This is a genomic window from Rhodopseudomonas palustris (assembly GCF_003226555.1).
GTDB classification, from domain to species: domain Bacteria; phylum Pseudomonadota; class Alphaproteobacteria; order Rhizobiales; family Xanthobacteraceae; genus Rhodopseudomonas; species Rhodopseudomonas palustris_I.
Window position 1 is genome coordinate 377,263 of the sequence record NZ_QKQS01000023.1, and the last position, 57,671, is coordinate 434,933.

Genomic DNA, 57,671 nt, shown 5'->3' on the forward strand with positions numbered 1-57,671 from the left:
GGCGAAGCCCCCTCACCCCAGCCCTCTCCCCGCACGCGGGGAGAGGGAGCGAAGCGCCGTGCATTGGGCTGAAACGCTTCGCAATCAGGGAGAGATGCGCCCGCATAGACGTCCTCAGCTCGCCTTGCGCTTCGGAACTTCGTAGCCGAACTTCTCGATGATCGCGCTCGCCTCCGGGCCCTTCAGGAAGTCGAGGAACGCTTTGGCGGCGGCGCTGCTTTCGCCCTTCTTCAGCAGCACCGCGTCCTGGGTGATCGGCTTGTACAGATTCTGCGGCACCATCCAGCGCGATCCGTCCTTGTCGTTGATCACCTGAGACAGCGCCACGAAGCCGATCTCGGCGTTGCCGGTCTGCACGAACTGATAGGCCTGGGTGATGTTGGCGCCTTCCACCAGCTTCGGCTTCAGGTCGTCGTACAGTTTCAGTGCCTGCATCGTCTCCACCGCGGCGGCCCCATAGGGCGCGGCGACCGGATTGCAGATCGACACCTTGGCGATCGAGGCCTGCTTCAGCGTCTCTTCGCCCTTCACCACGCCGGGCGACTTGCTCCACAGCACCAGCTTGCCGACCGCGTAGGTGAACACGGCGTCCTTCACGCCGAAGCCTTCGGCGGCGAGCTTCTTCGGCCGTGCCGAATCCGCCGACAGGAACACTTCGAACGGCGCGTCCTGGGTGATCTGGGTGTAGAACTGGCCGCTGGCGCCGAACGACAGCACCAGCTCGTGGCCGGTCTTGGCCTTGAACGCTGCGGCGATCTCCTTCACCGGCTCGGTGAAATTCGCCGCGACCGCGACCTTGGCGGAGTCGGCGAGGGCAGGGTTGGCGGAAAGACCGGCGGCGAAAGCTGCGCCGAACAGGGCGAGCTTGACGGTGGCAATGGCTTTCAAGGGAAGTCTCCTACGGGTTGAATCAAAAGTCGGACGTGGTGGCGCGAACGGGAACAGCACGGCGCGATCCGCGCCTCGCTCGGTGATGACTCGCTCCGCTGGCAATGATTGGATCGGCACGAACATGCGGGACGTTCCCGTCAGTCGATCGCGACGATGACGTGCGCGGCGTCGAACACCGCGCAGGCCGGATCACCGGGGGCCAGTTCGAGGTCGGAGGCGCTGCGCGCGGTGACCGAGGCCGCGAGCGTCTTGTCGCCGCCGATATCGAGCACGATCTCGGCGTTGACGGCGGAGACGTCGGCGCGGCGCACGGTGCCGCACACGCAATTGCGCGCCGACACCAGCGGCGGCTGATGGCCGGGGGCAATCATCACGAACGGCGCCTTGATCAGAACGAGCGCCTCGCGGCCGACCACGAGGCCGAGGCTGCGCACGCTCTCGGCGGTGAGAAGCGAATAGATCGTGGTCTCGGGCGACACCGCCACCGCGACTTCGGCGCTGAGCGTATCGGATTTGATGTCCGTGATGACGCCGCGAAGGGCGTTGCGGGCGCTGGTCTTCATGAAGAATCCGGACACGAGGTTGATCGGGGTGATGCCGCTGCCGGCGAGTTCGGGTTCGAGATTGCGGAACACCCGCGCCATCTCGGCTTCGAGCCGGCCGAAGGCCTCGATCACCTTGACGCCGGTCGGGGTCAGCTGGGCGCCGCCGCCGGCCTTGCCGCCGGTTCGGGTTTCGAGCAGCGGGCGGCCGAACAGATTGGTCATGGCGTCGAGCGCGTCCCAGGCGGCCTTGTAGCTGAGGCCGGCCGCCTTGGCGCCGGCCGTAATGCTGCCCTCGCGCGCCACCGCCTGGAGCAGCCGGATACGGTCGCGACCGACCCCGGAGATCTCCTTCGTCTTCAGTGTGACGGTCGCCTCTATGGACATCCAGGCAGCCTCGTCATTTGGTCGGACTAGTCGTCATGTGCAGGAACTATATAACGACATACCCATCTTAGCCAACCTCAACGAAGGAGACCTCAGCCATGAAAATCAGCGCCCGCAATCAGCTCAAAGGCACCATCGTGGACGTCATCAAAGGCGCCACCACCTCGCATGTCCGCATCGACATCGGTGGCGGCGCGATCGTAACCGCTTCGATCACCAACGAATCCGCCGAAGAACTGAAGCTCGCCAAGGGTCAGCCGGCGATGGCGGTGATCAAGGCCTCCGACGTGCTGGTCGCTGTCGACTGATCTCGCCGCGCTCGGCCCGAGCGACAACAGGTCGCGTCCACCTTTCATTTCAGCGCCTCGCAGACGCTGAAATGAGGGTGGGCGGGACGCCTGAAACTGCGACCGTGCAGCTTGCCCCACCACTGATCGAGCGCACGCCGCTCGCATTTGAGCCGCACGCTCATCCCATCGGTAAATCTGATCCAGACGTCGAAGCGATGGCTCGGCACCGCGATCACCAGCGGAATGTCGGCGCTGAGCGCCTCGACGATCAGATGCAGCAGGCCTTTGCCTTCGGTCTCCTGCTGACCGAACCGGTTGATGATCAGAAGGTCGGCGCCCTGCGCCATCGCGCACGCGACCCGCGCGCCGGCATCGAGCAGGAGGCTCGGATCGAGCCGGCAGCCTTCCGCCATCGGGCCGAGATCCTGATACAGCGAGATCTGCTCGCCGGAATGCACCAGCCGCGCCGACAGCCCCCGGGACTCGTCGCCGCGGGGGCCGACCTGCACCAAGCCGACCGCGCGGTATCCCTGTGAATTGAGATCAGCGGCAAATTCGCCGAGCAGACGATCCGGGTCTTCGCCGCGTTCATAGACCAGAGCAGCCAGATCGCATTGCGAGTCGAAGGTCATCGGCCCATCGCCGCAGCCTGGCGGCGCTCCGTGTCGAGAGAGCACGAGTGGGGGGCAGATACCCCTGCGCTCCGCCACCGTTATATATGACAGTATATAGCGACCTGACGCCAGTCCAAATTCTGCTTTCGGACCAAGGCAAAGGCTGCAACCAAGAACCGTCTGCAAAAGCAACTGGCACCGCCTGTTGTTTGAGCGATGCGTAATTTTATTGCTTACCGACGCATATTTCTTGCGCTTTGATGCGCGTCAAATCGGGGGTTCCCCCTGCGTGCTATCGCACCGCACACAACGCAACGTCTCTGCCAGCGAGGCCCTGATACCTCGCGAGTAGTCAATCTAAGGGCCACGAGGAGGTTCTGCCCGGCCGCTGCCTCAGCAGCCGCCCGGCATCGATACACCTTTCCCAAACATGGCCGACGCAACACGGCGGGTTCGCTCCGCCGATCCAACGCAAGACACGCAAGAACGGACGGACCCCATGAACGCAAAATATCCCGGCATCCCCTCAGTGATCCACGGCAACGGCGCGGTCGCGCAGGTGATGGGGCATGTCTGCGGCGGCGTCATCGGCTACCCGATCACGCCTTCGACCGAGATCTCGGAAATCTATGAGGCGTTCCGCTCCTCCGGCGGCTGCAACGTCTGGGGCAAGCATCCGTTCTTCTTCGAGCCGGAAGGCGAACACTCGGCGCAGTCCGGCGCGCTCGGCGCCGCGCTGACCGGCGGCAAGTTCGTGTCCAACGCCTCGTCGAGCCAGGGCATCCTGTATGGCCTCGAGTCGCACTACGTCACCGTCGGCAAGAAGGTCGGCGGCTTCGTACTGCAGGTCGCTGCGCGCGTGGTGTCGAAGCACTCGCTCAACGTGATGGCCGGCCATGACGACGTCTATGCGCTGTTGTCGTCGGGCTACACCATCCTGTTCGGCTCCAATCCGCAGGAAGCCGCCGACCTCGCGGCGATCTCGTATAAAGTCGCCGCCACTTCGCTGATCCCGGTCGCCAATGCGATGGACGGCTTCGCCACCTCGCACATGCTCAGCGAAGCCTTGATGCCGGAGCCGGAGCTGCTCAAGGAATTCCTCGGCGACCCCGCCGGCCGCATCAAGTGCCCGACCGTGGCGCAGGAGATGCTGTTCGGCGCCAAGGGCCGCGTGTTCCAGCTCAAGCAGTATCTGCTGCGGCACGAAGCCGACTTCATGCCGGCCGATCTCGCTTCGCTCCGGACATTCCTCGACGACAACGCCGACACGATCGAGACCGACAACGCCGGCACCATCGTCTCCGACACCCAGCGCTGGGTGCCGGAAGAACTGCGCGGCCAATGGAAGCGGCAGTGGATCAACGCACACGAGAAGGGCACAAGGCAGCTGGTGCCAGCGCTGGTCGACATCGACAATCCGGGCCTCACCGGCGGCGTGCAGAACCAGCCCGACTTCCAGGCCGGCGCGGTCGATCACCGCACCCATTTCGCCAATGCGGTGCCGCGCTTCGTCAAGGAGGCGATGGCCGAATACGCCGCGCTGACGGGGCGCGAATACAAGCCGGTGATGACCTATATGTGCGACGACGCCGAGCACGTCGTGGTCGGCCTCGGCTCGGTCACCGACGACGCCGAAGCGGTCGCGGCGTACTTGCGCTCGCAGGGCAAGAAGGTCGGCGTGGTGTCGATCAAGATGCTGCAGCCGTTCCCGGAAGCCGAACTGGTCCAAGCGCTGGCCGGCAAGACCGCCGTCACCGTGCTGGAGCGCTCCGACGTCACCGCGCTGACCCAGCTCGTCACCCAAGCGCTGTGCAAGGCGCGCGAGAACGGCGACGCCGGCGTGCGTCACGCCGACATCCCTCCGCTCGCCAAGCTGCCGAAGATCACCACCGCGATCTTCGGTCTCGGCGGCCACGATCTTCAGCCGCGCGACATGATCGCCTGCTACGCCAATATGGAGAAGCAGGACTCCGCGCCGTTCGTCTATCTCGGCACCAAGTTCTTCACCGACAATGCCTCGCCGCGGATGGAAGCGCTGCAGGCCCGGCTGAAGGCAGCCTATCCCGAGACGCAGTTCATGGCGATGGAGACCGGCAAGAACCCGAACCTGCTGCCGCCGCAAGCGTTCCGCATCCGCTTCCACTCGATCGGCGGCTACGGCACCATCGCGTCGGGCAAGCTGCTTACCGACATCCTGGCCGGCGCGCTCGACATGCATTCGAAGTCGGCACCGAAATACGGCTCGGAAAAGAGCGGCGCGCCGACCAACTACTACATCACCTTGTCGCCGGAGCCGGTGAAGATCACCAACGCCGAACTGGAAGACGTCGAGATCGTGATCTCGCCGGACCACAAGGTGTTCGTGCACACCAACCCGCTGCGCGGCCTGGTCGAGGGCGGCACCTTCATCCTGCAGACCAATCTGTCGGCGCTGGAGGTGTGGCGTGACCTGCCCGCCAAGGCGCGGCAGACCATCCGCGACAAGAAGATCAAGTTCTACGTGATCGATGCGTTTGCGGTGGCCAAGCGCCACGCCCCGACCGCCGAACTCGAAACCCGGATGATGGGCATCGCCTTCATCGGCGCGGTGTGCGGCAACGTCGACCGCGTAGTCGCCGACGCGTCGCAGGAAGCGATGCTGAACAAGATCCGCCAGCAAATCTCGAAGAAGTTCGGCGCCAAGGGCGGCGACATCGTCGAAGGCAATATGTCGGTGATCCGCGAGGGTCTCGAGGCCACCCATAAGGTCGATGTCGACGCTCCCGAATTCAGCGAGGAGGCGATCAAGGCCGCCCCGAAGGTCAAGCGCGACGCCTCGATCTCGGCCTCGATGTGCCGCGTCGCGGCGCCGGCCTCGGCATCGGGCTTCCTCGACCCTGAATACTACGACGACGTGCTGGCTGCGCCGTTCCGCGAAGGCACCATTGCGGAGGCGCCGGTGCTGCCGGGCATCGGCATGTTCATGCCGGCCGGCTCTGCGGCTGCCAAGGACAAGGGCCTGTTCCGCCGCAACGTGCCGGAGTTCAAGGCCGACCTCTGCACCGGCTGCATGGAATGCGCGCTGGTCTGCCCGGATGCGGCGATCCCGAACGCGGTGCACGACATCCACGAACTGCTGCTGACCGCGATCAAGCAGCTCGACATCGCGCCCGCTCAGCAAGACGCGCTGCGCGAGAAGGTGCCGGCGCTGACCGAGGCGATCCGCGACGTGTATCGCGGCGGCAAGAACGACAAGCCGTTCGCCGACATCGTGGCGCAGGCGGCCGAAACGCTGAACGTCGACAACGCCACGCTCAACCGCAATTTCGGCAAGCTGTCGGCGGCGCTGTCGGTGTATCCGGTGGCCCGCACCCGTCCGTTCTTCGACGCGATGGAGAAGAGCCAGCCGGGCTCGGGCGGCCTGTACTCGGTGAGCGTCGATCCGTGGAAGTGCTCGGGCTGCCTCGAATGTATCGACGTCTGCGGCCCCGGCGCGCTGGTCGATCGCGAGCAGGACGAACCGATGCTGGAGCAGCTCCAGGCCCGGTTCGAATTCCTCAGCCGCACCCCGAACACCCCGGCGCGGTTCACCGAAAGCGCCACCAGGCCGGAAGGCGAGACCAAGCGGCTGATGCTGGATCGCGCCAATTACTACGCAACCACCGGCGGCCACGGCGCCTGCCGCGGCTGCGGCGAAGTCACTGCGATCCGTCTGGTCACCTCGACCAACCACGCGATCCACGACAAGCGCCGCAAGGAGCACATCCGCGAGCTGGAGACCCTGATCGACCAGCTCAATGCCAAGCGGGCGCTGGTTGCCGGCGACGAGGCCCGCGCCGCCCGGATCGACCAGACCCTGAAGACGCTGGAGAAGCGGCTGTATCTCTACGAGAGCGGCCCGACCGGCAACGGCCCGTCCGGCATGGTGATCGCCAATGCCACCGGGTGTTCGAGCGTCTACGCCTCGACCTTCCCGTTCAACCCCTACACCGATCCGTGGGTGAACAGCCTGTTCCAGGATACGCCTGCGGTCGCCAAGGGCATCTTCGAAGGTCTCACTGCCAAGGCGTCCGAGGACTTCCGGGCGCTGCGCATCGCCAAGCTCGAACTGGCCGACGCCTATGATGCGGCCAAGCACGACGGCTACTTCCGCTACTTCGGCTGGAGCGAATTCACGCCGGAAGAGCGCGCGATGCTGCCGACCGTGCTGAGCATGGGCGGCGACGGCGCCACCTACGACATCGGCTTCGGCGCGCTGTCGCGTCTGCTCGCCACCAAGACTCCGATCAAGGTGGTGGTGCTGAACACCGGCGCCTACTCCAACACCGGCGGCCAGACCTCGACGGCGAGCCTCACCGGCCAGGACAGCGACCTGTCGCGGTTCGGCATCGCCCAGCACGGCAAGCAGGAATCCCGCAAGGAGCTCGGCCTGATCGCCTCGTTCCATCCGAGCGTGTTCGTGGTGCAGACCGCGACCGCGCTGCAGGGGCACTTCCTCAAGAACGTGATGGAGTTCCTGAACCACACCTCGTCGCCCGCGGTGCTCGACGTCTACACGCCGTGCCAGGCCGAGCACGGCATCGGCGACGCCGCGGCGAGCCGCCAGGCGCGCCTCGCGGTCGAGAGCCGGATGAATCCGGTGTTCGTCCACGATCCGCGCAAGACCGGCAAGAACGAGCGCGCGTTCTCGCTCGACGGCAATCCGGAGGCCGATCAGGACTGGGCGTCGAAGTCGATCGAATATGTCGACGACAACGGCACCACCCAGCTGTTGAAGGCCAAGCTGACGCCGGCCGACTTCGCCCACACCGAAGTCCGCTTCCGCAAGCAGTTCAAGCCGATGAAGACGGATGCGGACGCACTGCCGATCGACGAATACGTCGCGCTCGACGCCGCCGCGCGCGCCGGCAAGACGCCGTTCATCTATGCGACGGACGGCGACAAGAAGCTGATCAAGCTGTCGGTCGGCGAGACCGTGGTGGCGCTGGTCGAGGAACGGCGCAAGTACTGGCGGACGCTGCAGGTGCTGGCCGGCTTCGACGTCCGGGCGCTCGACGAGAGTCACCGCGTCGAACTGGAGGCGCTGCAGCAGCAGTACGAGGAGCAGGTCAAGGCTCGCGAGTCGTCGCTCGATCAGATCGCGCGCGGCATGAGCGAGCTGGCGGCTTCGTCCAACGCGCCGGCGGCGAACGGCCTCGGCGCGCTGATGAACGGCTTCGCCCCGGCTCCGGCCGCGGCGGCGCCGAGCAACGGGGCCAAGGCCGCCAATGGCAACGGCGCCGAGCCGATCCACATCGACGATGCGGACCTCGGCAAGTGCACCAACTGCAAGAGCTGCTACCAGGACGTGCCGGAAGTATTCGAACTCACCAAGATCGTCGTCGACGGCGCCCCGAAGGACGTCGCCCACGTCATCCCTGGTGTGTTCAGCAAGCTCAAGGTGACGCCTGAACTGTCGGCCAAGCTGAGCCGCGCAGCGGCCAACTGCGATGCGGAGATCATTCGATGAGCGACGTCACCGGAACGGTCTCCAGCGACGTGCTGCGCTATCAGCAGGCGCGCAGCACGCTGGAAAACTCCAAGAGCGAACTGGAAGAGCTGCAGAACAGCGAAGCTGTCGGCATCTTCCAGAAGCAGCTCGCGCTGCTGCAGAAGCGCCTGGTCAACGACCCGGCGTCGCTGCGCACCATGTTCATCGCCGACGGCACCCAGGCCATCGTCTGGGAGTTCCAGCAGCCGGAGCTGGGCGAAGCCTTCACCACCACGCTGTGGAATCTGCTCGCCCGCGGCGACGACATGTCGACGATCCTGCAGCGCTTCATCTGGGCGCTGCCGCTGAAGTTCAAGCGCAAGTTCATCAAGGCGATCGACGTGCATCTGCGCGGTCGCTACCCGATGTTCGAAAACCTGTCGGAAGGCTGGCCGGGCGAAGCGTTCATCCCGCCCTATATCCGCCCGGCGGAAGAGCGCGCGATCGACTTCGAACTCGTGAACCAGGGCTATCTCGGCTACCAGTCGATCGGCTATTCCCTGAGAGAATGCGAGCTGTTCGTCTGGCTCGAGGTGATGCGCGACAAGCAGTGCGACGACAAGCCGTGCGAGCTCGGCGTGCTGATCCAGGGCCGGAAGGAAGCCAAGGGCGGCTGCCCGGTGAAGATCCACATCCCCGAGATGCTGGACCTGCTCGGCAACGGCAAGCATCGCGAAGCCCTGGAGCTGATCGAGAGCTGCAACCCGCTGCCGAACGTCACCGGCCGCGTCTGCCCGCAGGAACTGCAGTGCCAGGGCGTCTGCACTCATACCAAGCGGCCGATCGAAATCGGCCAGCTCGAATGGTACCTGCCCGAGCATCAGAAGCTCACCAACCCGAACGCCAATGAGCGCTTCGCCGGCCGGATCTCGCCGTGGGCCGCGGCAGTGAAGCCGCCGATCGCGGTGGTCGGCTCGGGCCCGTCCGGACTGATCAACGCATACTTGCTGGCGGTCGAGGGCTTCCCGGTCACGATCTTCGAGGCGTTCCACGACCTCGGCGGCGTGCTCCGTTACGGCATTCCGGAATTCCGCCTGCCCAATACGCTGATCGACGACGTCGTCGAAAAGATCATCCTGCTCGGTGGCCGCTTCGTGAAAAACTTCGTGGTCGGCAAGACGGCGACGCTCGAAGACCTCAAGGCCGAAGGCTTCTGGAAGATCTTCGTCGGCACCGGCGCGGGCCTGCCGACCTTCATGAACGTGCCCGGCGAGCATCTGCTCGGCGTGATGTCGGCCAACGAGTTCCTGACCCGCGTCAACCTGATGCGCGGCCTGGATGATCGTTACGAGACGCCGCTGCCCGAGGTGAAGGGCAAGAACGTGTTCGTCATCGGCGGCGGCAACACCGCGATGGACGCGGCGCGCACCGCCAAGCGGCTCGGCGGCAACGTCACCATCGTGTATCGCCGCACGAAGAGCGAGATGCCGGCCCGCGTCGAGGAACTGCATCACGCGCTGGAAGAGAACATCAATCTCGCGGTGCTGCGCGCGCCGCGTGAATTCATCGGCGACGACCACACCCATTTCGTCACCCACGCGCTGCTCGACGTCAACGAACTCGGCGAACCCGACAAGTCCGGCCGCCGCAGCCCGAAGCCGACCGGCCAGATCGAGCGGGTGCCGGTCGACCTCGTGATCATGGCGCTGGGCAACACCGCCAACCCGATCATGAAGGACGCCGAGCCGGGCCTGAAGACCAACAAATGGGGCACCATCGAGGTCGAGGAAGGCTCGCAGCGCACTTCGATTCCCGGCGTCTACACCGGCGGCGACGCCGCGCGCGGCGGCTCCACCGCGATCCGCGCGGCCGGTGACGGCCAGGCGGCGGCGCGCGAGATCGTCGGCGAGATTCCGTTCACGCCGGCCGAGATCAAGGACCGGGTCGAACGTGCGGCGCGCTACACCGAGCTCGGCCAGATCGAACAGACCATCGTCAATAAGGTGCCGCTGGCGGGCGGCATCGTCGAGTTCACGGTGCGGGCGCCGATGGTGGCGCGCTCGGCGAAGGCCGGACAGTTCGTCCGCGTGCTGCCGTGGGAGAAGGGCGAACTGATCCCGCTGACGCTGGCCGATTGGGACGCCGAGAAAGGCACCATCGATCTTGTGGTGCAGGGCATGGGCACTTCGTCGCTGGAGATCAACCGGATGGCGATCGGCGACGCGTTCAGCGGCGTCGCCGGCCCGCTCGGCCGCGCCAGCGAGCTGCACCGCTACGACGGCAACCAGACCGTGGTGTTCTGCGCCGGCGGCGTCGGCCTGCCGCCGGTGTATCCGATCATGCGCGAGCACCTGCGGCTCGGCAACCACGTCACGCTGATCTCGGGCTTCCGCGCCAAGGAGTTCCTGTTCTGGACCGGCGACGACGAGCGCGTCGGCAAGCTCAAGCAGGAGTTCGGCGACCAGCTGTCGCTGATCTACACGACGAACGACGGCTCCTACGGCGTCAAAGGCTTCGTCACCGGCCCGCTCGAAGAGATGATGAAGGCCAATCAGGAAGGCAAAGGCCGCAAGATTGCCGAGGTGATCGCGATCGGCCCGCCGCTGATGATGCGGGCGGTGAGCGACCTCACCAAGCCCTATGGCGTCAAGACCGTGGCGAGCCTCAACTCGATAATGGTCGACGCCACCGGGATGTGCGGCGCCTGCATGGTGCCGGTGACGATCGACGGCAAGATGGTGCGCAAGCACGCCTGCATCGACGGCCCGGAAATCGACGCCCACATCATCGACTGGGACAAGTTCCTGCCCCGCTTCAACGCCTTCAAGACCCAGGAACTGGAGAGCAAGAAGAAGCACGGGTTCGCGTAGCTCTCGGCCACGTCATTCCGGGGCGCGCCGCAGGCGCGAACCCGGAATCTCGAAGTTGTGGTGAAGAGAGATTCCGGGTTCGCTCACTTCGTGAGCGCCCCGGAATGACGGAGCAGATAATCTTGCGAAATGGTCGGGTTCGCCCCGGCCCTTTTTCGTTGCGGCTTCCCCAGAGCGGTTCTGGAAAGGGGTGTCAAAAGCCTTCGGACCCCTTAAGTTGCCGTCATGCCGAAAAGCTCCAAGTCCGCCGCTGCGACGCCTGCCGCTTCGTCCGTCCCGTCCCCCGCCGGCGTCAAGCCGCCCGGCAAGGGCGACCATGTGTTCCTGGTCGACGGCTCGTCCTACATCTTCCGCGCCTATCACGCGCTGCCGCCGCTGAACCGCAAGTCGGACGGGCTGCAGGTCAACGCCGTGCTCGGCTTCTGCAACATGCTGTGGAAGCTGATCCGCGACATGCCGCCGGACAACCGGCCGACGCATCTGGCCATCATCTTCGACAAGTCGGAAGTCACCTTCCGCAACGCGCTGTATCCCGAATACAAGGCTCACCGGCCGCCGGCGCCGGAGGATCTGATCCCGCAATTCGCCCTGATCCGCGAGGCGGTGCGAGCGTTCGATCTGCCGTGCCTGGAACAATCCGGGTTCGAGGCCGACGATCTGATCGCCACCTACGTGCGCGAGGCCTGCGAGGCTGGTGCCACGGCGACGATCGTGTCGTCCGACAAGGACCTGATGCAGCTCGTGACCGATTGCGTCACGATGTACGACACCATGAAGGACCGCCGCATCGGCGTGCCGGAGGTGATCGAGAAGTTCGGCGTGCCGCCCAAGAAGGTGGTCGAGGTCCAGGCGCTGGCCGGCGACAGCGTCGACAACGTGCCGGGCGTGCCGGGCATCGGCATCAAGACCGCGGCGCAGCTCATCAATGAATATGGCGATCTCGACACGCTGCTGGCGCGCGCCGCCGAGATCAAGCAGCCGAAGCGCCGCGAGGCGCTGATCGAGAACGCCGAGAAAGCGCGGATCTCGCGCAAGCTGGTGCTGCTCGACGACCATGTGAAGCTCGAGGTGCCGCTGGCCGAGCTCGCGGTGCACGAGCCCGACGCGCGCAAACTGGTCGCCTTCCTCAAGGCGATGGAATTCACCACGCTGACGCGGCGTGTCGCCGACTATGCGCAGATCGACCCGTCGGACGTCGAGGCGGAGACGGCGTTGAAGTCGGCCGTTCCGCCGCTGGCGAAGAGCGTCGCCGGCCCGAGTGACGATTTGTTTGCGGGGCAAGAGCCCTCACCCCAGCCCTCTCCCGCAAGCGGGAGAGGGGGCGCGCCGCAAGCGGGGCAAGGCGGTGCCCTGAATGCGGGGCGCGGGCGCGACGGCAGAGCGGGCGTGGTGCTGTCGCCGGAGACGCTGGTGGCGGCGCGGGCCGAGGCCGCGCGCAAGGTCCCGGTCGACCGCACGGCCTACAAGACGCTGCGCACGCTGGACGAGCTGCACGCTTTCATCGCCCGCATCCACGACGCTGGCGTGGTGGCGCTGGAAGCTGTCGCAACCTCGATCGATCCGATGCAGGCCGAGCTGATCGGCCTCGCGCTGGCGCTCGGCCCGAACGATGCCTGCTACGTCCCGCTCGCCCACAAGCAGGCTGGCGACGGCGACGGTCTGTTCGCCGCCGGCCTTGCGCCCGATCAGCTCGGCACGCGCAACGCGCTCGACGCGCTGAAGCCGATCCTGGAATCCGCCGGCGTCGCCAAGGTTGGGTTTGCGATCAAGTTCGCCGCGGTGCTGCTGGCGCAGCACGGCCTGACCTTGCGCAACGTCGACGACCCGCAGTTGATGTCCTACGCGCTCGACGCCGGCCGCGGCAGCCACGCGCTCGATGCGCTGTCCGAGAGCAATCTCGGCCATACCCTGCACACGCTGACCGAGCTGACCGGCACCGGCAAAAACAAGATCGGCTTCGATCAGGTCGGAATCGATCGCGCCACCGCCTATGCGGCCGAACGCGCCGACGTGGCGTTGCGGCTCGTGCGCGTGCTGAAACCGCGCCTTGTCGCGGGCAGCATGACCGCGGTGTATGAGACGCTGGAACGTCCGCTGGTCGGCGTGCTGGCGCGGATGGAGCGGCGCGGCATCTCGATCGATCGCAACGTGTTGTCGCGACTGTCGTCCGACTTCGCCCAGACCGCGGCGCGGATCGAGGCCGAGATCCGCGAGCTCGCCGGCGAGGACATCAATATTGGCAGCCCGAAGCAGCTCGGCGACATCCTGTTCGGCAAGATGGGGCTGCCGGGCGGCAGCAAGACCAAGACCGGCGCGTGGTCGACCTCGGCGCAGGTGCTCGACGAACTCGCCGAGCAGGGTCACGAATTCCCACGCAAGATTCTGGACTGGCGCCAGGTGTCCAAGCTGCGCTCGACCTACACCGATGCGCTGCCGAGCTACGTGCATCCGCAGACCCACCGCGTCCACACCACATATGCGCTCGCCGCCACCACCACCGGCCGGCTGTCGTCGAACGAGCCGAACTTGCAGAACATCCCGGTGCGCACCGAGGACGGGCGCAAGATCCGCCGCGCCTTCGTGGCGACGCCCGGCCACAAGCTGGTGTCGGCGGACTATTCGCAGATCGAATTACGGCTGCTCTCGGAAGTCGCCGACGTGCCGGCGCTGCGGAAAGCGTTTCAGGACGGCATCGATATTCACGCGATGACCGCGTCGGAGATGTTCGGTGTCCCGGTCGAAGGCATGCCGTCGGAAATCCGCCGCCGGGCGAAAGCGATCAACTTCGGCATCATCTACGGCATCTCGGCGTTCGGCCTCGCCAATCAGCTCGGCATCCCGCGCGAGGAAGCCGGCGCCTACATCAAGCGCTACTTCGAGCGCTTCCCCGGCATCCGCGCCTATATGGACGAGACCCGCGATTTCTGCCGCACGCACGGCTACGTCGCCACGCTGTTCGGCCGCAAATGCCACTACCCGGACATCAAGGCGTCGAACCCGTCGATCCGCGCCTTCAACGAGCGCGCCGCGATCAACGCCCGGCTGCAGGGCTCCGCCGCCGACATCATCCGCCGCGCCATGGTGCGGATGGAAGACGCGCTGGCCGAGAAGCAGCTCAGCGCCCAGATGCTGCTGCAGGTCCACGACGAACTGATCTTCGAGGTGCCGGAAGACGAGGTCGCCGCAACGCTGCCGGTGGTCCAGCACGTGATGCAGGACGCGCCGTTCCCGGCGGTGATCCTCAACGTGCCGCTGCAGGTCGACGCCCGCGCCGCCGACAATTGGGACGAGGCGCATTAGGCCCGCCGCGTTTGAAGCAGAGCTCTACGCGAGCACTGCGCGACCTCTCTCGCCTGCGGGAGAGGTCGGATCGCGCAGCGATCCGGGTGAGGGCACTCCTCTCCACGAGCCGCGGGCTCACTGCCCGCGTCGCCCTCACCCCACCCCTCTCCCGCAAGCGGGAGAGGGGGCGCGCTGGTGCCAGGGGCGCTGCTGCGGACAAACGACGGGCGCTGTAGGCGTTTGCGCCGTTGATACCTTCCCGCGCCGCTGGCATCGGCGCGTCCTCGGGGCTAGATTACGGCGTTTTCCGCAAAGCCGAAGCCAGAGAGTCCGCCCGTGTCCAAATCCGCGTCCCGCGCCCGTCTTGCCGACATCATCCGCACCCGCTCGTTCGGCCGGGGCGAGATCACGCTCGCGTCGGGGCGCAAGAGCGACTTCTACTTCAACCTGAAGCCGACGATGCTCGATCCCGAGGGCGCAGCGCTGCTGGCCGAATTGACCTACGAGGCGCTGCGCGACGACAAGGTCGACTATGTCGGCGGGCTGGAGATGGGCGCGGTGCCGCTGGCCGGCGCGATCGCGCAGCTGTCGTGGCTGAAGAACCATCCGATCGCGGCGTTCTTCGTGCGCAAGAAGCCGAAGGAGCACGGCGCGCGGCTGTCGGTCGAAGGGCTGGCCAAGGGCGAGAGCCTGGCCGGCAAGCGCTGCGTCATCGTCGAGGACGTCACCACCACCGGCGGCTCGGCCATCAAGGCGGTCGAAGCGGTGAAGGAATCCGGCGCCGAGATCGTGCTGGTGCTGACCATGGTGGACCGCGAAGAAGGCGCCGCCGAAGCCTTCGCCGAGGCCGGGCTGCCATTCCGGTCGCTGTACAAGGCCAGCGAATTCCTCAACACCTGACGCGTCGCCGACGCCGCCGGAAACCCGGCGTTTACCATCCCACCTTAAAGTCGCCCCCCAACAGCGGCCTTGCCGCGGGGTGGTTGCGTCGGTGGAGTGGGCGTTTGCGTCATTTGCTTACCAGTTCGCGCCTGCGGCGCCGCGCCCTCGGGGCGGTGTTCGCTTTGCCGCTGATCGGCTCTCCCGAGATCGCCTCGGCGCAGAACCTGCTGGACTTCCTGTTCGGTGGCGCCGGCCCGGAACGGCCGCAGCAGCGCGGCGCTCCCGCACAGGCCAGCTTCTTCGCCGACCCGTTCGGCCTCAACCAGCAAGGCCAGCCGCCGCAACCGCAGCGCCAGGCCTCCGCCGGCGGCGGCCCGGCATTCTGCGTGCGCAGCTGCGACGGCAAGTACTTCCCGCTGCAGCTCCGCGCCGGCACCAGCCCGGCGCAGATGTGCCAGGCGTTCTGCCCCGCCGGCAACGCCAAAGTGTATTACGGCAGCCAGATCGATGGCGCCCGCGCCGCCAGCGGCGAGCGCTATGCCGACTCGCCGAATGCCTTCGCCTATCGCAAGGCGCTGAAGGCGGACTGCACCTGCAACGGCCGCGATCCGGCGGGCCTGGCGCAGATCGACCTGTCGCAGGACACCTCGCTGCGCGCCGGCGACATCGTCGCCACCGCCGATGGCCTCGCCGCCTATAACGGCGTGCGCCTCGGCGTCGAGCAGACGCCGGACTTCACCCCGGTCGCCGATTATCCGGGGCTGACCGCGAGCCTGCGCGCCCGCCTCGGCGAGATGAAAGTGGCTCCGGTCCACGACCAGATCGCCGAACAGGCACCACCGGCATTGGGCCGCGACGTCTCGCTCCCAATCGCCCCCGCAAAACCGCTCCCCCAAGGCCGCCGCGCCGCGGTCGACTGAGGCAACCCTCGCGCACCCACCGTCATTCCGGGACGCTCGCGCCAGCGAGCGGACCCGGAATCTCGACGTTCAGGGCACCTAGGCGGCGCAGCTTGGGGAGACGTCTCGGTTCAGCAACGGCGAGATTCCGGGTTCGCGAGCTGTCGCTCGCGCCCCGGAATGACGCCTGGGGCTTGAGCGACGGCGCCCCGGATTGACGTTCGTGGCTTTAGCGCTTCGCTACCCGGAAAGACTCGGGCGCCTCGACGCCTACCGTCCGACGATCACCCCGATCACATTCGGGGCGGCACGGTAGGATTCTTCGAGGCGGGCGCGGGCGGCGGCTCGGTTTTCGGCGGTGAGCAGGCCGCGGGCTTCGGCCAGGATCATCCAGCAATAGCCCCACCAGTCGCTGAGCATGCCGGTGTCGTCGACCAGATCGTAGCCGTGCTCGGCGGCGAAGATCCGTGCGGTCGCTTCGTCCAGCGTATCCAGCCAGGCCAGATCGGCGGGATCGAACATGTCGTCGACCAGATCGTCCGGGCAGTAGCCCCAGATCGAGACGCACACCGCATTGAACTCGCGGTCGAGTTGGTCGTCGTCGATCCATTGCCGGCGGGCGAGCTGATGCAGTCGCGACAGCGAGCGGGCGAAATCGGCGATCCGGGTGAGCGCCGTCTGATCGAAGGCGATGGTGGACATCTCGTCCTCAGGAGCTTGGACAGACCATAGATATAGACGGCGCAACGCGCCGAATCAGAATGATAACTCAAGACCTTGCAGAATGTTCTAAATTTGTTCTCCGCGAATCGCCTCGGGCGCGGTGCCATCCCGACCAATGGCCCGGCGATCGCGTGGTCCGAGCCTCAAATCGGCATGACGCCAATGGTGCAGGCACCGGGAGTCGGGCGTTTTTGCACAAAACCCAGGCATTGCGCCGCAACGATGCCCTCGTCATGGGTTTCGATGGCGGACTATTGTTTGTATGGTCATGGTCTCGTCCGCTTGGAATGGTCACTTGCCCGTGCAGTCGCTACCAGAAAAAAACTCCCAGCCAGCGCCCCTCGATGAGCTGGCGCTCGCTGAGATCAAAAGTGCGATCCTCGCCAAGCTGACGCTGGCGATCGGCAAGGAGGCCGCGCACGCCACCAAGCACGACTGGTACAAGGCGTGCGCCTTGGCGCTGCGCGACCGCATCGTGCACCGCTGGCTGGTGTCGGAGAAGGAGAGCTACGACGCCGGCCGCAAGCGGGTGTACTATTTGTCGCTCGAATTCCTGATCGGCCGGCTGTTCACCGACGCGCTGAACAATATGGGGCTGCTGCCCCAATTCGCCGCCGCGCTCGGCGATCTCGGGGTCGGCCTCGACGATTTGCGCAAATGCGAGCCGGACGCAGCGCTCGGCAATGGCGGCCTCGGCCGGCTCGCCGCCTGCTTCATGGAGAGCATGGCGACGCTGGAGATCCCGGCCTACGGCTACGGCATCCGCTACGATTATGGCCTGTTCCGCCAGATCATCAATCACGGCTGGCAGCAGGAATTCCCCGACGAGTGGCTGAGCTTCGGCAACCCGTGGGAATTGCAGCGGCCTGAAGTCGTCTATCAGGTCAAGTTCGGCGGCCATGTCGACCAGGTGACCGACGCCAAGGGCTTCACCCGTGCGGTGTGGACGCCGGGCGAGACCGTGCAGGCGATGGCCTACGACACCCCGATCGTCGGCTGGCGCGGCGAGCACGTCAACGCGCTGCGGCTGTGGTCGGCGCGGGCACCGGACCCGCTCTTGATCGAAGTGTTCAACACCGGCGACTATCTCGGCGCCACCGCGCACGAAGCCCGCGCCGAGGCGATCTGCAAATTCCTGTATCCGAACGACGAAAGCCCGGCGGGCCGCGAGCTGCGGTTGCGCCAGGAATATTTCTTCGTCTCCGCCTCGCTGCAGGACCTGATCAAGCGGCACCTGGATTCCGACGGCCAGATCCGCAACCTCGCCAAGAAGGCGGCGATCCAGCTCAACGACACCCACCCGTCGCTGGCGGTCGCCGAGCTGATGCGGCTGTTGGTCGACGTCCACACTCTGCGCTGGGACGATGCCTGGCAGATCACCGTGGCGACGCTGAGCTACACCAACCACACGCTGCTTCCCGAGGCGCTGGAGACCTGGCCGCTCGACCTGTTCCAGCGCACGCTGCCGCGGCATCTCGAGATCATCTACCGGATCAACGAGGCGCATCTCGGCCTCGCCGAGGCGCGCAGCCCCGGCGACATCGAATTCCGCGCCTCGGTGTCGCTGATCGACGAGAAGGCCGGCCGCCGGGTGCGGATGGGCCACCTCGCCTTCATCGGCTCGCATCGCATCAACGGCGTCTCGGCGATGCATTCCGACCTGATGAAGGAGACCGTGTTCCACGATCTCAACTTCCTCTATCCGGGTCGCATCACCAACAAGACCAACGGCATCACCTTCCGGCGCTGGCTGACGCTGGCCAATCCGGGCCTGACCGATCTGATCCGCTCGGTGGCGGGCGACGAGGTGCTGGACGATCCGAGCCGGCTGGAGCGGCTCGAAGCCTTCGCCGGCGACAGCGCGTTCCAGCAGCAGTTCCGCACCGTCAAGCATCGCAACAAGGTGGCGCTGGCGCGGCTGATCGGTCAGCGCAACAATATCCGGATCGATCCCAGCGCACTGTTCGACGTCCAGATCAAGCGCATCCACGAGTACAAGCGGCAATTGCTGAACGTGCTCGAGACCATCGCGCTGTATCAGGCGATCAAGGACGATCCGAACCGCGACTGGGTGCCGCGGGTGAAGATCTTCGCCGGCAAGGCGGCGGCGAGCTATCGCTACGCCAAGCTGATCATCAAGCTGATCAACGACGTCGCCGAGGTGGTGAACAACGACGCCTCGATCGGCGGCAAGCTGAAAGTGGTGTTCCTCGCCGACTACAATGTCAGCCTCGCCGAAGTGATCATTCCGGCCGCCGACCTGTCGGAGCAGATCTCGACCGCCGGCATGGAAGCTTCCGGCACCGGCAACATGAAGCTGGCGCTGAACGGTGCGCTGACGATCGGCACGCTCGACGGCGCCAATATCGAGATTCGCGATCTGGTCGGCGCGGAGAACATCGCGATCTTCGGCATGGAGGCGCTCGAAGTGGTGGCGCGCCGCTCCCAGGGGCTCGATGCCACCGACGTCATCAACCGCTCGCCGGCGCTCGCCAATGCGATCCGCGCGATCGATTCCGGCGCGTTCTCGCCCGACGACCGGGCTCGGTTCGCTTCGGTGGCGCACGCGCTGCGGCATCTCGACCACTACATGGTCAGCGCCGATTTCGACAGCTATTACGAGGCTCAGCGCGGCATCGACGCCCGCTGGCGCGCCGGCTCCGCTTGGACCCGCGCCGGCATCCTCAACGTCGCCCGGATGGCGTGGTTCTCGTCCGACCGCACCATCCGCGAATACGCCGACGAGATCTGGAACGTGCCGACCAAACCGGCGACCCAGCCCTCCCCGGCGCGGCAGACGGGATAGTCTCCCGTCATTCCGGGTTCGCGCGTTTCACGCGCGCCCCGGAATGACGTGCGTGTGGCCCGCGCACCGGCGCAGCCTGCCCCTCATCACATGATGACCGACAGCCATTGCACCCGACTTCGCCGCGGTGCAAGGTGGCGCTGCACAACAAGAGCAACAAGGGAAGCGCACCATGGACGCCAAAGTCGAGCACACTCAGCATCCGTTCGACGCCGCGACACGCGTCGAATTCGACGGCGGGCGCTGGCAGGGCGCGACCAGCGACGATTACCACGCCTTTGTCGGCCAGTTCGGCGGCGCCACCGCGGCGACGCTGCTGCGCGCGCTGATGCAACAGCCGGAGCGCGCCGGCGACCCGCTCGCCTTCACGGTGAATTTCTGCGCGCCGATCAGCGCCGGCAGCTTCGAGCTGACGCCGCGGCTGATCAAGGCGACGCGCTCGACCCAGCATTGGGGTATCGAACTCAGCCAGGGCGATGCCGGCGTCGAAGTGTTCGCCACCGCCGTATTCGCGCAGCGCCGCGAGACCTGGACGCATCGCCCGGCCGAGATGCCAAAGACCGCATCTTACGACGAAGCGCCGGTCTATGTACGCGGCGGCGTCGCCGCGTCATGGATCCAACAGTTCGAATTTCGGTTCGTCGAGAACGAGCCGAATTTTGCCGGCGGTCCGCTGCCCGAGCCGGCGAGCCCGCACACCAAGGCGTGGATCGGCCACGCTGTGCCGCGGACGCTCGATTTGTTGTCGCTGTCGGCGATCGCGGACGCGTTCTTCGCGCGGATCTTCCACGTCCGCGGCGAATTGCTGCCGATCGGGACGGTGTCGATGACGACGTATTTCCACGTCGACGCCGCCGATCTCGCCGCCGAGCCGATCACCGCGGTGCTAGGCGTCGCCGACGCCAACGTGTTTCACAAAAGTTTCTCCGACCAGACCGGCGAGCTGTGGTCGCCGAACGGACGGCTGCTGGCGACCACGCATCAGATCACCTATTTCAAAGCCTGAGTTGGCGCTGCGCTCCGGCGCGCGTCGCGCGCGCATTTGAGGGGGCGTCACCGCCATGTCGCAGACCGAAGTCGCACGTAGCGAGTCCGCGCGCCGCGTCGCGCTGCTCGGCGTGCCGATCGAGATCGGGGCGGGGCTGCGCGGCACGCTGATGGGACCGGCGGCGCTGCGCACGGCCGGCATCGGACGCGTGCTCGATCAGCTCGGCTTTACGGTCGAGGATCACGGCGACATGACGCGGACCGCGCTCGATGGCGGCAACGATCCGGTGCCGGCCAACGCCAATTACTACAGCGAGGTGAAGAGCTGGGTCGGCGCGATCTCGGCACGCGCCTATGAACTGGCACGGTCCGGCGCGGTGCCGCTGTTCATGGGCGGCGATCACAGCCTGTCGATGGGCTCGGTCAACGGCGTCGCGCGCTACTGGCAACAGCAAAGCAAGCCGCTGTTCGTGCTGTGGTTCGATGCTCACGCCGACTACAACACCCCGGCCACGACGCTCACCGCCAACATGCACGGCATGTCGGCGGCGTTCCTGTGCGGCGAGCCGGGGCTCGATCATCTGCTCGGCGACGAGCCGCGGGTGTCTGTCCCGCCGAGCCGGCTCGATCTGTTCGGCATCCGCTCGATCGATCCGTTGGAGAAAGAGCTGGTGCGCCAACGCGCGATCCCGGTGGTCGACATGCGGGCGATCGACGAATTCGGCGTCGGCGTGCTGATCCGCCGCGTCATCGACCGCGTCCGTGCCGCCGGCGGCGTGCTGCATCTGTCGTTCGACGTCGACGTGCTCGATCCCTCGGTCGCGCCCGGCGTCGGCACCACCGTGCCGGGCGGCGCCACCTATCGCGAGGCCCATCTGGTGATGGAGCTGCTGCACGATTCAGGGTTGGTCCGCTCGGTCGACATCGTCGAGCTCAACCCGTTCCTGGACGAACGCGGCCGCACCGCCCGCGTCGCGGTGGAACTCATTGGCAGCCTGTTCGGCATGCAGATCACCGACCGGGTGACGCCGACCAACGCCGTGCTGCCGGAGGGATAGGCCGCCCCATCGTCGTCATTCCGGGGCGCTCGCGCAGCGAGCGAACCCGGAATCTGGAGGTTCAAAGCACTGCGGGATTCCGGGTTCGCGCCTGCGGCGCGCCCCGGAATGACGCCGCGTTGGGCCGTCGAACTGGCATCGTTTCGCCATATCGGCTAAACGCGCCGCAGCATTTCTCCCCTCGCGTGAGCCCATGATCCGTCTCGACAACATCTCCAAGCAGAACGGCCACCAGATCCTCTACATCGAAGCCTCCGCGACGTTGCTGCGGGGCGAGAAGATCGGGCTGGTCGGGCCGAACGGCTCCGGCAAGACCACACTGTTCCGGATGATCACCGGCCAGGAGCAGCCGGACGAAGGCCAGGTGTCGGTCGATCGCGGCCTGACCATCGGCTATTTCAGCCAGGACGTCGGCGAGATGAGCGGCCGCAGCGCGGTCGCCGAGACGATGGAGGGCGCCGGCCCGGTCAGCGAAGTCGCCGCCGAGCTGAAGGAGCTCGAGCACGCGCTCGCCGATCCGGAACGCGCCGACGAGATGGAGCAGATCCTCGAGCGCTACGGCGAGGTACAGCACCGCTTCGAGGAGCTCGACGGCTACGCGCTGGAAGGCCGCGCCCGCGAGGTGCTGGCGGGCCTCTCGTTCTCGCAGGAGATGATGGACGGCGACGTCGGCAATCTGTCGGGCGGCTGGAAGATGCGCGTAGCGCTCGCGCGCATTCTGTTGATGCGCCCCGACGTGATGCTGCTCGACGAACCGTCGAACCACCTCGACATCGAAAGCCTGATCTGGCTGGAGCAGTTCCTCAAGGGCTTCGAGGGCGCACTGCTGATGACCTCGCACGACCGCGCCTTCATGAACCGCATCGTCAACAAGATCGTCGAGATCGATGCCGGCACGCTGACCAGCTACACCGGCGACTACGAATTCTACGAGGGCCAGCGCGCGCTCGCCGACAAGCAGCAGCAGGCGCAGTTCGAGCGCCAGCAGGCGATGCTGGCCAAGGAAGTGGCGTTCATCGAGCGCTTCAAGGCGCGCGCCTCGCACGCCGCCCAGGTGCAGAGCCGGGTCAAGAAGCTGGAGAAGATCGAGAAGGTGGAGCCGCCGCGCCGCCGCCAGATCATCGCGTTCGACTTCCTGCCGGCGCCGCGCTCGGGCGAGGACGTCGCCAGCCTCAGCCATGTCCGCAAGGCCTATGGCAGTCACGTCATCTACGAGGATCTGGATTTCGCCATCCGCCGCCGCGAGCGCTGGTGCGTGATGGGCATCAACGGCGCCGGCAAGTCGACGCTGCTCAAGCTGGTCGCCGGCGCCACCGCGCCCGACGCGGGCAGCGTCAGCATCGGCGGCAGCGTCAAGATGGGCTACTTCGCCCAGCACGCGATGGATCTGATCGACGGCGAACTCACCGTGTTCCAGTCACTGGAAGAATGGTTTCCGCAGGCCGGCCAGGGCTCATTGCGCGCGCTCGCCGGCTGCTTCGGCTTCTCCGGCGACGACGTCGAGAAGCGCTGCCGCGTGCTGTCCGGCGGCGAGAAGGCGCGGCTGGTGATGGCCAGGATGCTGTACGACCCGCCGAACTTCCTGGTGCTGGACGAGCCGACCAACCACCTCGACATCGCCACCAAGGAAATGCTGATCAAGGCGCTCGCCGACTTCGAGGGCACCATGCTGTTCGTCTCGCACGACCGCCACTTCCTGGCCGCGCTGTCGAACCGCGTGCTGGAGCTGACGCCGGAGGGCGTGCACAAATACGGCGGCGGCTACACCGAATACGTCGCCCGCACCGGGCATGAAGCGCCGGGGCTGCATTAAGGTAGCTGTTAGCAGGGCGGTACGTTTGTCACCTCTCCCGCAGGCGGGAGAGGGAGCGCGCTGCGGATCGCGGGAACGCTTACTTCAAATGGCCAGCGAGGCGACGCTCACTAACCGCCGCCTCAAAACAACGGCCGGGTCTGCCCGACCTTCATCGGCCCCAGCATCACGGCGCCGTCGACGAAGCGCAGCGGGAAGGCGCGGGCGGGGCGGCCTTCCAGCGTGGTTTCCTGGCCGAGCGCGTCGATGCCGGCGACGGCCGCGACGTTGGCGTTCTTGCGCACCACCTGGCCGAGGCCCGGAATGGCGCGGTCGAGCGCGCCGAGCACGTTGTTGACGTCCTTGGCGCGGACGCCGGGCGCCAGGCGGTCGAGCGTCGATTGCGACACGCCCTGCTCCAGCATCTTGTCGATGCCGAGCTTGGGGATCACCTTGTCGAGCCCGGTGGCCACCATCTGCAGTTCGCCGTCGACATAGCCATGCGGCGTCAGCCCGAGCGAGCCGGTCGCGACCGCCACCATGTCGCCCTGCTGGATCCGCGCCTGTTCGAACCGGATGCGGCCGCCGGCGGCTTGAAGCTCGCGGAAGCGCTGCGGCCACGGTTTCGGCCTGAAGTCCTTCAGGCCGCTGATCAGCAGCCGCAGATGCGCGTCGAACGGATCGGACAGCAGCGGATGCAGGTTCTGCACCGATGTGCCGTCGAGGCTGAGATCGACCTCGATCTGGCGCGGTTCGGCGCCGGCGGCCTCGCGCTGGCGGCCATGCAACTCGGCATGGCGGGCGCGGGCGAGCGGCACCCGGGTCGCACCGCTCAACCCGTCGAGCACCGGCTCGTCGAACACCAGAGCGACCCGCTCCGGCGCGGCCGGCAGCCCGGCGACGCTGCTGCGGGCGGTCTTCCAGTTCAGCTCCATCGACACCGGCTGACCGCGATCGGCGAAGCTCGCCGGCCCCTGGAATTCGGCGATCAGAAGGCTCGGCTGATACAGCGAGGCCACCACCAGGATTTCGCCGAGCTTTGCCGTCATCGGGGTTTGGCTGGCCACCTGTTCGGCAGTCTGCGAGGTCAGCGCGACGCTGGCGTTCTCGCAGCGGACTTCGAGGCGGAACGGAAAGCCCGCCACCGAGCGCTGGCCGCAATCATAGCTGCGCCCGGCCTTGGATTCGCGGGCCCGCCATTCATCGACGATGCGGTCGACCTGGCTCGCCGAGAACAGCCAGAACGCGCTCCAGGCGAGCGCGGCAGCCACCAGGACGCCTGGGAGCAGCAGCACCGGCCAAAGCGGGCGACGGGGAGGAATTGGGGAATCTGCCATCGCGCCTACTTAAGGGGAGAACCCCGAAAAGGGAATTCGCGACCGGCTGTCGCACGCCATGCCGCCGATGCGGCCGGCCTGCGCGGCAAACCGCTCACGCTTTGCAGCCCGATGCGGTAAGGACTGAATTTGTCATTTGCACGATAGCCCGCCGCATCGCCCATGTCTGCCAAGACTCTCACCGAATCCGAACTGACCGCCGGCGACCTCTGGGTGTTCGGCTATGGCTCGCTGATGTGGAATCCCGGCTTCGACTTCGTCGAGCGGGTGCCGGCGCGGCTGATCGGGGAGCACCGGGCGCTGTGCGTGTATTCGTTCGTCCACCGCGGCACCCCGGAACAGCCGGGCCTCGTGCTCGGGCTCGATCGCGGCGGCGCCTGCCGCGGCATCGCGTTCCGCGTCGCCGATGCGCAGCGGATGGCGACCGTCGCGTATCTGCGCGAGCGCGAGCAGGTCACCAGCGTGTATCGCGAGGTGAAACGCTCGGTGTGGCTGGAGGACGATGCGCGGCGGCGGATCAGCGCGCTGGCTTACGTGGTCGACCGCGGCCATGCGCAATATGCCGGGCGGCTGTCCCATGCCGAGCAGCTTCGCCATGTCCGCCAGGGCCACGGCCGCTCCGGCCCGAACCGCGACTACGTGATCGCCACCGTGAAGGCGCTGGAAGCGCAAGGCTGCCGCGACGTGCCGCTGCACCAGCTTGCCGCAGCACTGCGCGACGAGGCACCGGCTCCGCTGTGATCTTGCGCCGAGGGGCGATCAGCCGACCCGCTCGTTCTCCGGCTTCGGCGCCGGCTCGGCCTGATGCGGCACCGCGCTGGGGGCACGGCCGAACAGCTCCGCCTGCTCTTGGCGCGCCTCGGCGACCAGGCGGTTGGTGGCGGTCTCCACCACGCCGCTGAGCTGCCGGAGGAACTCGCGGCGGTCGAGGCCGGCCGGAAGCGGATCGAGAAATTCGACCACGATCGTTCCAGGATAGCGCATGAACTGGCGCCGCGGCCAGAACAGCCCGGCGTTCAGCGCCACCGGCAGGCACGGGACGCCGCAATCGACATAGATCTGGCCGACGCCGCCTTTGTAGTTCGGCGGCGCGTCGACCGGCCTGCGGGTGCCTTCCGGAAAGATGATCAATTGCCGGCCACGGCGGACTTCCTCGCCGGCGCGGCGCGCCATCTCCACCAGAGTCTTGACGCCGGCGCCGCGGTCGATGGCGATCATGCCGGCGCGGACCAGCAGCTGGCCGAACACCGGCAGCCAGGTCAGCTCGCGCTTGAGGATGTACAGCGGCTCGTCGAAGAACTGCAGCAGCGCGAACGTCTCCCACATCGACTGATGCTTCGGCGCGACGATCAGCGGCCCCTGTGGGATCTTCTCCAGGCCGCGGAATTCGACCTTGGTGCCGCAGATCATACCCATCAGCCAGATGCTGTTCTGGCCCCACAGCTTGGCGACCTTCACCACCGCCCGGCCGGAGAACAGCGCCGCCACGGTCGCGACCAGAACCCAGCCGACCAGCACCACGTAGAATAGCACGTTGAAGATCAACGAACGCAGGAAGATCACGAACATCGGAACGGTCCGATCAATTGGCGGCGGCGTTCGCCGGTTTGCGCGCGCCGGCCGGGTCGGCCTGCTCGGCCGGTTCGGGCATCACTTCGATGCCGAGCTTCGACAGGCGCACCCGCAGCTCGACCGCGAGATATTTGGCGTATTCCGATAGCAAGAGCCGCAGCGTTCCGCCACTGGTCCACCACGGCTCGTCGCGCCACTTGTCGCCGATCACCGCGAACGGAATCAATTCGACGTCCGGCATGGCGTGGGACATTTCGGCGATCGCCCGCGGCATGTGGTAATTCGACGTCACCACGATCAGCGAGTGGAAACCGCGCTCCTGCACCCAACGCCGGGTCTCGGCGGCGTTGCTGCGGGTGTCGACCGCCGAACGGTCGAGATCGACGCAGCAGTTGAACCAGTCGCGGCTCTCCGGCACCGAACGCGAGATGTCGCGGGCGCCGTTGGTGCGGTGGACGCCGGAGATCAACAGCCGCTTACCGTAGCCGGCCGCCAGCAATTCGACCGCATCCGAGACCCGCGACGAGCCGCCGGTCAACACCACGATGCCGTCCGCGTTGTGGCGCGGCTGCTGCTCGGCGCCGTGCAATTGCGTCAGAAACACCACGAAGCCGCCCGCCACTGCGACGAAGCCGAGCGCCAGCACCGCCACGATGGTCGCGCGCAGCCGCTCGCCGCCTCGGACCGGGCGGCCGGACGGCGAAGAAAGCGGGCTGTATTCGGACGACGACGGCATGGGAGGTGCGATAGACCTTGTATGGCGAGCGTTGCGCAACCACCGGCGGCGACTGCAAAAGATGCCCGGACTCTAATGCGATTTCGGGCGAAAGGGAGTCCGCCGGATGGCCGAACGGCCGCAGCGGCGCGGCGGGAGGTCGGCGGTCATCGGCCGCTCATTCGATCGAGTTCAGCGTGCCGAACAGCGTGCGCCGCGAGGCCAAAGCCGTAATCCCGGCGATCAACACCGCCATGCCGGCGAGCGCCAGATAGCCGGTCGGGCGCAGCGAAAAGGTGCCGAGCAGCGCCGCGAACTGGTCGCCGGCCGGCGTGCCGGAAAACCATGTGGCCACCGACTCCGAAAAGCCGAATACGAAGATCGCAGCCCCACCCCCGATCAGCCCGCCCTGCAGGCCGAGCAGCAGGAAGTGGCGGAAGAACCGGTTGGCGATGTAGCGGTCGCTGGCGCCGACGAAATGCAGCACCTCGACGATCGGCCGGTTGGCCGCCATCGCACCGCGGGTGGCGAACGACACCGAGATGATGGTGGCGACGATGACGAGGCCGAGAACGCCGAGCCCGGCAAACACCGTGGCGCCGGTCATCGACCGCATCCGTTCGATCCAGGCGCGATGATCGTCGACCGTTGCGCCCGGCGCGGCCTCGGTGACGCGGCGCCGCAGCTCGGCGAGATCGAGCCCGCGGCCCGGAACGGTGCGCGCCACGATCACCCGCGGCACCGGCAGATCGTCGAGCGACAGCCCGGTGCCGAGCCACGGTTCCAGCAGTTTGGCGGATTCCTCCTTGGTGAAGATCCGTACCTCGACCATGCCGGGCTGGCTGCGCACCACCTCGGCGACCTGTTCGGCATCGCGGTCGAGATCACGGCCGCGCATCGAGCGCACCTGCACGGTCAGTTCGCTGGACACTTCCGACTGCCACTCCGCCGCCGACGCGCTGATCAGCATCACCACCCCGGTGGTCATCGACGCCAGAAACGTCATGATCGCCACCACGGCGACCAGAGCGCGGCCGGAAATCGAGGCACGCGGCACGATCGGCGAGGCGTTGCGCGCCTTCGGCGGCACCTGCGGGCGCTCGTGCCCGAGATCGACCATGATGTCGCGTTCGTCGGCTCTGCGCACCGGGCCCAGCCTATTCATAAACGTGCAGCCGCCCCTGGTGCAGCACCAGCCGGCGTGCTTCGTATTGATCCATCAGATTAATGTCGTGGGTCGCGATCACCACCGCGGTCCCGGTCTTGTTCAACTCCACGAACAGCCGCAGCAGCCGGCGCCCCAGCGTCGGATCGACATTGCCGGTCGGCTCGTCGGCGAGCAAGAGATGCGGCCGGCCGATCACCGCGCGGGCGATCGCGGCGCGCTGCTTCTCGCCGCCCGACAGCACCGGCGGCAGCGCATCCATCCGCTCGCCCAGCCCGACCCATTTCAACAGGTCGATGACCTCCTTGCGATAGCTCGACTCGTCGCGCCCGGTGACCCGGAACGGCAGCGCGACGTTCTCGTAGGTGGTCATGTGGTCGAGCAGACGAAAGTCCTGCAGCACGATGCCGATGCGCTGGCGCAGCGCCGCGACCTCGTCCTTGCCGAGCAGCGAGACGTCGTTGCCGAACAGATTGACCAAGCCGCGCGTCGGCCGCAGCGACAGGAACAGCAAGCGCAGCAGCGAGGTCTTGCCGGCGCCGGACGGGCCGGTCAGGAACTGGAACGAGTGCGCCGGAATTGCGAAATTGAGGTCGCGGAGAATCTCCGGACCAAGCCCATAGCGCAGGCCGACATTTTCGAAGCGGACCACGTTCAGCTCCGATTTCGATCGGCGCGGGGAGAAAGGGCACGCCACGCCATCTGCCCGTGCCGCCGTTGTGAGGCGGCTATGGTTTCCGATTCGTTAACGGACGAGCGGTACGATCGGACGAACCTTATAGCCAGCGATTCGCCATGCATATCGTCTGCCCGCATTGTACGACATCCTATGCAATCGATCCGGCCAAACTGGGAGATGCCGGCCGGACGGTGCGTTGCTCCCGGTGCAAGGGAGTCTGGCTGGCGCGGCCCGAAGACGTGCAGAGTGACGTGCGTGTCGCCGCGATGACGGTCGAAGAACAGCAGCCGGCCACCGACGACCTCGCCAATGATCCCGGCTGGGGCGTGACCGAGGACGAGCAGGACACCCCCGTCGTCGAGAGCCCGCCGATCACGGCCGACTTGCCGGGGCAAGGCGACCTCGACCCGTTCGTGCGCGCATTGGCCAACGAGCCAGCGCCGGGTGATGACGACGTCGAGCTGCTGCCGCGGCGACGCAAGCGGAAGCCGTCGTTCGGCACCAGACGCCGGCCGCGCAGCATGAAGGAGCGGCTGGCGGAACTGCGCAAGGAACCGCTGAAGGCCGCCAAGGGATTGCTGAACGCTCCGCTCGGCATCGCGGTATTCGGTTCGGTGGCGCTCGGTCTCCTGATCTGGCGCACCGACATCGTTCGGCTGATGCCGCAGACCGCGGCGTTTTACCGGATGATCGGGTTCGAGGTGAACCTGCGTGGGCTGGCGATCAAGGACGTCAAGATCAGCCGCGAGACGGTGGAAGCCAAACCGGTGCTGGTGATCGAGGGCGTGATCGTCGGCCAGACCAAGAAAACCGTCGACGTGCCGCGACTGCGGTTCGCGGTGCGCGACGGCAAGGGCACCGAGATCTACGCCTGGAACGCGGTTCTCGAACAACAGGCGCTGCGGCCGGGCGAGATCGCCTGGTTCCGGACGCGGCTGGCGTCGCCGCCTGCCGAAGCGCGCGCGATCGACGTGCGTTTCTTCAACCGGCGCGACATTGCCGCCGGTGGGGCCTGAGGTCATGATGAGCGTCGTTGCACGCGGCCCGGCGCCGGCCGCGACGAGGGAATAGGACGATGGCGCGCATCCTGATCGCCGACGACGAAGAATCGATGCGCCTCCTGGTCGCGCGCGCGATCGGCATGGACGGCCACGAGACCGTCACAGCCGAGGACGGCAGCGAAGCGCTGGAGATCCTCACCAACCAGAACGGCAAATTCGATCTGCTGCTGACCGACATCAAGATGCCGATCATGGACGGCATCGCGCTGGCGCTCGCCGCAGCGCGTGATTTCCCGGAACTGACGATCCTGCTGATGACCGGCTTCGCCGATCAGCGCGAACGCGCCTCCGGCCTCGATGCCATCGTGCACGACGTCGTCACCAAGCCGTTCTCGGTCGCCGACATCCGCACTGCGGTGGCGGATGCGCTGGCAGCGAAGAAAAGCAACTAATCACCAACGCCATCCCCGAGCCGCAGCGCGCTCCCTCTCCCGCCTGCGGGAGAGGGGTGGGGTGAGGGCGACCCAGGCAGTGAGTTCCCTATTTGGGGGCCGCCCGGCGCTCCAACTTCTGGATTCCGGGCTCGCTCGCTGCGCGAGCGCCCCGGAATGACGTGGCTGGCGATGAGCCGAGTTAGTAATCCTTCAGCAGCCGCTCGATGTAGTCGAGTTCGATCTGCGGACGGCCGGAATCGCCGAGACGACGGCGGAGTTCTTCGAGGATGCGGCGGACGCGCTGGACGTCGATTTCGCCGGGGATCTTGACGGTGAGATCGTCGCCGAGATCGCGGCCACGCAGCGGGCGGCCGAGCGGATCGGTCTGGTTGGCGCCGCTCTGCTGACGGCCGGGCCTGTTGCCCTGGCCATCGCCCTGCCCCTCGCCCTCGCCCTGCTGCATCGCTTCGGCGAGTTTCTGCGCGCCCTGGCGCAGCGCTTCCAGCGCGCGGCCTTGTGAGTCCACGGCGCCATCGGCGTTGCCGTCGCCGAGCCAGCCTTCGGCATCGCCCATCGCCGAGTCGGCCTGATCGAAGCCGCCCTCGCCCTGCTGGCCCTGTTGCCCTTGCTGGCCCTGCTCGCCCTTGTCGCGACCCGGGCTCTGGCCGAGGCCGCGCTTGGCGAGCTCCTGCTGCAACTTACGCAGCCGGTCGTGCAAATTCTGCTGATCCTGCTGCAGATCGCCGAGGTTCTGCTCGCCGTCCTGACCGCGCATCCGGTCTCGGCGCTGATCCTGGCCCTGCTTGTAGGTCTTGTCGCGGAGCTGCTGCTGCTTGCGGATCATATCGCCGAGCTCGTTGAGCGCCTGCTCCATGTCGCTGTCGCCGCCCTGGCCCGGCTGCGCCATCTGCAGGTTCTCGAGCATCTGCGCGAGCTGATCGAGCAGTTGCTTGGCGGCTTCCTTGTCGCCGGAACGCGACAGCCGCTCCATCCGCTGGATCATGTTCTCGAGATCCTGCTGCCGCATCACCTTGGTGTTCGGATCGAGCGGACGTGCGAGCTGCTGCGGATTGTTACGGAGCTGCTGCGCGAGCTGGCGCATATAGGCATCGAGCGCCGCGCGCAGCTTGTCGGTGAGCTGTTTGATCTCGTCGTCAGGCGCGCCGCGTTCCAGCGCATCCTTGAGCGCGTCCTGCGCAGCGCGGAGCGCCTTCTCGGCGTCCGACGCATCGCCGTCTTCGATCGACACCGCCAGCGACCACAGATTGCTCACCACCTCGCGCAGCGCATCGTCGGTGCCGGCGCGTTCGAGCTGATCGGCGATGGTGTAGAGGCCGAGATATTGGCCTGCGTTGGGGGTGAAGACTTCAGGCGCGATCAGCAGCGCGTCGAGCGCGGTGTGGACCTTCTTGTTGGCATTGGCGTCGAGCGCCAGGATCCGGCGCTGCTCGATCAACGCGCGCGCCAGCGGCTTGGTGAACAGCCGTTCCGGCAGCCGCATCGCGAACGGCTCGCTGTGGCCCTCGTTGCCGGCCTCGTCCTTGGCGGTGAGCGTCAGCTCCACGTCGGCGCCCGCATAGGGATCTTCGCTGAAATCCTTCACGGTCTGGCCGACGCCGGCACGCGTGCGGGCATTCGGCAGCACCAGTTTGAACTGCGGCGGCTCGAACAACGGCCGCGCCGCATCCGCCGGCTTGGCGCCAGGCGCCTGGGCGGCCGGAGCGGCGGCGAACTGTGCCTCGGCCTCGGTCACCCCGTAATCGTCTTCCAGCTTATAGGACAGTTGCAGTGAGCCGCGCGCCTGGCGCTGCGGCTCTTTCGCGAGCGCGATGGCCGGGGGGCGATCCGGCGTCGCGGTAAAGCTCCATGGCGTCTCGTTCGACGGCGCCCGGACCCGAGCGGTGCCGTCGCCGGTGATCCGGAAAAGCCGCTCGCTGGTGCCCTTCGGCGCTTCGCTATCCGGCTTGATCTCGACCACACCGCCACTGACGGCGACATCGAGATCGCCGCCGCTGGAGCGTACCAGCAAGGTGGACCCGACCGGCACCGGCAGCGGGCCGCTCCCCGCAGTGCCCAAATCCTGGTTGGAGGCGGAAGTGAGAATGACCGGTGGCTTGTTGGTGTAGACCGGCGGCGTCACCCAGGCGTCGACCCGGACGTTGGCGGGCGCCATCGCGCCGTTCCAGTCAAACGCCGCCATCACCCGCGCAGTACGTTCCTCCCCGGCGGCAAAGAACGTCGCGACCAGCAGGATCACCACCAGGGCGCGCAGCCCCCAGGGATCGTGGATCGGCAGCCGCGGCGACGGCAGTCCGGGCTTGAGCCCGCGGATCGTCGCCAGAGTGCGGTCGCGCTGCGCCAGCCACAGTGCCCGCGCCACCGGGTCGCTGGTCGCCAGCGTGTCGCCGAGCGCCGTCGCAGGGCGATGCTTCAGGCCGGTGTTGCGGTCGAGCCGCGCCAGCGCCTCGTCGCGGCTCGGCCAACGGAACCTGAGAGCGAGGATCAGGGCGGCGAGCGCGAGAGCGGCCAGCAGCGCCAGACCAACGATGCGGCCGGAAAACGGCAGCGCCAGCCACAGCCCGGCCCACGACAGCGCCAGGAACAGGCCGGCAACGCTGATCAGCCGGGCCAGATGCGGCCAAGCGCGCTCCCAGGCGATCGACAGCGTTGCGCGTCCGATCGCCTTGTCCAGGTGCAGCCGCGCGACCGCCTCTTCATCGTGCGGGGCCTGCGACGGATCGGGATTGCTGCCGCTCAATCATCTCTCCGGATTGTTGCTCACAGCAGCGTAGCACAACGGCGGCAATGAGGCACAGCAGGCCAGGGCCCGGACGGACCGGCACCGACACAAAGACGTGACGATGTCGTGCGGACCTCGTCACAATGCCGAGCACGGCCGGCTCGAGCCTGCACAGCCGCCGCGCGAGCGCGCAGGCCCTACCACATCCGCCGCAATACGTCGGCTTGCGGATCGGCATCGACAAAGCGATGCTTCAAAGCGCCCGCGACGTGCAATCCGACCAGCCCCAGCAGGCTGTAGGCAAAGACCTTGTGCAGGAATTGGAACACGCGAAACCACTGCTCGCTCTTGGGCAGCAGTTCGGGGAGAGGGAGGCCGAACAGCGTCACACCGTCGCTATCCGGATAGGTGCTGGACATCGCGTAGCCCATCAGTGGAACGGCCAACAGCAGCACGTAGATTGCGATGTGAACGACGCGCGACAGTACTCGCTCGTGTGCGGGCAGCACCGGCTCCGGAGGCAGACGCGCCGCACTCCGAATCGCCAGTTGAACCAGCACGATCAGGAAGACCAGGACGCCGAATGATTTGTGCAGCGGATAAAACTGCGCAAACTTCGCCTCGGTGCCATCGTCGAGCGAAGTCATCGTCCACCCTGCGGCAATCAGCCCAAGGATCAGAATCGCGCGCAGCCAGTGCAGCACGCGGAGAGCGACCGGGTATTTGTCGGGCCCGGTGGGTGCGTTCGCGGCAGTCAGGTCCGTCATGGTGGTGTGGTCTCGCCGAGGGGTCGTGGCGATCCAGCAGGTCGCCACGCCGCCCCTGGTGGGATGCCTTGAGGGCCGAACTAAGGCTGGTTCAGCGCGGTAGCCGCCGATGATGCGCAGCTGAGCGCGCTCCAATCGGAACCGGCGCTGCTCCGTTAAGGTTGATCGGTTAGGTTAAAAAGTACTTCAAATTGCTCGGATTCGCCGGATCGTTACGGTCGGCTGTCGCGCGCGTCGGCCGGTGAAGCCGCATGTTCACCGCCGCGGATTTCAAGCGCGATCGGGACCGCCAGGATTTTTGTACGCCGCGTCTGGCGGTCCCACCCCTTATTTCGGGCGAGACACAGGCTCACAGCCACGGCGCCGGCTTGTCCATCGCGATCAGTTGCTCGACCTCGATGCGGGGACGCACCACCGCGACCTGATCATCCTTCACCAGCACTTCCGGCACCAGCGCGCGGGTGTTGTAAGTACACGCCTGCACCGCGCCGTAAGCGCCGGACGTCATGATCGCGATCAGATCGCCGGCCTTCAGTTCCGGCAGCTTGCGGTCGAGCGCGAGGTAATCGCCGGTCTCGCACACCGGACCGACGACGTCGGCCACCATCATCTTGCTGCCGGGCGCCGGCTCGGCCACCGGCAGGATCTCGTGATACGCCTCGTACAAAGTGGGGCGGATCAGATCGTTCATCGCCGCGTCGATGATGACGAACGTCTTGCCGTCGCCGTGCTTCACATAGATCACGCGTGCGACCAGGATGCCGGCGTTGCCGACGATCATCCGCCCCGGTTCGAACAGCAGCGCGCAGCCGAGATTATGGGTGACGCGCTTGACCATGTCCGCATAGGCGAACGGCTCCGGCGGCGCGTCGCGGTCTTCGTAGTACGGAATGCCGAGGCCGCCGCCGAAATCGACGTGGCCGACATGATGGCCGTCGCCGCGCAGCACATGGACGAATTCGGCGACGATGCGGAACGCGGCTTCCATCGGCGCCAGGTCGATGATCTGGCTGCCGATATGGACATCGACGCCGGTGACCTGGATGCCCGGCAGCTTGGCGGCGCGGGCATAGACCTCGCGGGCGTGGCGGATCGGGATACCGAACTTGTTCTCGGACTTGCCGGTCGAGATCTTGGCGTGGGTGCCGGAATCGACGTCCGGATTGACCCGCAGCGAAATCCGCGCGGTGCGGCCGGTCTCGACCGCAATCCGCGACAGCAGTTCGAGCTCGGGCTCGGACTCGACATTGAGGCACTTGATGTCGTGGGCGAGCGCGGCGCGCAGCTCGGCTTCGGTCTTGCCGACGCCGGAGAACACGATCTTGCTCGGCGGAATCCCGGCGGCCAGCGCGCGCTGCAATTCGCCACCCGACACCACATCGGCGCCGGCGCCGAGCCTCGCCAGCGTGCGCAGCACCGACTGATTGGAATTGGCCTTCATGGCGTAGCACACCAGTGCATCGGTGCCGGCGAAGGCCTCGGTGAACACCCGGTAATGCCGCTCCAGCGTCGCGGTCGAGTAGCAGTAGAACGGCGTGCCGACATCCTTGGCGATCGACGCAAGGCTGACGCCTTCGGCGTGCAGCACGCCGTCGCGATAGTCGAAATGACGCATCTTGGCGCTTAGTCCAGCAGCGGATCGAGAATGGTGCTTCGCTTCCGCCCCTTGGCGGCGGACGGCGGCGCGTTGGTGCCGTAGGACGAGTCGAACACGTCGCCCTTGGCCTCCGGCTGGGTCGCCGGCGTGGCCGACGGGGTGTCGGCAGCGCCCGGCGGCAGATCGAGGCCAGCTTTACGGCCGCAGCCCGCCAGAGCCAGCGTCGCCGCCACAATCACCAGAAGCGCCCATCGCGATGGGTTGGTCACGCGATTCACGTCGAATATCCCCAATTGGCGCGGCACCATACCGAGATTGCGCCGCGCTGGCGAGCCCCCGAAAACCGCCGAAAGCGGCCGCTTCAGCGAGATTTGCCGTCCTTGGCCAGCCGCTTGAGCCAGGCCTTGGCCTGGCTGCGGACGTTCTTCGGCGCGGTGCCGCCGTACGAGGTCCGGCTCTTCACCGAGGATTCGACGCTGAGAACCGCCAGCACGTCCTTGGTGATGCGCTTTTCGATCCCCTGCATCTCGGCGAGCGGCAATTCGTGCAGCGCCACGCCCTTCTTGGCGGCGAGCCCGACGATCCTGCCGGTGACGTGATGGGCTTCGCGGAACGGCATCTTCAGCGTCCGCACCAGCCAGTCGGCCAGATCGGTGGCGGTGGCATAGCCTTCGCCCGCAGCCGCCTTCATCCGCTCCGACTCCGGCTCGAGGTCGCGGACCATGCCGGTGATCGCGCGGATCGCCAGCGACAGCGCCGCGAAGCCTTCCATCGCGCCCTGTTTGTCTTCCTGCATGTCCTTTTGATAGGCGAGCGGCAGGCCCTTCATCACGATCAACAGGCCGTTCAGCGCGCCGATCACCCGGCCGGTCTTGGCGCGGACCAGCTCGGCGGCGTCCGGATTGCGCTTCTGCGGCATGATCGACGAGCCGGTGGTGAACTTGTCCGACAGCCGGATCAGGCCGACCAGCGGCGAGGTCCAAATCACGATCTCTTCGGCGAAGCGCGACAGATGCACGGCGCAGATCGACGCCGCCGACAGCGTCTCCAGCACGAAGTCGCGGTCCGACACCGCGTCGAGCGAATTGGCCATCGGCCGGTCGAAGCCGAGCTTGGCGGCCGTGGCGTGGCGATCGATCGGGAACGAGGTGCCGGCCAGCGCCGCAGCGCCGAGCGGGCTTTCGTTGAGCCGCTTGCGGGCATCCTGGAACCGGCCGCGATCGCGCGCCACCATCTCGACATAGGCCATCAGATGATGGCCGAAGGTCACCGGCTGCGCGGTCTGCAGATGGGTGAAGCCCGGCATCACGGTATCGGCCTGCTCGAGCGCGCGCTCGGCCAGCGCCTGCTGCAGCGCCGCCAGCGCCGCATCGGTTTCGTCCAGCACATCGCGGACGTAGAGCCGGAAGTCGGTCGCGACCTGATCGTTGCGCGAGCGCGCGGTGTGCAGGCGCCCCGCAGCCGGGCCGATCAGCTCGGCGAGCCGGCTCTCGACATTCATATGAATGTCCTCGAGCGCACGCTTGAACGTGAATTTACCGGCACCGATCTCTGACAGGATCGTGTCTAGACCCTTGCCGATATTTTTCGCATCGTTCGCTGTGATAATGCCCTGCGCGGCCAGCATGGCCGCATGCGCCTTGGACGCCGTGATGTCCTGGGCGTAGAGATGGCGGTCGACGTCGATCGAGACGTTGATCTCTTCCATGATCGCGTCGGGGCGATCGGTGAATCGGCCGCCCCACATCTTATTGCTCATCTGTCGCCGCTCACGATCATGCTCGCGTCCCAATCACATCTCATCACCAGCAGCCGCCCGCGAACCTGCGCGGCCTGCCGTTTTCTGATTGTTCGATGACCGAATCCCAGCCGAATTCCGTCCCGCCGCGCCGTGCCGGCCGCCTGACCATCCTGTTGGCCGCAATTGCCGTGCTCGTTGTCGCTGGCGCCGCCGGGATATACGGGATTGCCGGGCTGCAGCGCAATGCGGGCGGCGATCCGGTGTGCCGGCCGGCGGTGGCGCTGGCGCAGCAGCTCAAGCCGCTGTTGCGCGGCGAGGTTGCGGCCCTGACGCCGGCGGCAGCCCCACTGCGGCTGCCGGATTTGACCTTCACCGACGATGCCGGTCAGCCCAAGAAGCTGTCGGACTTCCGCGGCCGCACTGTCCTGGTCAACCTGTGGGCGACCTGGTGCGTGCCGTGCCGCAAGGAAATGCCGGCGCTCGACAACCTGCAGGCCCAGCTCGGCAGCTCCGATTTCGAAGTGGTGGCGATCAACATCGACACCCGCGATCCGGCCAAGCCGAAGAAATTCCTCGACGACGAGAAGCTGATGCATCTGGCGGTATTCACCGATGCGTCCGCCAAGGTGTTTCAGGAGCTGAAGGCGGTCGGCCGCGCGCTCGGGATGCCGACCTCGGTGCTGGTCGACCGCGAAGGCTGCGAAATCGCCACCATTGCCGGCCCGGCCGAGTGGGACAGCAACGACGCCACCACGCTGATCAAGGCGGCGGTGAAGCCGGTCGCGGCGGGGAAGCCATAACCACCTCGGCGTCATTCAGGGGCACGCGCGTCAGCGCGTGAACCGGGAATCCAGAGGTTGTTGAGAGCTCGGCAGTTTCCATCACATCGAGATTCCGGGTTCGCGCCTGACGGCGCGCCCCGGAATGACTGCTCAATGGCAATGGCGGCGAAAGGGCTCGGATTACGCGCTGATGTTCAGATTGCCGCCCACGCCCGGGCCGACATTGGCGAGCGACGGCGAGCCGCCCTGCCCGGTGCCGAGCAGCGTCTGCACCGTGTCACGTTCCATGCGCGAAGCCGACGCTTGAATCGTTGTCGCAATCTGCATCTGCGTGCTGCTTGCCTGCATCGCGAGCGCCGCGCTGACCATGCTCATATCCATGGGAGCAGCCTGGCAGCAAACCGTTAACAATCTGGCGCGAGGCGGCTCGCATTCGATGATATTGCTCGGCGAGCGGCCTCCTTCAGGCCTTTGAGCCGGCCGCTTCGCTCAGATGGAGCGCAAAGCCGGTGGCGCCCGGATCGCCGAGCCCCGGGCGCAGCTCCATCGTCGGGATCAGGTAGTCGCCGCCGTTCTGGCGCCGGTACGGAATCGGCGGCGTCTCGGCGAGCGTCCGCATCCGCTCCCGGAGCCGTTCGGCAGCGGCCTCGAATCCGGCGGAGTCGAGCCGGCCGGCCTGGTACAGCACATAAGGCGGCAATACCTCGCAGCCCGGGTAGAACAGAATGCCATGGTGGATCGGAAACAGCAGGTCGTCGATCGGCCCGTTGATGCCGCGAGGACCATAGTGCGGCTCCCAACCGCCGGTCGTGACGATCAGCATCGCGCGTTTGCCGGCAAGAACGCCCTCGCCGTAGCGATCGCCCCACCGCTTGTCGCTGTGCTCGCCGACCCCGTAAGCGAAGCCGCAGGCGAACACCCGCTCGACCCAGCCTTTCAGGATCGCCGGCATGGTGAACCACCACAGCGGGAATTGCAGGATCACGGCGTCGGCCCAGAGCAGCTTGTCGATCTCGTCGCGGACGTCCTGGGTCAGTTCGCCGGCGTCGAACGCCGCCTTGGATGCGGCGGACGGCAGCAGCCGCTCGGCGGGCGCGAGACCCGGGAAATCGGCGCGGTCGATCGCCGGCTTCCAGCCCTGGGCATAGAGGTCGGAAACCTGCATCTCGTGGCCGAGGCGCTGCAGCTCCGCGACCGCGACGTCACGGAGCGCGCCGTTCAGCGATCGCGGTTCGGGATGGGCGAATACCAGAAGGACTTTCACGGGTCAGGCTCCCTGCAGTGATGACGAGCCCTGCTGGTAGACCTGCGGTGACTATTCCAGTAGCCGCCGATTATCGATATGATTATTCCGGGAAATGGATAGATCAGCGATCACGATCGAGCGCATTCGCACCTTCGTTCGCATTGCCGAGCGGGGCAGCCTCTCGGCGGTCGCCCGCGACCTCAATGTCGGCCAGTCCACCGTCACCCGGCAGTTGCAGGAGCTCGAGGCCGCGGTCGGCGCGCCGCTGCTGAGCCGCACCACCCGCCGGGTGACGCTCACCGAAGAAGGCAGTCGCTATTACGCCCGCTGCGTCCAGATCCTCAGACTGATCGAACAGGCTGGCGACGAGGCGCTCGGCGCCTCCGGAGCCCCGGCCGGCACAATTCGGATCACCTGCACGGCCTCGTTCGGCGTGCTGCATGCCAGCCGGCTGATCTTCGCGTTCCAGGATCGCTATCCGGACATCGGAATCGATTTCGGCCTCACCGACCAGCGCCTCGATCTGGTTCGCGAAGGAGTCGACCTGGCGATCCGGCTGGCGCCGCTCACCGACAGTTCGCTGAAGTTGCGCACGCTCGGCCACAGCCAGCGCCTGCTGGTAGCCTCGCCGGACTATCTGTCGGGTCACGGCAGACCAACGATCCCATCGGATCTGTCCCGGCATCAGGGCATTCGCATGGTGAATGTTGCCGGCAGCGATCTGCTGATCCTGCAGGGACCGGAGCAGGAGACCCATCGGGTGCCGTTCGGCGGCCGGCTCAGGGTCGATCACGGGCTGGCGGCCCGCGAGGCGATGCTTGCCGGGCGCGGCATCGCCGCCACTCATCGCTGGCTGGTCGATGATCTGCTGGCCGCAGGCAGGCTCGAAGTCATCCTGCCGGAGTATCGATTGTCGCCGGTGCCGCTCAATCTGTTGATCGTGCCCGAGCGCGCCGGGATCGCGCGCGTCCGGCTCTTGATCGACTTCCTGGCCGAGCAGATCCGGACCGTGCCGGGGGTCGCGTGAGCGCGCTCAGCGTGTCGGGACCGGCTTGTCGCCGCGGTAGTCGTAGAAGCCGCGGCTCGTCTTGCGGCCGAGCCAGCCGGCTTCGACGTATTTCACCAGCAGCGGGCACGGCCGATACTTGGAATCGGCGAGGCCCTCGTGCAGCACCTGCATGATCGACAGGCAGGTATCGAGGCCGATGAAATCGGCCAGCTCCAGCGGGCCCATCGGATGATGTGCGCCGAGCTTCATCGCCATGTCGATGGCTTCGACGTTGCCGACGCCTTCGTACAGCGTGTAGATCGCCTCGTTGATCATCGGCAGCAGGATGCGGTTGACGATGAACGCCGGGAAATCCTCCGACACCGCGATCTGCTTGCCGAGCTTGGAGACGAACGCCTTCGAGGTCTCGAAGGTGGCGTCGTCGGTGGCAATGCCGCGGATCAGCTCGACCAGCTCCATCACCGGCACGGGATTCATGAAGTGAATGCCGATGAAGCGCTCCGGCCGATCGGTCGAGGCGGCCAGACGGGTGATCGAGATCGACGAGGTGTTCGAGGCGACGATCGCCTCCGGCTTCAGCGCCGCACACAGCTCGTGGAAAATCTTGCGCTTGGTCTCTTCCTTCTCGACCGCGGTCTCGATCACGAGGTCGCAATCGGCCAGCCCGTCGAGCTTCTCGGTCGCGGTGATCCGCGCCAGCGCAGCCTTGCGGGCGTCTTCGGTGATCAGCTTCTTGGCGATCTGACGGGAGAGGTTACCGTTGATGGTGGCCATCGCCGATTTCAACCGGTCGGCGGAAACATCGTTCAGGATCACGTCGAACCCGCCGAGGGCGACCACGTGGGCGATGCCGTTGCCCATCTGTCCCGCGCCGATTACGCCGACTTTTTTGATTGCTGCCGCCATCTCTCTTCTCGTTCGGAGCACAGCCGCGTTGCGCGGCCGATGCATCTTCGCACATTCCCGCGCCGCTGTCCGTGTCTCAGCGCCCCGGACAGTTAGCCGGCTAACGCTTAAGGCTTCTGCAACGAACCCGGCCCGGGGGGCCGGGTTCGTCCGCCCGCGAAGGCGTTTACTTGCCGAGCTTGCCGAGCTCTTCGGTCAGCTCAGGAACCGCTTGGTAGAGGTCGGCGACCAGGCCGTAATCGGCGACCTGGAAGATCGGCGCGTCTTCGTCCTTGTTGATCGCGACGATCACCTTGGAGTCCTTCATGCCGGCGAGATGCTGGATTGCGCCGGAAATGCCGATCGCAATGTACAGCTCCGGCGCCACGACCTTGCCGGTCTGGCCGACCTGCCAGTCGTTCGGCGCGTAGCCGGCATCGACCGCGGCGCGCGAGGCGCCGACACCGGCGCCGAGCTTGTCGGCGAGCGGCTCGATGTACTTGGTGAAGTTCTCGCGGCTCTGCATCGCACGGCCGCCCGACACGATGATCTTGGCCGACGACAGTTCGGGACGATCGCTCTTGGCGACCTCCTCGCCGACGAAGCTCGACAGGCCCGGATCTTCCGCCGCCGCGACGGTTTCGACCGCCGCGCTGCCGCCCTCGCCCGTCGCCTGGAAGGTCGATGTGCGGACGGTGATGACCTTCTTGGCGTCCTTCGACTTCACGGTCTGGATCGCGTTGCCGGCGTAGATCGGACGCTCGAAGGTATCGGGGGCGACCACCTTGATGATCTCCGACACCTGCATCACGTCGAGCAGTGCGGCGACGCGCGGCATCACGTTCTTGAACCGCGAGGTCGCCGGGGCGACGATCGCGTCGTAGCTGCCGGCGAGCGAAACGATCAGCGCGGCCAGCGGCTCGGCGAGATCGTGCTCATAGGCGGGCGCTTCGGCGAGCAGCACCTTGGCGGCACCCTGCAGCTTGGCGGCCGCGTCGGCGGCAGCCTTGCAGCCCTGGCCGGCAACCAGCACATGCACCTCTCCGCCGAGCGCGGCGGCGGCGGTCATCGCCTTGTTGGTGGCGTCCTTGAGCTGAGCGTTGTCGTGTTCGGCAATCAGCAGCGTGGCCATCAGATAACACCCGCTTCGTTCTTGAGCTTCGAGACCAGTTCAGCGACGTCCTTGACCTTGACGCCGGCCTTGCGGCCGCCCGGCTCGACGGTCTTCAGAACTTCGAGGCGCGGCGAAACGTCGACGCCGTAGTCGGCCGCGGTCTTCTCCGCGATCGGCTTCTTCTTGGCCTTCATGATGTTCGGCAGGCTGGCGTAGCGCGGTTCGTTGAGCCGCAGATCGGTGGTGACGATCGCCGGGCCCTTCAGCTTGACGGTCTGCGAACCACCGTCGACTTCACGCGCCACGGTGAAGTCGGAGCCGTCGACTTCGAGCTTCGAGGCAAAGGTCGCCTGCGCCCAGCCGAGCAGCGCGGCCAGCATCTGACCGGTCTGGTTGCTGTCGTCGTCGATCGCCTGCTTGCCGAGAATGATCAGTCCCGGCTGCTCCTCTTCGGCGACGCCCTTGAGGATCTTGGCGACCGCCAGCGGTTCGACCACGCCGTCGACCTTGACCAGGATGCCGCGATCGGCGCCCATGGCGAGGCCGGTGCGCAGAGTTTCCGACGCCTGCGCCGGCCCGATCGAGACCACGACGACTTCGGTCGCCTTGCCGGCCTCTTTGAGACGCAGCGCTTCTTCGACGGCGATCTCGTCGAACGGATTCATCGACATCTTGACGTTGGCGAGTTCAACGCCCGACCCGTCGCTCTTGACGCGGATCTTGACGTTGTAGTCGACCACGCGCTTGACCGGCACCAGAACCTTCATCGATCCTCTTTCGTGTTGCGGTGGGTAATCTTTAGTTGTGGCGGCGGAACCTAAAGCCCCTCCTAACCGGGGTCAACGCGGCAAAGCCAAAAACCGCCTTGTTCCCTAGCGGTTCTGGCCCGGCACCCAAAGCACGTCGCGGGCGCCGCCATCGTTCGCCAGGCGAGCGGCGACAAACAGGAAGTCCGACAACCGGTTGACGTACTGGACAGCCGCAGGGGTGATCCTCTCGCCAGGCCGGGTTCCGAGCTCCACCATCGCACGTTCCGCACGGCGGCATATCGTTCGCGCCACGTGTAGGTAAGCGGCTGCCGGCTTACCGCCGGGCAGGACAAAAGACGTCAGAGGAGCGAGGCGCTCGTTAAGCTGATCGATGTCGCGCTCCAGCCGCTCGACCTGGCTCGACAGGACGCGCAGCCGTTCGGCCTTGCCCTCCCGCTCGGGAACCGCAAGATCGGCACCGAGGTCGAACAGATCGTTCTGAATACGTCCGATCATGGCGTCGAGTTCCGGCAGTTCGGACAAATGCAGCCGCACGACGCCGAGCGCAGCGTTGGTTTCGTCGACGGTGCCGTAGGCCGCGATCCGCGGGTCGTATTTCGGCCGCCGCTCGCCGCTGCCGAGGGCGGTGGTGCCGTCGTCGCCGGTGCGGGTATAGATTCGATTGAGCACGACCATTGCGCGGGATTCCTGCTGCGGAAGATCCTGTGAAGCCGGGAGTTTGATGCGCCGGGGCTTGGTGGGCAGCTAACGGCCCAGCGCCCAGATCGCAAGCATGGTGATGACGATGGCGACGAATTGCAGCAACACCCGCCAGCGCATCAGGGTCTGCGACCGGTTCGGCGAGCCGCCCCGCATCATGTTGATCAGACCGAGCATGAGCACCAGCGCGACGGCGCAGAGCGCGGCCGGCAGGGCGATTGAACTCAGAAAGGTTGCCATCTAGGTTTCATAACACCGCTCCTGATCTTGCGCTATCCCTGTGGCGGCGCTGGGCGCAACGATCTCGGGTGGAGCCGGTTAGTATCCGATGCTAAGATTTTGCCACCCCGCCGGCAGCAACTCCTGACAAGGTGACCCGTGAGGCAGATCCGCTACGCCTATGCGGTCACAGTCGATGCGCTGTATACGTTCCTGGCCGATGACGGGTGGGCGATCGCCAGCCACATCGCGCTGTCGACCCTGATGGCGCTGTTTCCATTCCTGATCGTGCTGACGTCGCTGGCCGGTTTCGTCGGCTCCCGCGAGCTCGCCGACCGCGCAGCCGAACTGCTGCTCGACGTCTGGCCGGCCCAGGTGGCGAGCACGCTGTCGGGCGAAATCCACGACGTGCTGACCACCACCCGCGGCGGCATTCTGACGGTCGGCCTGCTGCTGGCCCTGTACTTCGCCTCCAACGGCGTCGAGAGCCTACGGGTCGGGCTCAACCGCGCCTATGCGGTGATCGAGCCGCGGCCGTGGTATCTGCTCCGACTGGAGTCGATCGGCTACACCCTGGTGGCGGCGTTCACCGCGCTGGCAATGGGGTTCCTGATCGTGCTGGGACCATTGATCCTCGCAACCGCAAGGCGCTACGTGCCTTTGCTGGTCCAAGACAACGAGATGCTGCTGACGATCGCCCGCTACGGCATCGCGATCACCGCGCTCACCGTGGCGCTGCTCCTGCTGCACGCCTACCTTCCGGCGGGGCGGCGTTCGTTCAGGCAGATCCTGCCGGGCATCATCTTCACCATCGCGGCTTCGCTGATCTCCGGCATCGCGTTCGGCATGTATCTGGCGCGGTTCGCCAACAACTACGTGTCGATGTATGCGGGGCTCGCCTCGGTGATCATCGCGCTGGTGTTTCTGTATTTCATCGCCGCGATCTTCGTGTTCGGCGGCGAATTGAATGCCGCAATCATCAAGTCGCGATTGCCGGAGGGGACGACACTGCAAGAAGCGCAGTTGCGAGAGCCCGGGGCGAAACCGGCTTGAGCAGGAAGCCGCCGGCTCCCGCCTTGCGCGCCGCAACCTCGTCCTGATCGCGCCCCGATACGCCGATGATCGGGATCGTACCAAGCGGCGGCGGCAGCGACCGGATCCGTCCGATCGCCTCGATGCCGCTGATCCCCGGCAGCACCATATCCATCAGCACCGCATCGAACTCGCCCTTCGTCAGGCGCTCCGGAACCGCCTCGCCGCTGCCGACAAATTCGCAGGCATGGCCGAGCTCGGTGAGGATCGCGTTCAGCACCACGCGCCCGAACGGATTGTCCTCGACGCTGAGGATCCGCAGCCGGCCACCTCCGGTGGCGCGGATCGCGCCGTCCGGCGTCGTCATCTGCGGCGGCTTGGCTCGCTCCAGCGTCACCGTCAGGGTGAACAAGGTGCCGCCGCGCGGTCGCGGCGCCACGGTCACGTCGCCGCCGAGCGCCCGGGCAATTTGCCGCACCGACGACAACCCGAGGCCGGCGCCACCGAACCGAGCGGCGATGCCGACGTTAGCCTGCGAAAACGGCCGGAATAGCCGTTTGACCTCGGCGAGCGACAGGCCGATTCCGCTGTCGGACACCGCGAAGGACACCTGCGCCTTGCCGCGCCCTGCCGCAGCCGCTGAAACCTTCAGCGCGACATCCCCGCGCTCGGTGAACTTCACCGCGTTGTCGATCAGGTTTTCCAACGCGGCGCGCAGCCGCACGGCGTCGCCGATCACGAAGGCCGGCAGCCGCGACGAGATCGTCACCGTGGCGTGCAATCCTTTGGCGGCGGCGCGGCCGGACAGCGAATCGCCGGCATGGCGGGCCAGCGCCCGCAGATCGAAGAACTCCGAGCGCAGACCGAGCCCGGTGGTGCCGAGCCGGGCGGCATCCACGAACAAGGTGGCGAGGCCGGATAGGTGCTCGGCGCCGGCCTTGATGGTGTCGACCCAGCGCCGTTCGCGCTCGCCGAGATCGGAGGTCGCCAGCAATTCGCTGACCGCCAGGATCCCGGTGAGCGGGGTGCGGACCTCGTGCGCGAAGGTCGCCAGCACGGTCTCGATCATGCCGGAGGCGGCCGGCTTCTTGCGACGGACGCGTTTCGGCAGCGTCCGCTTGACCTGCGTCCGCCCGCTGCGCAACGCGCGCGATTTCACCGCCATGTGTCCCCCGAGCCGTCCCGGCGACAATGCCACGTCCGAGGCCGCCGAGTCACGCCGCCACGCCCTGTTCCGATGGCCCCGAACGGCTGCATCAGGCGGCACTCAATCGGCAGCGGCAAGCCCCACCATCGTTCGGATCTCCATCGGCGAGGTCCCGCCGGCGCGCAACTCCCGCAAGCCGGTGGCCCCGGTCGATTTCGACAGCTTGTGTCCCTCTGCGTCGCGGACGAGTTCGTGGTGGCGATACACCGGCGCGGGCAGGCCGAGCAGATGCTGCAGCAGCCGGTGCACCGAGGTCGACCAGAACAGGTCGGCGCCGCGCACCACCTCGGTGACGCCTTGCAGGGTGTCGTCGATCACCACCGACAGGTGATAGCTGGTCGGGGTTTCCTTGCGCGCGATGATCACATCGCCCCACGTCTCCGGCCGCGCCACGATGCTGCCGGTTTCGCCGTCCGGTCCTTTGCCGAGTTCCTGCCAGCTCAACTCGCCGGCCAGCGCGATCGCGGCCGCCATGTCCAGCCGCAGCGCGTAGGGCACGCCGGCGGCGATCAGCTCGGCGCGCTTGTTCGCCGAGAGCTCTTTGCCGATCCCCGGATACAGCGGCGCACCGTCGGGATCGCGCGGCCACGGCGCCACCGTTTCCTTCTCGGCGACCAGCCGGGCGATCTCGGCGCGGCTTTCGAAGGCCGGATAGATCAGCCCGTTCGCGGATAGCCGCGCGACCGCCTCGCGGTAGACCTTGAGATGATCCGACTGTCGCCGCACCTCGCCGTCCCAGCCGATGCCGAGCCAGGACAGATCTTCGTAGATCGCCTGTTCGAACTCCGGCCGGCAACGGGTGCGGTCGATGTCCTCGATCCGCAGCAGCATCCGGCCGCCGCTCGCTCGCGCCAGATCGGCATTCAGCAGCGCCGAATACGCGTGGCCGAGATGCAGATAGCCATTCGGGCTCGGGGCAAATCGGAAAACGGGTGGCGGCATTGAACCCCTGACGTCATTGCCGGACTTGATCCGGCAATCCATCGGATGAGAGACTCTTTTACGATAGCGGATGGATGCGCGGGTCAAGGCCCGCGCATGACGCCGGAAAGCCGAACCACCTGATGACCATCCATCTCGACAGACAGGCCGACCTCGACGACGCCATCACCACGCTGGTGAAACAGGATCCGCGGCTGAAGCCGGTGCTTCAGGTCGCCGGCATGCCGGCGCTGCGCCGGCGGGAGCCGGGCTTTGCCGGCCTCGCCGCGATCGTCTGCGGCCAGCAGCTCTCGACCGCGTCGGCCGCGGCAATCTGGGGCCGGGTGTCGGCGGCGTTCGATCCGTTCGAGCACGGCGCGATCAAGCGGGCCCGGACCGACCGGCTGGCGCGGCTCGGCCTGTCGGCCGCGAAGATCAAGACGCTGAAGGCGCTGGCCAAGGAGCTCGCCGCCGAACGGCTCAACCTCGATGTGCTGGCCGAAGAAGACGCCGACGCCGCCCACGCCACGCTGACCGCGCTGCACGGCATCGGGCCGTGGACCGCCGACATCTATCTGTTGTTCTGCCTCGGCCACGGCGATGCCTGGCCGGCCGGCGATCTCGCGGTGCAGGAGGCGATGCGGATCGGCCTCGGCCTGAAAGCACGCCCAACCGTGAAGCAGATGGCCCCGCTCGCCGATCCCTGGCGCCCCTTGCGCGGCGCCGCCGCGCATCTGTGGTGGGCGTACTACCACGCGGTGAAACGGCGCGAGGGCGTGATCGGCGACGACAAATAACGGCGCGATATTATGCAGTGCGAACCCGCCAGACGAACCGCATAATTATCCGTTCTAGATTTTGCTTGAGACATGTTTTTCACGCATGAAACGAACAACTCACCGCGCTCAGCCAGCGGTGTCTGTAAGCGAAGACCTCGTTGCCGTTAACGAGGACTACGGCAAGAAAATCGTTCTGATGCCATGCCGTCCGAATAATGGCATTGTTATACTAATAATGGTGTTCTCTCGCTCATTCTCAATGACCGTTAGTATAAAGCAGTCGTCCCGGGCGCGCACCGTGGAGCTTGCGCCTTGGAATCCAGAGATCGTGATACCGGGAGCCTCCGGTTTCGCGCGCACCGGAATGACGACAGAAAAGTCATCTTCGCCCTCGCCTCACCATGATCAGCGCTGCGGCGGCGAGTTGCAGCGCGATGCAGCCGGTGAACGGCAGCGTGTAGCTGCCGGAGGCGTCGCGCAACAGGCCGATCATGCCTGGTCCGAACGCGTAGGCAACCTGGTTGATCGCGGTGTTGAGCGCGACCAGAACGCCGAACGACTGCACCGGAAACTCGCGCTGGATGATCAGCGCCGGCAAGGTGATCAGATTGCCTACCGAAAACCCGAACAGCGCGCAGGCGACCATCAGCAGCATCGCATCGCGCGTCATAATCGCAATCGCCAGAGCCAACGCCTGACTCGCGAACGACAGTGCCGAGACCAGGCGCTGGTTCAGCCGATCGATCACCACCGACAGCAACACGCGCCCGACCACCGCCATCGCGGTGAGCAGCGACATCGCCAACGCGGCGCGCTCGCGTCCGACCAGCGGGTCGAGATAGGCGATCAGGTGAACGATGAAGCCGACCTGCGCGAACAGCACCAGCGAGAACGCGATCGTTGCGGTCAGGAATGCGGGGTCGCGCAGTGCGCCGCTGCGGATCGCGCCGGACGAAAGCGCCCGCGGTGCGGACGCCGCCGATGCAGCGCTGGCGAGATGCGGCGGCACGACCACGATCGCGACCAGCGGCATCAGAAGCACCACCGCGGCGATTGCCGCAGCCGTAGTCGCCCCGCTGAATCCCACCGTCCCGATCAACGCCACCAGCAGAGGTACGCCGGCGATGCCGCCGAAGCTGGCGCCGTTCAGCGCCAGACTGATGGCCATGCCGCGGCGGCGGTCGAACCACAAGCCGAGCGTGTTGGTGATCGCCCCGAGGCTGGTGCCGGCCCAACCGACAGCGAGGATCGCGTCGACCGCATAGAGTTGCCACGGCGCGGTGATCCGGCCGAGCAGCGCGGTGCCGAGCGCCATCGCGGCGATGCCGCCGAGCAGGCAGGCGCGCGCACCGATCGCACGGATCACGTCCCCGACGAACGCCACCAGCAGCGCGCCGGTGAGATAGAAGAACGTCGTGGCGATCGCGATCTGCGACGACGGCCAGCCGTGAGCCCGAGCCAGTTCGGCGAGATAGACGCTCTGGCCATAGAAGCCGAGACCCCAGCCGAACGTGGCGACGACGAAGCACACCACTACGATTCGCCAGCCGTGATAGCGAAACGACGTCTCGTCGGGAGCCGGCGGTGTCACCATCGGGGGCGAGCGCAGTTGATCGCGCACGACGGCATCGCGTTCACTCCCTGTGTCCGGCTGTTGCGGCCGGACGTATTGTTGCGCGGCTCAGACGCCGCGATCGGACAGTTCGGCGGCGTCCGCAGCCACCCGTTTCCGGACTTTCGACCAGCCGGTGATCGCCAGCACGATCAGGCCGAGCAGCACCGGCGGGAACACCGCGAGGTTGACCGTGGCCCAACCGTAATCGGCGAGCAGCTGCCCGGACGCGAACGAGCCCAGCGCCATCAGCCCGAAGATGATGAAGTCGTTGACCGCCTGGACCTTGTTCTTCTCGCTCGGCAGATGCGTCTCCAGCACCAGCGCCGAGGCGCCGACGAACGCCAGATTCCAGCCGACGCCGATCACGAACAGCGTCGCCCAGAAGTGCGGCGCGGTGACGCCGGTGAGACCGATGCCGGCGCCGAGCGCTTCCAGGAGCAGGCCGGCCGCCACCACGCGCGGCGCGCCGAACTTGGCGATCAGCGAGCCGGTGACGAAGCTCGGGGCGTACATCGCAACGATGTGCCATTGCAGGCCGAAATTGGAATCGCCGACGCTGAGCCCGCACATCTGCATCGCCAGCGGCGCCGAGGTCATCACCAGATTCATCATCGGATAGGCGATCGCGCCGCACAGCGCCGCGGCGATGAAGCGCGGCTGCCGCACGATCTCGAGCAGCGGCCGCCCACCGGCGCGCTCCGCCGGCTTCGGCTTCGGCGCATCGACGCCCCACAATACCGCCATCGCGATCAGCGCGATCGCCGCCTGCACCACATAGGAGAACGCGAACAGAAAAGGCTGCCAAACGTCCATGGTCCATTGCACGAGTTGCGGACCGAGCACGCCGGCAAACACGCCGCCGGCCATCACCCAGGACACCGCCTTGGGACGATAGGCGGTGCTGGCGCCGTCGGCGGCGGCGAACCGGTAGGACTGCGACACGGCGGCATACAGCCCGCCGATGAAGGTCGCGGTACAAAACAGAAGAAACGAGCCGTACAGGATTGCGACGGCGCCGAGCACGCCGGTGAGCGCACCGCAGCCGGTGCCGATCATGAACGAGGCGCGGCGGCCGTATGCCCGCGCGATCCAGCCAGTCGGCAGCGTCCCGGCGGCGAGGCCGAGCACGTACATCGACAACGGCACGGTGGCGAGCGACATTTCCGGCGCAAGCTGGGCGCCGATGATCGAACCGGTGGCGAAGATCACAGCCGCATTGGCGCCGGTCAGCGCCTGCGCCGCAACCAGCCGCACCACGTTGGAACGGGCACGGGCATCGTCTTCGACGATGTCGTTGGCCGTTGCATCGACCATCGGCAGGGACTCTCCTCGGACCGGCCGACGCCGGCCGGCGATTGCGCGCGCATCATAGGGCCGGGCCGGGCGCGATCAACCCGCCGTACCCTCGGCAACCGCATGGGCCTACGCCGGTTTTGCCCGTGCAAACACCAGGATCAGGTTGTTGGCCGGCATCTCGACGATCTCGCTCAGCGCCAGACCGGCACCGCCAGCCACACGCTCCAGATCCGTCACGTCGCGCACGCCCCATTCCGGATTGGCGTCGCGGAGGCTGGTGTCGAACACCGCATTGCTGAGCGCGGTGTGCTGGCCGCCCTGCTTGAACGGCCCGTACAGCACCAGCATCCCGTCCTGGCGCAGCAGCCGGCCGGCACCGGTCAGCAGCCCTTCGGCCACGCGCCACGGCGCGATGTGCACGACATTGGCGCAGAACATCGCGAGCAGCGGCCCGGGCGCAGGCCCGTCGACCGGCGCGATCGACCAAGCGGGATCGGCAAGGTCGATGCGCTGCGGTGAGCGCAGATTCGGCAGTGCCGCATGGGCGCGCCAGGCGGCGATACTCTCGAGGTGCCGGTCGTTGAGATCGCTCGGCCACCACACGATCGAGGGATGTTCGCGGGCCAGCGCCGTGATGTGCTGGCCCGTGCCGCTGCCGGCTTCGAGCACATCGCCCTGCCGGCCGGCGAGCAGCCGCGCCAGCACGGCACGGATCGGAGCGTCATTGCGGTGGAACGCGGCGGCATCGAGCCGGCCGTCGAGCTCGCCCCGCCGCCCATCCTTGCCGAACTCCACCACGAACTCCGCCATCGCCCACCTGCCGCTCCAACTATCGTGCGAGGTGTACAGTGCCGGCTGTTACACGCAAGTCACAGCTGGTCACAATCCGACCACGATTGCACCTGTACGCCGCCTTGGATGAATTGACTCGCTAATTCCGACACTTCTAGATGGCGGCGACGGTTTCCCGAAAGGGAATGAAAAGGGAATACGGTGCGGACGCTGCCACTTTCGCGTTCTAGGCCGTAGCTGTTCCCGCAACTGTAAGCGGATCGTCTTTCGTCGAATGCCACTGGGAACCTCGGTCCTGGGAAGGCGACGGAAGATCAACCGCGAGCCAGGAGACCTGCCGTCATTCGTGGTCACACGCGAAGTTGCCGGCCGGGAATTGCAGGCATTGTCTTCACCGCTTTCGTAGCTCGGTGAGACCTCGTTCGCTGTGACGTGCCACAGACGTCAGCCGAGGTTGATCCCATGCAATCCCGTCCCGCCGCACCGCGGCCTTGCTCCGCACTCGCGCGCGCACTTCTCGCCTCCACCATTCTGGCGCCTGCGCTCTCGCTGGCAACGCCCGCCGCCGCGCAGGACGTGCTGCCGGAGATCGTCGTCAGTGCTACGGCGACGCGAACTTCCAACGCCATCATCGGTACGTCGAGCACGGTGATCACCGCCGACGACATCGCGCGTTCGCCGGCCCAGACCGTGCAGGACATCATCGCCCAGACACCAGGTGTGCAATCCACCTCGCTGTATGGCGGCGTCAATGGCACCGGCTCCTCGGTCGATCTGCGAGGCTTCGGCGCAACCGCAACCTCGAACACCTTGTTCCTGATCAATGGCCGACGTCTGAACGACCTCGACCTGCAGGGCATCGATCTGTCGAGCATCCCGCTACAATCGATCGAGCGCATCGAGATCACTCGCGGCGGCAGCGGCGCGGTGCTGTACGGCGACAATGCCGTCGGCGGCGTCATCAACATCGTCACCAAAACCGGTGCGGGCGGCCCACCCGCGACGTTCCGCGCCGAAGGCGGCTTCGGCTCGTTCAATCAGCGGCTCGGCTCGGTGTCTGCGGCCTTCAATTCCGGCCCATGGTCGACGTCGGTCTTCGCCAACACCGTGCGTTCCAACGGCTACCGCGCCAACAATGCTTTGGAACAGAACAATGCGCTGGGTGAGCTGCGTTACACGACGGGCGACCTCAGCGCCTTCATCAACATCTCGGGCGACAACCAGCGCCTCGGCCTGCCCGGCTCGCGCACCGTCGATCCGTCGATCGGCCTGAACCAGTTGCAGACCGACCGCCGCGGCACCAACACGCCATTCGACTACGCCGACAAGCAGGGCGCCAACCTCACCGCCGGCTTCACCAAATCGCTGTGGGACGGCGCCGAGCTGATCGTCGACGGCGGCGTGCGCGACAAGCGGCAGCAGGCCGCCTATTTCGGCAACGTGCCGCTGTCGCCGTTCAGCGCGAGTTCGTTCGACGCGCATCTGCAGACCTGGTCGATCACGCCGCGGCTCAGCATCAAGAATGCGTTCTTCGGCCTGCCGTCGAACATCCTCACCGGCCTCGACTATTACGACGCGACCTATGATTCAGACCGCGGCCAGTATCGCGGCACGCCGCCGGTGCACGTCTACAATCTGAAGCAGAAGACGCTGGCCGGCTATTGGCAGCAGACCATCGCGATCCTGCCGACCACCGACTTTTCCTACGGCGGCCGGGTGCAGAGCGTGAAGGTCGAAGCCGCTGACCGGCTCAATCCATTGGCGCCGGGTTATTTCGGCGGCGCCCAGGCGCTGCCGCTCAGCAGCACCGAGACCCAGCATGCGCTGCATGTCGGCCTCGACCATCGCTTCAACGACGTGTTCAGCGTGTTTGCCCGCGCGGCGCGGGCGTTCCGCACCCCGAATGTCGACGAGCGCGTCGCCTCGGGGCCGTCCTACGATGCATTCTTCAATCCGATCCCGGGCACCTTCGCGCTGAAGACCCAGACCTCGATCGATTTCGAAGGCGGCTTCCGCATCAAGTCCGGTCCGTTCGAGATGCAGACGAGCGTCTACAACATGGATCTCACCAACGAGATTCGCTACGACCCGGTCAACTTCTATAACACCAACCTCGACCCGACCCGCCGTTACGGCGGCGAGACCAGTTCGTCGATCCGCATCAGCGACACGCTGTTGCTGCGCAGCGGCGCGGCCTACACCCGGGCGACGTTCCGCGAAGGGCCGTTCTCCGGCAACGATGTGCCGTTGGTGTCGCGCTATACGGCAAATGCCGGCGTGACATGGAACGTCTGGCAGAAATACGTCGTGTTCGATGCCACTGCGCGGGTCTGGAGCAGTCGCTTCATGGACAGCGACAATGCCAACAGCCAGGTCAAGATCCCGGCCAACGGCACCGTCGACGTCAAGCTGAGCGGCGAGGTCGACCACTTCTTCTGGTCGCTGAGCGTGATCAACCTGTTCAACGCGCAATACTATGATTACGCGGTGGCGAGCAGCTTCACGCCCGGCCGCTACGGCGCCTATCCGCTGCCGGGCCGGACCTATCTGGCCAAGGCCGGTGTAACGTTCTGATCACGGTGGCTGCGTTCCGCAGCCATTTGCGTGCGAAACCAATGTCGAACAGCCCCCGCACGCCGAAAGGCTGTTCGGGGGCTTTTTTCGTGCTATCACCCCGCCTCCCGACTGGAATGCAATTGAACTGGACGAATGACGAACGACGACAATCACCGCGCCGGCAGCGCCGTTGAAGGCGAAGGCGGGAAGACCGAACGCGAAGCCGCGACCAAAGCGGTGCTGGACAACATGGCGCGCTTGCGGGCCCTCAGGCTCGCCCGCGAAGCGGCGATGCCGCAGGCCGCGACATCGAGCCGGACCAAGCGCAAGGCGCCGGCCTCGACCGCCAAGCGAGGCGGCAAGAAGGCCGAAGACGACAAGCCACGCCCACTGTCGGAGTGGCTGGCCGACCAGCAGAGCTCAGGCCGGCGAACCTGATCGCGACGCAAACCGTCGCATTGCGGCATCTGGCGATACAAAATTGCGTGCGAGGGTTGACGAATCCAGTCTAGTCTCGCCGCTGTGATCGAAGTTGAATTGAGCAGTTAACAACGCTGGCCGCGTGTGCGCCTTCGGTCACCCGCGCCGGCCATCAAGGAACCGAGAGACAATGATCGGCTTCCTGCGCAAGCGACCCAAGGCCGCGGCTCCGAAAAGCGATAAGAAGCCCGGCAGCAGCGGCGAGACGGGCAAAGCCAAGCCCGAACCGCCGAAACCAGCGCCTGCCGCCGACGACGATCTGTATGAGACCGGCGACATCTGCGCACCGGCCCGCGATCGCGACGACTATACCAAGGATCTGTAACGGGCAGGCGTTGCGGAGACTTCCGTGTCACGCGGGCTCGAATCCCCGATCGATCCGGGCGATGGCCGCGGCATCGAGCAGGTGATCGCCCCAGCCTTTCGCAGCCAGCGCCGCAGCGCGACCGGGCGCTGCCATCAGGATGACCGCGGTCGCCGCCAGCGGCACCGCACTGAACCAATCCCGCCCCACCTGCGTCAGCTCCTCGGCGCTGCCGGCGTAAGGCGGCTGCCGCAGCATCAACCGCCCGCATTCCCGCATCACATCTTGCCGTGAGCCGCTGCGCAGCGCGCAGCCGAGCAGCGCCTGCATGCCGAGATGGCTGCGGACGCCGTCCCGCGACGGTGCAGGCGATGCCGGATGCTCGCCGAGCGACAGCCGCAGCAGCAGATCGACCAGATCGAGCCCCGCAAGCTGCGCGCTCATCGGCTCGACCAGCCGCGGATTGCAATCGATGAAGAGCGGGCGCGCGTCGTTGGCCGGCCGGATCACATCGAACGACAGCGCACCGTGCCAGCCGAGCGCGGCGCCGATCGCGGCCACATCGGCGCGAACCGCGTCGCCGCGAATGCTGAGCTTGTGCGACGGTCCGCCGCCGGCACCGGCCGCAATCTGCCGATAGGCATGCAGCGCGAGCAGCTCGCCGCGGTCGAACACCGCCTGCGCGTGCTCGATCGGGCCGGCGACGCAATCCTGCACCAACACCTCTCCGGCAAAGCCGTCCGCCGCGTGCAGCTCGCGCACCGCCCGTTCGAGCGCAGCCCGATCCGGCACCCGCCAGACGCCGCGGCTGGCGGTGCCGACCGACGTCTTGATCACGCAGGGAGTGCACGCGATCTCGCGCAGCTCGCGCTCGGAGATCACGATCCGGGTCGGCGGCTGCGGCAGGCCAAGCGATTCTAGCAGCCGACTGAACCCGGCTTTGGTCACAGCGGTGCGGTAGCTGGCATAGGATGGCAGCGCCACGCCGCTCAGTTCCGCGATGCGGTCCGGGGCGCGGGCGAACACCAGGCCCTGCTCGTGGATCGGCAAAAGTACGTCGAACCGGTGCGTCGCCAGCAGGTCCGTCACGAAACCGAGATAGCCGGCAGGATCGCGGCGCAGCGGCGGACAGCGGTGCACCGCACGCACGAAGCGCGAGAACCGGCCGAGACACAGCGGCGACGGATCGCAGATCTCGACATGATGTCCGGCACGCCCGAGCACGCTGATCGCCTGTCGCGCCGAGGTGCTGCCGCCCTCGGATAGCAGCACGCGCAGCCGCCGCTTGGCCATACTAATCATCCCGTTGCGCTCGTCGTCCCGTCACGCGGACAGCTTAGCACCGCTTAGTCCGTTCGACGAAATTTGTGCAGCTGCGCAGCGCGCCTGCGCCGCTACGTCGCCGCGCAATTCAATTGAACGATGGCGCTTCTCGTGACAGCGTAAGCAGGATCGCACCGCAAACAACAAATACGGGCGATCGACCTTTAGCCCGCACCGCAGAGTGCGGCTTTCAACGAGAGGAAACGCATTTGTCCATTCGCACCTCGCTTCTCCTGGCCAGCGCCGTCGCGCTCGCTGCGGCTCAGCCTGCTTTCGCTCAAAAAAAATACGGCCCCGGCGTCACCGACACCGAAATCAAGATCGGCCAGACCATGCCGTACAGCGGCCCGGCCTCGGCCTACGGCGTCCAGGGCCACGTCGAAGACGCGTACTACACGATGATCAACGCCAAAGGCGGCGTCAACGGCCGCAAGATCAAGTTGATCAGCCTCGACGACGCCTATTCGCCGCCGAAGACGGTGGAGCAGACCCGGCGACTGGTGGAGCAGGACGAGGTGTTGGCGATTATCGGCACCATCGGAACCCCGACCAATTCGGCGATCCAGAAATATCTCAACGCCAAGAAGGTACCGCAGATCTTCATCTCGACCGGCGCGGCGAAGTGGGACGATCCGAAGAACTTCCCGTGGACCACACAGCTCTACCCGCCCTACCAGATGGAAGGCATGATCTTCGCGAAGTACCTGCTGAAGAACAAGCCCGACGCCAAGCTCGGCGTGTTCTCGCAGAACGATGACGCCGGCAAGGATTACGTCAAGGGTCTGAAGGACGGGCTCGGCGACAAGGCCAAGACGATGATCGTCAAGGAAGTGACCTACGAGGTCACCGATCCGACCGTCGACTCCCAGATCGTCGCACTGAAGGCCTCCGGGGCCGACACGCTGTTCACGATGGCGACGCCGAAATTCGGCGCACAGGCGATCCGCAAGGTGCACGAATTGAACTGGAAGCCGCTGAACTTCGTCGTCAGCGTGTCGAGCTCGATCAAGGGCGTCCTCGAACCCGCCGGCAAGGAAGCCTCGACCGGCCTGTTGACTGCGCTGGCGGCGAAGACGCCGACCGATCCGCGCTTCGAGAACGACGCCGACGTCAAGGAGTTCAAGGAATTCCTGACCAAGTGGTACCCGAAAGGCGATATCGCCGACGGCTCCACCGTCACCGGCTACATCTCGGCCTATATGACGGTGAAAGTGCTGGAAGCCTGCGGCGACAATCTCACCCGCGATAACCTGCTGAAGCAGGCCACCAACATCCAGCCGACCGCAGCGCCGCTGCTGCTGCCGGGCATCAAGATCTCGACCCGCCCGGACCGCTACGCGCCCTACACCCAGATGCAGATCGCCAAGTTCGACGGATCGAGCTGGGTGCCGGAAGGCGAAGTGTTCAACACCGATGCCGCAA

The 57,671-nt window shown here is 66.4% G+C and carries 48 protein-coding genes and 1 riboswitch (1 of these 49 running past the window's edge); of the genes, 21 read left to right on the plus strand and 27 right to left on the minus strand.

All coding sequences use genetic code 11. From position 1 onward, the window contains the following. Positions 1-114 precede the first annotated feature (114 nt). Together modA and DNX69_RS14325 are read right to left on the minus strand one after the other, a co-directional pair. On the minus strand, positions 115-888 hold the full coding sequence (gene modA, locus DNX69_RS14320; protein WP_110786637.1) for a molybdate ABC transporter substrate-binding protein: 774 nt from the start codon (positions 886-888) through the stop codon (positions 115-117). Positions 889-1,028: 140 nt separating this feature from the next. Further along, positions 1,029-1,820, minus strand: a complete 792-nt coding sequence (locus tag DNX69_RS14325) for a TOBE domain-containing protein (protein WP_110786638.1) — start codon at positions 1,818-1,820, stop codon at positions 1,029-1,031. A 98-nt stretch (positions 1,821-1,918) separates the two neighbouring features. Here DNX69_RS14325 and DNX69_RS14330 point away from each other — a divergent pair, with 98 nt between their 5' ends. Beyond that, positions 1,919-2,128 carry a TOBE domain-containing protein gene (locus DNX69_RS14330; protein WP_110786639.1) on the plus strand — a complete coding sequence of 70 codons (210 nt, stop codon included), beginning with the start codon at positions 1,919-1,921 and terminating at the stop codon, positions 2,126-2,128. A gap of 44 nt (positions 2,129-2,172) precedes the next feature. Here the strand turns inward: DNX69_RS14330 and DNX69_RS14335 are convergent, their stop codons facing one another. Continuing rightward, entirely contained in the window at positions 2,173-2,742 is a 570-nt protein-coding gene (locus DNX69_RS14335) for a DUF2478 domain-containing protein (RefSeq protein ID WP_110786640.1), read from the minus strand. Positions 2,743-3,223: 481 nt separating this feature from the next. On the opposite strand from DNX69_RS14335, the gene DNX69_RS14340 reads away from it, so the two are divergent. From DNX69_RS14340 to DNX69_RS14360, 5 genes are all read left to right on the plus strand, one after another. Further along, complete coding sequence (locus DNX69_RS14340; RefSeq protein WP_110786641.1) at positions 3,224-8,212, plus strand: 2-oxoacid:acceptor oxidoreductase family protein; 4,989 nt, start codon at positions 3,224-3,226, stop codon at positions 8,210-8,212. Then, complete coding sequence (locus tag DNX69_RS14345) at positions 8,209-11,043, plus strand: sulfide/dihydroorotate dehydrogenase-like FAD/NAD-binding protein (RefSeq protein WP_110786642.1); 2,835 nt, start codon at positions 8,209-8,211, stop codon at positions 11,041-11,043. Before DNX69_RS14340 ends, DNX69_RS14345 begins: the two co-directional genes overlap by 4 nt. A 225-nt stretch (positions 11,044-11,268) precedes the next feature. Then, positions 11,269-14,343 (plus strand): DNA polymerase I, encoded by a 3,075-nt coding sequence (gene polA / locus DNX69_RS14350; RefSeq protein WP_110786643.1) that lies wholly within the window; start codon positions 11,269-11,271, stop codon positions 14,341-14,343. 318 nt (positions 14,344-14,661) lie between these two features. After that, positions 14,662-15,225, plus strand: a complete 564-nt coding sequence (pyrE, locus tag DNX69_RS14355) for an orotate phosphoribosyltransferase (RefSeq protein WP_110786644.1) — start codon at positions 14,662-14,664, stop codon at positions 15,223-15,225. A 104-nt stretch (positions 15,226-15,329) separates the two neighbouring features. Beyond that, positions 15,330-16,127, plus strand: a complete 798-nt coding sequence (locus DNX69_RS14360) for a DUF2865 domain-containing protein (RefSeq protein WP_425327307.1) — start codon at positions 15,330-15,332, stop codon at positions 16,125-16,127. A 249-nt stretch (positions 16,128-16,376) separates the two neighbouring features. Here DNX69_RS14360 and DNX69_RS14365 read toward each other — a convergent pair whose 3' ends face one another. Beyond that, the gene (locus DNX69_RS14365; RefSeq protein WP_110786646.1) at positions 16,377-16,808 is read right to left on the minus strand and encodes a hypothetical protein; all 432 of its coding nucleotides are present in this window, start codon (positions 16,806-16,808) and stop codon (positions 16,377-16,379) included. A gap of 283 nt (positions 16,809-17,091) precedes the next feature. Here DNX69_RS14365 and DNX69_RS14370 point away from each other — a divergent pair, with 283 nt between their 5' ends. The 4 genes from DNX69_RS14370 (at position 17,092) to DNX69_RS14385 (ending at position 23,493) form a co-directional block, all read left to right on the plus strand. Then, on the plus strand, positions 17,092-19,635 hold the full coding sequence (locus DNX69_RS14370) for a glycogen/starch/alpha-glucan phosphorylase (protein ID WP_110786647.1): 2,544 nt from the start codon (positions 17,092-17,094) through the stop codon (positions 19,633-19,635). 172 nt (positions 19,636-19,807) lie between these two features. Continuing rightward, on the plus strand, positions 19,808-20,641 hold the full coding sequence (locus DNX69_RS14375; RefSeq protein ID WP_110786648.1) for an acyl-CoA thioesterase: 834 nt from the start codon (positions 19,808-19,810) through the stop codon (positions 20,639-20,641). Between the two features lie 55 nt (positions 20,642-20,696). Next, entirely contained in the window at positions 20,697-21,680 is a 984-nt protein-coding gene (rocF, locus tag DNX69_RS14380; protein WP_110786649.1) for an arginase, read from the plus strand. A gap of 193 nt (positions 21,681-21,873) precedes the next feature. Further along, the gene (locus DNX69_RS14385; protein ID WP_110786650.1) at positions 21,874-23,493 is read left to right on the plus strand and encodes an ABC-F family ATP-binding cassette domain-containing protein; all 1,620 of its coding nucleotides are present in this window, start codon (positions 21,874-21,876) and stop codon (positions 23,491-23,493) included. Positions 23,494-23,615: 122 nt separating this feature from the next. Here DNX69_RS14385 and DNX69_RS14390 read toward each other — a convergent pair whose 3' ends face one another. After that, entirely contained in the window at positions 23,616-24,809 is a 1,194-nt protein-coding gene (locus DNX69_RS14390) for a DUF2125 domain-containing protein (RefSeq protein WP_110786651.1), read from the minus strand. Between the two features lie 162 nt (positions 24,810-24,971). Between DNX69_RS14390 and DNX69_RS14395 the strand changes: the two genes are divergently transcribed. Beyond that, entirely contained in the window at positions 24,972-25,550 is a 579-nt protein-coding gene (locus DNX69_RS14395; protein ID WP_110786652.1) for a gamma-glutamylcyclotransferase, read from the plus strand. A gap of 18 nt (positions 25,551-25,568) precedes the next feature. Here DNX69_RS14395 and DNX69_RS14400 read toward each other — a convergent pair whose 3' ends face one another. From DNX69_RS14400 to ftsE, 4 genes are all read right to left on the minus strand, one after another. After that, positions 25,569-26,378, minus strand: a complete 810-nt coding sequence (locus DNX69_RS14400; protein WP_110786653.1) for a lysophospholipid acyltransferase family protein — start codon at positions 26,376-26,378, stop codon at positions 25,569-25,571. Between the two features lie 13 nt (positions 26,379-26,391). Next, on the minus strand, positions 26,392-27,117 hold the full coding sequence (locus DNX69_RS14405) for a YdcF family protein (RefSeq protein WP_110786654.1): 726 nt from the start codon (positions 27,115-27,117) through the stop codon (positions 26,392-26,394). A 157-nt stretch (positions 27,118-27,274) separates the two neighbouring features. Beyond that, positions 27,275-28,261, minus strand: a complete 987-nt coding sequence (locus DNX69_RS14410; protein ID WP_165825263.1) for a cell division protein FtsX — start codon at positions 28,259-28,261, stop codon at positions 27,275-27,277. Beyond that, positions 28,254-28,913, minus strand: a complete 660-nt coding sequence (ftsE, locus tag DNX69_RS14415; protein WP_110786656.1) for a cell division ATP-binding protein FtsE — start codon at positions 28,911-28,913, stop codon at positions 28,254-28,256. Before ftsE ends, DNX69_RS14410 begins: the two co-directional genes overlap by 8 nt. Before the next feature lie 143 nt (positions 28,914-29,056). On the opposite strand from ftsE, the gene DNX69_RS14420 reads away from it, so the two are divergent. Both DNX69_RS14420 and DNX69_RS14425 read left to right on the plus strand, forming a co-directional pair. Then, entirely contained in the window at positions 29,057-29,956 is a 900-nt protein-coding gene (locus DNX69_RS14420; protein ID WP_110786657.1) for an MJ0042-type zinc finger domain-containing protein, read from the plus strand. Between the two features lie 59 nt (positions 29,957-30,015). Then, positions 30,016-30,393 carry a response regulator gene (locus DNX69_RS14425; RefSeq protein WP_110786658.1) on the plus strand — a complete coding sequence of 126 codons (378 nt, stop codon included), beginning with the start codon at positions 30,016-30,018 and terminating at the stop codon, positions 30,391-30,393. A 181-nt stretch (positions 30,394-30,574) separates the two neighbouring features. Here the strand turns inward: DNX69_RS14425 and DNX69_RS14430 are convergent, their stop codons facing one another. From DNX69_RS14430 to argH, 5 genes are all read right to left on the minus strand, one after another. Continuing rightward, positions 30,575-33,133 carry a TIGR02302 family protein gene (locus DNX69_RS14430; RefSeq protein ID WP_110786659.1) on the minus strand — a complete coding sequence of 853 codons (2,559 nt, stop codon included), beginning with the start codon at positions 33,131-33,133 and terminating at the stop codon, positions 30,575-30,577. A 179-nt stretch (positions 33,134-33,312) separates the two neighbouring features. Continuing rightward, a complete protein-coding gene (locus tag DNX69_RS14435; protein ID WP_110786660.1) occupies positions 33,313-33,882 on the minus strand; it encodes a cytochrome b in 570 nt (189 codons plus the stop codon). A gap of 349 nt (positions 33,883-34,231) precedes the next feature. Continuing rightward, positions 34,232-35,497 (minus strand): diaminopimelate decarboxylase, encoded by a 1,266-nt coding sequence (gene lysA, locus DNX69_RS14440; protein ID WP_110786661.1) that lies wholly within the window; start codon positions 35,495-35,497, stop codon positions 34,232-34,234. A gap of 8 nt (positions 35,498-35,505) precedes the next feature. Further along, entirely contained in the window at positions 35,506-35,787 is a 282-nt protein-coding gene (gene lptM / locus DNX69_RS14445) for an LPS translocon maturation chaperone LptM (RefSeq protein WP_110786662.1), read from the minus strand. A 53-nt stretch (positions 35,788-35,840) separates the two neighbouring features. After that, positions 35,841-37,238: an argininosuccinate lyase gene (argH, locus tag DNX69_RS14450; protein WP_110786663.1), complete on the minus strand. Its 1,398-nt coding sequence runs from the start codon at positions 37,236-37,238 to the stop codon at positions 35,841-35,843. A 95-nt stretch (positions 37,239-37,333) separates the two neighbouring features. Here argH and tlpA point away from each other — a divergent pair, with 95 nt between their 5' ends. After that, complete coding sequence (gene tlpA, locus DNX69_RS14455; protein ID WP_110786664.1) at positions 37,334-38,020, plus strand: thiol:disulfide interchange protein TlpA; 687 nt, start codon at positions 37,334-37,336, stop codon at positions 38,018-38,020. Between the two features lie 162 nt (positions 38,021-38,182). Here the strand turns inward: tlpA and DNX69_RS14460 are convergent, their stop codons facing one another. Together DNX69_RS14460 and DNX69_RS14465 are read right to left on the minus strand one after the other, a co-directional pair. Next, positions 38,183-38,383, minus strand: coding sequence for a hypothetical protein (locus tag DNX69_RS14460; RefSeq protein ID WP_165825264.1), 201 nt, complete (start codon positions 38,381-38,383; stop codon positions 38,183-38,185). 82 nt (positions 38,384-38,465) lie between these two features. Beyond that, positions 38,466-39,266, minus strand: coding sequence for an NAD(P)H-dependent oxidoreductase (locus DNX69_RS14465; RefSeq protein WP_110786665.1), 801 nt, complete (start codon positions 39,264-39,266; stop codon positions 38,466-38,468). A 94-nt stretch (positions 39,267-39,360) separates the two neighbouring features. Here DNX69_RS14465 and DNX69_RS14470 point away from each other — a divergent pair, with 94 nt between their 5' ends. Beyond that, positions 39,361-40,275, plus strand: a complete 915-nt coding sequence (locus DNX69_RS14470) for a LysR family transcriptional regulator (protein WP_110786666.1) — start codon at positions 39,361-39,363, stop codon at positions 40,273-40,275. 6 nt (positions 40,276-40,281) lie between these two features. Here DNX69_RS14470 and DNX69_RS14475 read toward each other — a convergent pair whose 3' ends face one another. The 5 genes from DNX69_RS14475 to DNX69_RS14495 all read right to left on the minus strand — a co-directional run bounded on the left by DNX69_RS14475 (position 40,282) and on the right by DNX69_RS14495 (position 43,965). Beyond that, entirely contained in the window at positions 40,282-41,163 is an 882-nt protein-coding gene (locus DNX69_RS14475; RefSeq protein ID WP_110786667.1) for a 3-hydroxybutyryl-CoA dehydrogenase, read from the minus strand. Positions 41,164-41,329: 166 nt separating this feature from the next. Beyond that, positions 41,330-42,274, minus strand: coding sequence for an electron transfer flavoprotein subunit alpha/FixB family protein (locus tag DNX69_RS14480; RefSeq protein ID WP_110786668.1), 945 nt, complete (start codon positions 42,272-42,274; stop codon positions 41,330-41,332). Then, entirely contained in the window at positions 42,274-43,023 is a 750-nt protein-coding gene (locus tag DNX69_RS14485) for an electron transfer flavoprotein subunit beta/FixA family protein (protein ID WP_110786669.1), read from the minus strand. Before DNX69_RS14485 ends, DNX69_RS14480 begins: the two co-directional genes overlap by 1 nt. A 105-nt stretch (positions 43,024-43,128) precedes the next feature. Further along, positions 43,129-43,701, minus strand: a complete 573-nt coding sequence (locus DNX69_RS14490) for a cob(I)yrinic acid a,c-diamide adenosyltransferase (protein WP_110786670.1) — start codon at positions 43,699-43,701, stop codon at positions 43,129-43,131. Between the two features lie 69 nt (positions 43,702-43,770). After that, entirely contained in the window at positions 43,771-43,965 is a 195-nt protein-coding gene (locus DNX69_RS14495; protein WP_110786671.1) for a twin transmembrane helix small protein, read from the minus strand. Positions 43,966-44,103: 138 nt separating this feature from the next. On the opposite strand from DNX69_RS14495, the gene DNX69_RS14500 reads away from it, so the two are divergent. Then, positions 44,104-44,997 carry a YihY/virulence factor BrkB family protein gene (locus tag DNX69_RS14500; RefSeq protein ID WP_110786672.1) on the plus strand — a complete coding sequence of 298 codons (894 nt, stop codon included), beginning with the start codon at positions 44,104-44,106 and terminating at the stop codon, positions 44,995-44,997. Here the strand turns inward: DNX69_RS14500 and DNX69_RS14505 are convergent. Then, positions 44,924-46,141 carry an ATP-binding protein gene (locus DNX69_RS14505; protein WP_110786673.1) on the minus strand — a complete coding sequence of 406 codons (1,218 nt, stop codon included), beginning with the start codon at positions 46,139-46,141 and terminating at the stop codon, positions 44,924-44,926. The genes DNX69_RS14500 and DNX69_RS14505 overlap by 74 nt on opposite strands. 102 nt (positions 46,142-46,243) lie before the next feature. After that, on the minus strand, positions 46,244-47,125 hold the full coding sequence (gene gluQRS / locus DNX69_RS14510; protein ID WP_110786674.1) for a tRNA glutamyl-Q(34) synthetase GluQRS: 882 nt from the start codon (positions 47,123-47,125) through the stop codon (positions 46,244-46,246). Positions 47,126-47,247: 122 nt separating this feature from the next. On the opposite strand from gluQRS, the gene DNX69_RS14515 reads away from it, so the two are divergent. Next, positions 47,248-47,901, plus strand: a complete 654-nt coding sequence (locus DNX69_RS14515; protein WP_110786675.1) for a DNA-3-methyladenine glycosylase family protein — start codon at positions 47,248-47,250, stop codon at positions 47,899-47,901. A gap of 361 nt (positions 47,902-48,262) precedes the next feature. On the opposite strand, the gene DNX69_RS14520 is transcribed toward DNX69_RS14515, so the two are convergent. The 3 genes from DNX69_RS14520 to DNX69_RS14530 form a co-directional block, all read right to left on the minus strand. Then, entirely contained in the window at positions 48,263-49,477 is a 1,215-nt protein-coding gene (locus DNX69_RS14520; RefSeq protein WP_110786676.1) for an MFS transporter, read from the minus strand. A gap of 87 nt (positions 49,478-49,564) precedes the next feature. Continuing rightward, the gene (locus tag DNX69_RS14525; RefSeq protein ID WP_110786677.1) at positions 49,565-50,812 is read right to left on the minus strand and encodes an MFS transporter; all 1,248 of its coding nucleotides are present in this window, start codon (positions 50,810-50,812) and stop codon (positions 49,565-49,567) included. A gap of 108 nt (positions 50,813-50,920) precedes the next feature. Further along, positions 50,921-51,604: a DUF938 domain-containing protein gene (locus DNX69_RS14530; RefSeq protein ID WP_110786678.1), complete on the minus strand. Its 684-nt coding sequence runs from the start codon at positions 51,602-51,604 to the stop codon at positions 50,921-50,923. A 133-nt stretch (positions 51,605-51,737) separates the two neighbouring features. Beyond that, positions 51,738-51,942: riboswitch (cobalamin riboswitch) on the plus strand. A gap of 106 nt (positions 51,943-52,048) precedes the next feature. Between DNX69_RS14530 and DNX69_RS14535 the strand changes: the two genes are divergently transcribed. From DNX69_RS14535 to DNX69_RS14545, 3 genes are all read left to right on the plus strand, one after another. Continuing rightward, positions 52,049-54,160 (plus strand): TonB-dependent receptor, encoded by a 2,112-nt coding sequence (locus DNX69_RS14535; protein ID WP_110786679.1) that lies wholly within the window; start codon positions 52,049-52,051, stop codon positions 54,158-54,160. 135 nt (positions 54,161-54,295) lie between these two features. Continuing rightward, positions 54,296-54,580: a hypothetical protein gene (locus DNX69_RS14540; RefSeq protein ID WP_110786680.1), complete on the plus strand. Its 285-nt coding sequence runs from the start codon at positions 54,296-54,298 to the stop codon at positions 54,578-54,580. A 172-nt stretch (positions 54,581-54,752) separates the two neighbouring features. Further along, a complete protein-coding gene (locus DNX69_RS14545) occupies positions 54,753-54,947 on the plus strand; it encodes a hypothetical protein (protein WP_110786681.1) in 195 nt (64 codons plus the stop codon). Between the two features lie 27 nt (positions 54,948-54,974). On the opposite strand, the gene DNX69_RS14550 is transcribed toward DNX69_RS14545, so the two are convergent. Next, positions 54,975-56,219, minus strand: coding sequence for a hypothetical protein (locus tag DNX69_RS14550; RefSeq protein ID WP_234826981.1), 1,245 nt, complete (start codon positions 56,217-56,219; stop codon positions 54,975-54,977). 239 nt (positions 56,220-56,458) lie between these two features. Between DNX69_RS14550 and DNX69_RS14555 the strand changes: the two genes are divergently transcribed. Further along, positions 56,459-57,671 carry the 5' portion of an ABC transporter substrate-binding protein gene (locus DNX69_RS14555; RefSeq protein ID WP_110786683.1) on the plus strand. Its footprint extends 8 nt past the window's final position, so only the first 1,213 of its 1,221 coding nucleotides appear in the window; it begins with the start codon at positions 56,459-56,461; its stop codon lies off the right edge, out of view.

Bases quoted from the DNA above. Each gene is read 5' to 3' on its own strand.
- DNX69_RS14410 (WP_165825263.1), bottom strand. From the start codon at position 28,261: ATGAATAGGCTGGGCCCGGTGCGCAGAGCCGACGAACGCGACATCATG.
- DNX69_RS14460 (WP_165825264.1), bottom strand. From the start codon at position 38,383: ATGGATATGAGCATGGTCAGCGCGGCGCTCGCGATGCAGGCAAGCAGC.
- DNX69_RS14405 (WP_110786654.1), bottom strand. From the start codon at position 27,117: ATGCCGTCGTCGTCCGAATACAGCCCGCTTTCTTCGCCGTCCGGCCGC.
- DNX69_RS14400 (WP_110786653.1), bottom strand. From the start codon at position 26,378: ATGTTCGTGATCTTCCTGCGTTCGTTGATCTTCAACGTGCTATTCTAC.
- DNX69_RS14525 (WP_110786677.1), bottom strand. From the start codon at position 50,812: ATGGTCGATGCAACGGCCAACGACATCGTCGAAGACGATGCCCGTGCC.
- gluQRS (WP_110786674.1), bottom strand. From the start codon at position 47,125: ATGCCGCCACCCGTTTTCCGATTTGCCCCGAGCCCGAATGGCTATCTG.
- DNX69_RS14335 (WP_110786640.1), bottom strand. From the start codon at position 2,742: ATGACCTTCGACTCGCAATGCGATCTGGCTGCTCTGGTCTATGAACGC.
- DNX69_RS14495 (WP_110786671.1), bottom strand. From the start codon at position 43,965: ATGGCAACCTTTCTGAGTTCAATCGCCCTGCCGGCCGCGCTCTGCGCC.
- DNX69_RS14370 (WP_110786647.1), top strand. From the start codon at position 17,092: ATGGTCATGGTCTCGTCCGCTTGGAATGGTCACTTGCCCGTGCAGTCG.
- DNX69_RS14490 (WP_110786670.1), bottom strand. From the start codon at position 43,701: ATGGTCGTGCTCAATCGAATCTATACCCGCACCGGCGACGACGGCACC.
- DNX69_RS14375 (WP_110786648.1), top strand. From the start codon at position 19,808: ATGGACGCCAAAGTCGAGCACACTCAGCATCCGTTCGACGCCGCGACA.
- DNX69_RS14390 (WP_110786651.1), bottom strand. From the start codon at position 24,809: ATGGCAGATTCCCCAATTCCTCCCCGTCGCCCGCTTTGGCCGGTGCTG.
- DNX69_RS14435 (WP_110786660.1), bottom strand. From the start codon at position 33,882: ATGACGGACCTGACTGCCGCGAACGCACCCACCGGGCCCGACAAATAC.
- DNX69_RS14330 (WP_110786639.1), top strand. From the start codon at position 1,919: ATGAAAATCAGCGCCCGCAATCAGCTCAAAGGCACCATCGTGGACGTC.
- DNX69_RS14520 (WP_110786676.1), bottom strand. From the start codon at position 49,477: ATGGTGACACCGCCGGCTCCCGACGAGACGTCGTTTCGCTATCACGGC.
- DNX69_RS14480 (WP_110786668.1), bottom strand. From the start codon at position 42,274: ATGGCCACGCTGCTGATTGCCGAACACGACAACGCTCAGCTCAAGGAC.
- DNX69_RS14535 (WP_110786679.1), top strand. From the start codon at position 52,049: ATGCAATCCCGTCCCGCCGCACCGCGGCCTTGCTCCGCACTCGCGCGC.
- lysA (WP_110786661.1), bottom strand. From the start codon at position 35,497: ATGCGTCATTTCGACTATCGCGACGGCGTGCTGCACGCCGAAGGCGTC.
- DNX69_RS14420 (WP_110786657.1), top strand. From the start codon at position 29,057: ATGCATATCGTCTGCCCGCATTGTACGACATCCTATGCAATCGATCCG.
- DNX69_RS14505 (WP_110786673.1), bottom strand. From the start codon at position 46,141: ATGGCGGTGAAATCGCGCGCGTTGCGCAGCGGGCGGACGCAGGTCAAG.
- lptM (WP_110786662.1), bottom strand. From the start codon at position 35,787: ATGGTGCCGCGCCAATTGGGGATATTCGACGTGAATCGCGTGACCAAC.
- DNX69_RS14540 (WP_110786680.1), top strand. From the start codon at position 54,296: ATGACGAACGACGACAATCACCGCGCCGGCAGCGCCGTTGAAGGCGAA.
- DNX69_RS14475 (WP_110786667.1), bottom strand. From the start codon at position 41,163: ATGGCGGCAGCAATCAAAAAAGTCGGCGTAATCGGCGCGGGACAGATG.
- DNX69_RS14425 (WP_110786658.1), top strand. From the start codon at position 30,016: ATGGCGCGCATCCTGATCGCCGACGACGAAGAATCGATGCGCCTCCTG.
- DNX69_RS14325 (WP_110786638.1), bottom strand. From the start codon at position 1,820: ATGTCCATAGAGGCGACCGTCACACTGAAGACGAAGGAGATCTCCGGG.
- DNX69_RS14470 (WP_110786666.1), top strand. From the start codon at position 39,361: ATGGATAGATCAGCGATCACGATCGAGCGCATTCGCACCTTCGTTCGC.
- DNX69_RS14395 (WP_110786652.1), top strand. From the start codon at position 24,972: ATGTCTGCCAAGACTCTCACCGAATCCGAACTGACCGCCGGCGACCTC.
- DNX69_RS14340 (WP_110786641.1), top strand. From the start codon at position 3,224: ATGAACGCAAAATATCCCGGCATCCCCTCAGTGATCCACGGCAACGGC.
- DNX69_RS14385 (WP_110786650.1), top strand. From the start codon at position 21,874: ATGATCCGTCTCGACAACATCTCCAAGCAGAACGGCCACCAGATCCTC.
- DNX69_RS14550 (WP_234826981.1), bottom strand. From the start codon at position 56,219: ATGGCCAAGCGGCGGCTGCGCGTGCTGCTATCCGAGGGCGGCAGCACC.
- DNX69_RS14530 (WP_110786678.1), bottom strand. From the start codon at position 51,604: ATGGCGGAGTTCGTGGTGGAGTTCGGCAAGGATGGGCGGCGGGGCGAG.
- DNX69_RS14345 (WP_110786642.1), top strand. From the start codon at position 8,209: ATGAGCGACGTCACCGGAACGGTCTCCAGCGACGTGCTGCGCTATCAG.
- DNX69_RS14515 (WP_110786675.1), top strand. From the start codon at position 47,248: ATGACCATCCATCTCGACAGACAGGCCGACCTCGACGACGCCATCACC.
- DNX69_RS14485 (WP_110786669.1), bottom strand. From the start codon at position 43,023: ATGAAGGTTCTGGTGCCGGTCAAGCGCGTGGTCGACTACAACGTCAAG.
- polA (WP_110786643.1), top strand. From the start codon at position 11,269: ATGCCGAAAAGCTCCAAGTCCGCCGCTGCGACGCCTGCCGCTTCGTCC.
- DNX69_RS14545 (WP_110786681.1), top strand. From the start codon at position 54,753: ATGATCGGCTTCCTGCGCAAGCGACCCAAGGCCGCGGCTCCGAAAAGC.
- tlpA (WP_110786664.1), top strand. From the start codon at position 37,334: ATGACCGAATCCCAGCCGAATTCCGTCCCGCCGCGCCGTGCCGGCCGC.
- argH (WP_110786663.1), bottom strand. From the start codon at position 37,238: ATGAGCAATAAGATGTGGGGCGGCCGATTCACCGATCGCCCCGACGCG.
- rocF (WP_110786649.1), top strand. From the start codon at position 20,697: ATGTCGCAGACCGAAGTCGCACGTAGCGAGTCCGCGCGCCGCGTCGCG.
- DNX69_RS14365 (WP_110786646.1), bottom strand. From the start codon at position 16,808: ATGTCCACCATCGCCTTCGATCAGACGGCGCTCACCCGGATCGCCGAT.